Origin of the sequence: Streptomyces sp. NPDC096013 (assembly GCF_044763565.1) — a bacterium.
Classification (GTDB): domain Bacteria; phylum Actinomycetota; class Actinomycetes; order Streptomycetales; family Streptomycetaceae; genus Streptomyces.
The window spans coordinates 57672-115342 of the sequence record NZ_JBIWGK010000019.1 but is presented as its reverse complement, the minus strand read 5'-3'; the positions used below and the strand labels follow the sequence as shown (position 1 = coordinate 115342).

The 57671-nt window shown below is 70.7% G+C and carries 44 protein-coding genes and 2 pseudogenes (2 of these 46 cut by a window edge); 31 read left to right on the top strand and 15 right to left on the bottom strand.

All coding sequences use genetic code 11. The features are described from left to right. A protein-coding gene (locus tag ACIRB1_RS40370; protein ID WP_403469012.1) for an ABC transporter ATP-binding protein crosses the window boundary here: on the top strand, positions 1-15 show its end. 1068 nt of this gene lie to the left of the window's left edge; 15 of the gene's 1083 nt are visible here — the last part of the coding sequence; its start codon lies beyond the left edge, outside the window; it ends in the stop codon at positions 13-15. A 337-nt stretch (positions 16-352) separates the two neighbouring features. On the opposite strand, the gene ACIRB1_RS40365 is transcribed toward ACIRB1_RS40370, so the two are convergent. The 7 genes and pseudogenes from ACIRB1_RS40365 to ACIRB1_RS40335 form a co-directional block, all read right to left on the bottom strand. After that, positions 353-1042 (bottom strand): LAETG motif-containing sortase-dependent surface protein, encoded by a 690-nt coding sequence (locus tag ACIRB1_RS40365; protein ID WP_352182247.1) that lies wholly within the window; start codon positions 1040-1042, stop codon positions 353-355. Positions 1043-1202: 160 nt separating this feature from the next. Further along, positions 1203-2361: pseudogene (locus tag ACIRB1_RS40360) on the bottom strand (LOG family protein). A 25-nt stretch (positions 2362-2386) separates the two neighbouring features. Further along, positions 2387-2794, bottom strand: coding sequence for a VOC family protein (locus ACIRB1_RS40355; RefSeq protein WP_352182246.1), 408 nt, complete (start codon positions 2792-2794; stop codon positions 2387-2389). A gap of 64 nt (positions 2795-2858) precedes the next feature. Beyond that, positions 2859-4211 (bottom strand): hypothetical protein, encoded by a 1353-nt coding sequence (locus ACIRB1_RS40350; protein ID WP_403469011.1) that lies wholly within the window; start codon positions 4209-4211, stop codon positions 2859-2861. Next, entirely contained in the window at positions 4193-4933 is a 741-nt protein-coding gene (locus ACIRB1_RS40345) for an ATP-binding cassette domain-containing protein (protein WP_352182244.1), read from the bottom strand. The genes ACIRB1_RS40350 and ACIRB1_RS40345 overlap by 19 nt, the downstream gene beginning before the upstream one ends. A gap of 192 nt (positions 4934-5125) precedes the next feature. Further along, positions 5126-6505, bottom strand: a complete 1380-nt coding sequence (locus ACIRB1_RS40340) for an aspartate aminotransferase family protein (protein WP_352182243.1) — start codon at positions 6503-6505, stop codon at positions 5126-5128. Beyond that, positions 6490-7008 (bottom strand): Lrp/AsnC family transcriptional regulator, encoded by a 519-nt coding sequence (locus tag ACIRB1_RS40335; RefSeq protein ID WP_352182242.1) that lies wholly within the window; start codon positions 7006-7008, stop codon positions 6490-6492. The genes ACIRB1_RS40340 and ACIRB1_RS40335 overlap by 16 nt, the downstream gene beginning before the upstream one ends. 166 nt (positions 7009-7174) lie before the next feature. Here ACIRB1_RS40335 and ACIRB1_RS40330 point away from each other — a divergent pair, with 166 nt between their 5' ends. The 3 genes from ACIRB1_RS40330 to ACIRB1_RS40320 all read left to right on the top strand — a co-directional run bounded on the left by ACIRB1_RS40330 (position 7175) and on the right by ACIRB1_RS40320 (position 11194). Continuing rightward, a complete protein-coding gene (locus tag ACIRB1_RS40330; RefSeq protein WP_352182241.1) occupies positions 7175-8614 on the top strand; it encodes a gamma-aminobutyraldehyde dehydrogenase in 1440 nt (479 codons plus the stop codon). A gap of 263 nt (positions 8615-8877) precedes the next feature. After that, positions 8878-10068: an extracellular solute-binding protein gene (locus tag ACIRB1_RS40325; RefSeq protein WP_403469010.1), complete on the top strand. Its 1191-nt coding sequence runs from the start codon at positions 8878-8880 to the stop codon at positions 10066-10068. Between the two features lie 208 nt (positions 10069-10276). Beyond that, positions 10277-11194, top strand: coding sequence for an endo-beta-N-acetylglucosaminidase H (locus ACIRB1_RS40320; protein ID WP_403469009.1), 918 nt, complete (start codon positions 10277-10279; stop codon positions 11192-11194). Positions 11195-11350: 156 nt separating this feature from the next. Here the strand turns inward: ACIRB1_RS40320 and ACIRB1_RS40315 are convergent, their stop codons facing one another. After that, positions 11351-11800: a MarR family winged helix-turn-helix transcriptional regulator gene (locus ACIRB1_RS40315; RefSeq protein ID WP_403469008.1), complete on the bottom strand. Its 450-nt coding sequence runs from the start codon at positions 11798-11800 to the stop codon at positions 11351-11353. A gap of 78 nt (positions 11801-11878) precedes the next feature. Here ACIRB1_RS40315 and ACIRB1_RS40310 point away from each other — a divergent pair, with 78 nt between their 5' ends. The 6 genes from ACIRB1_RS40310 to ACIRB1_RS40285 all read left to right on the top strand — a co-directional run bounded on the left by ACIRB1_RS40310 (position 11879) and on the right by ACIRB1_RS40285 (position 16819). Beyond that, the gene (locus tag ACIRB1_RS40310) at positions 11879-13009 is read left to right on the top strand and encodes an ABC transporter permease (protein ID WP_403469007.1); all 1131 of its coding nucleotides are present in this window, start codon (positions 11879-11881) and stop codon (positions 13007-13009) included. Positions 13010-13152: 143 nt separating this feature from the next. Next, positions 13153-14574 carry a dihydrolipoyl dehydrogenase gene (gene lpdA, locus ACIRB1_RS40305; protein WP_352182236.1) on the top strand — a complete coding sequence of 474 codons (1422 nt, stop codon included), beginning with the start codon at positions 13153-13155 and terminating at the stop codon, positions 14572-14574. A 172-nt stretch (positions 14575-14746) separates the two neighbouring features. After that, complete coding sequence (locus ACIRB1_RS40300) at positions 14747-15130, top strand: sortase-dependent protein (RefSeq protein ID WP_403469005.1); 384 nt, start codon at positions 14747-14749, stop codon at positions 15128-15130. Then, positions 15127-15753, top strand: a complete 627-nt coding sequence (locus tag ACIRB1_RS40295; protein WP_403469004.1) for a class F sortase — start codon at positions 15127-15129, stop codon at positions 15751-15753. The genes ACIRB1_RS40300 and ACIRB1_RS40295 overlap by 4 nt, the downstream gene beginning before the upstream one ends. A 72-nt stretch (positions 15754-15825) precedes the next feature. Continuing rightward, positions 15826-16317: an RNA polymerase sigma factor gene (locus ACIRB1_RS40290; RefSeq protein WP_328828452.1), complete on the top strand. Its 492-nt coding sequence runs from the start codon at positions 15826-15828 to the stop codon at positions 16315-16317. Further along, entirely contained in the window at positions 16301-16819 is a 519-nt protein-coding gene (locus tag ACIRB1_RS40285) for a hypothetical protein (protein WP_403469003.1), read from the top strand. The genes ACIRB1_RS40290 and ACIRB1_RS40285 overlap by 17 nt, the downstream gene beginning before the upstream one ends. A gap of 49 nt (positions 16820-16868) precedes the next feature. Here ACIRB1_RS40285 and ACIRB1_RS40280 read toward each other — a convergent pair whose 3' ends face one another. After that, positions 16869-18032: a serine hydrolase domain-containing protein gene (locus ACIRB1_RS40280; RefSeq protein ID WP_403469002.1), complete on the bottom strand. Its 1164-nt coding sequence runs from the start codon at positions 18030-18032 to the stop codon at positions 16869-16871. A gap of 251 nt (positions 18033-18283) precedes the next feature. Here ACIRB1_RS40280 and ACIRB1_RS40275 point away from each other — a divergent pair. Then, a pseudogene (locus ACIRB1_RS40275) lies at positions 18284-19305 on the top strand (cell wall anchor protein). Between the two features lie 53 nt (positions 19306-19358). Continuing rightward, positions 19359-21272 carry a sigma-70 family RNA polymerase sigma factor gene (locus ACIRB1_RS40270; protein ID WP_403469001.1) on the top strand — a complete coding sequence of 638 codons (1914 nt, stop codon included), beginning with the start codon at positions 19359-19361 and terminating at the stop codon, positions 21270-21272. A gap of 42 nt (positions 21273-21314) precedes the next feature. Here ACIRB1_RS40270 and ACIRB1_RS40265 read toward each other — a convergent pair whose 3' ends face one another. Both ACIRB1_RS40265 and ACIRB1_RS40260 read right to left on the bottom strand, forming a co-directional pair. Beyond that, the gene (locus ACIRB1_RS40265; protein WP_403469000.1) at positions 21315-22001 is read right to left on the bottom strand and encodes a glycerophosphodiester phosphodiesterase; all 687 of its coding nucleotides are present in this window, start codon (positions 21999-22001) and stop codon (positions 21315-21317) included. Positions 22002-22020: 19 nt separating this feature from the next. Beyond that, positions 22021-23088, bottom strand: coding sequence for an adenosine deaminase (locus tag ACIRB1_RS40260; RefSeq protein ID WP_403468999.1), 1068 nt, complete (start codon positions 23086-23088; stop codon positions 22021-22023). A gap of 513 nt (positions 23089-23601) precedes the next feature. Between ACIRB1_RS40260 and ACIRB1_RS40255 the strand changes: the two genes are divergently transcribed. Next, the gene (locus ACIRB1_RS40255; protein ID WP_403468998.1) at positions 23602-24453 is read left to right on the top strand and encodes a DUF4190 domain-containing protein; all 852 of its coding nucleotides are present in this window, start codon (positions 23602-23604) and stop codon (positions 24451-24453) included. 314 nt (positions 24454-24767) lie between these two features. On the opposite strand, the gene ACIRB1_RS40250 is transcribed toward ACIRB1_RS40255, so the two are convergent. Continuing rightward, complete coding sequence (locus ACIRB1_RS40250; protein ID WP_403468997.1) at positions 24768-25400, bottom strand: NADAR family protein; 633 nt, start codon at positions 25398-25400, stop codon at positions 24768-24770. Positions 25401-25611: 211 nt separating this feature from the next. Between ACIRB1_RS40250 and ACIRB1_RS40245 the strand changes: the two genes are divergently transcribed. The 8 genes from ACIRB1_RS40245 (at position 25612) to ACIRB1_RS40210 (ending at position 35302) form a co-directional block, all read left to right on the top strand. Next, positions 25612-27147 carry a gamma-aminobutyraldehyde dehydrogenase gene (locus ACIRB1_RS40245; RefSeq protein WP_403468996.1) on the top strand — a complete coding sequence of 512 codons (1536 nt, stop codon included), beginning with the start codon at positions 25612-25614 and terminating at the stop codon, positions 27145-27147. Between the two features lie 56 nt (positions 27148-27203). Beyond that, entirely contained in the window at positions 27204-28451 is a 1248-nt protein-coding gene (locus tag ACIRB1_RS40240) for a spermidine/putrescine ABC transporter substrate-binding protein (protein ID WP_352182224.1), read from the top strand. Beyond that, positions 28448-29608 carry an ABC transporter ATP-binding protein gene (locus tag ACIRB1_RS40235; protein ID WP_352182223.1) on the top strand — a complete coding sequence of 387 codons (1161 nt, stop codon included), beginning with the start codon at positions 28448-28450 and terminating at the stop codon, positions 29606-29608. Before ACIRB1_RS40240 ends, ACIRB1_RS40235 begins: the two co-directional genes overlap by 4 nt. Beyond that, the gene (locus tag ACIRB1_RS40230; RefSeq protein WP_403468995.1) at positions 29608-30534 is read left to right on the top strand and encodes an ABC transporter permease; all 927 of its coding nucleotides are present in this window, start codon (positions 29608-29610) and stop codon (positions 30532-30534) included. The genes ACIRB1_RS40235 and ACIRB1_RS40230 overlap by 1 nt, the downstream gene beginning before the upstream one ends. Beyond that, a complete protein-coding gene (locus ACIRB1_RS40225; RefSeq protein ID WP_352182221.1) occupies positions 30535-31335 on the top strand; it encodes an ABC transporter permease in 801 nt (266 codons plus the stop codon). It begins immediately after the preceding gene. Positions 31336-31382: 47 nt separating this feature from the next. Next, a complete protein-coding gene (locus tag ACIRB1_RS40220; RefSeq protein ID WP_403468994.1) occupies positions 31383-32801 on the top strand; it encodes an NAD(P)/FAD-dependent oxidoreductase in 1419 nt (472 codons plus the stop codon). A gap of 129 nt (positions 32802-32930) precedes the next feature. Next, on the top strand, positions 32931-33386 hold the full coding sequence (locus ACIRB1_RS40215) for a hypothetical protein (protein ID WP_352182219.1): 456 nt from the start codon (positions 32931-32933) through the stop codon (positions 33384-33386). Positions 33387-33502: 116 nt separating this feature from the next. Continuing rightward, complete coding sequence (locus ACIRB1_RS40210) at positions 33503-35302, top strand: chitinase (protein WP_403468993.1); 1800 nt, start codon at positions 33503-33505, stop codon at positions 35300-35302. On the opposite strand, the gene ACIRB1_RS40205 is transcribed toward ACIRB1_RS40210, so the two are convergent. Together ACIRB1_RS40205 and gabT are read right to left on the bottom strand one after the other, a co-directional pair. Further along, positions 35290-35865, bottom strand: coding sequence for a phosphatase PAP2 family protein (locus ACIRB1_RS40205; protein WP_403468992.1), 576 nt, complete (start codon positions 35863-35865; stop codon positions 35290-35292). The two genes, ACIRB1_RS40210 and ACIRB1_RS40205, sit on opposite strands and share 13 nt — an antisense overlap. Before the next feature lie 500 nt (positions 35866-36365). Beyond that, positions 36366-37700 (bottom strand): 4-aminobutyrate--2-oxoglutarate transaminase, encoded by a 1335-nt coding sequence (gene gabT / locus ACIRB1_RS40200; protein ID WP_352182217.1) that lies wholly within the window; start codon positions 37698-37700, stop codon positions 36366-36368. A gap of 244 nt (positions 37701-37944) precedes the next feature. On the opposite strand from gabT, the gene ACIRB1_RS40195 reads away from it, so the two are divergent. The 3 genes from ACIRB1_RS40195 to ACIRB1_RS40185 all read left to right on the top strand — a co-directional run bounded on the left by ACIRB1_RS40195 (position 37945) and on the right by ACIRB1_RS40185 (position 43641). Next, positions 37945-40347 (top strand): ATP/GTP-binding protein, encoded by a 2403-nt coding sequence (locus ACIRB1_RS40195; RefSeq protein ID WP_403468991.1) that lies wholly within the window; start codon positions 37945-37947, stop codon positions 40345-40347. Between the two features lie 115 nt (positions 40348-40462). Beyond that, positions 40463-42043: a PucR family transcriptional regulator gene (locus ACIRB1_RS40190; RefSeq protein WP_403468990.1), complete on the top strand. Its 1581-nt coding sequence runs from the start codon at positions 40463-40465 to the stop codon at positions 42041-42043. 152 nt (positions 42044-42195) lie between these two features. Next, entirely contained in the window at positions 42196-43641 is a 1446-nt protein-coding gene (locus tag ACIRB1_RS40185) for an aldehyde dehydrogenase family protein (RefSeq protein WP_403469031.1), read from the top strand. 98 nt (positions 43642-43739) lie between these two features. Here ACIRB1_RS40185 and ACIRB1_RS40180 read toward each other — a convergent pair whose 3' ends face one another. Beyond that, positions 43740-46571: a glycoside hydrolase family 3 C-terminal domain-containing protein gene (locus ACIRB1_RS40180; RefSeq protein WP_403468989.1), complete on the bottom strand. Its 2832-nt coding sequence runs from the start codon at positions 46569-46571 to the stop codon at positions 43740-43742. Between the two features lie 291 nt (positions 46572-46862). Between ACIRB1_RS40180 and ACIRB1_RS40175 the strand changes: the two genes are divergently transcribed. The 7 genes from ACIRB1_RS40175 to ACIRB1_RS40145 form a co-directional block, all read left to right on the top strand. Next, positions 46863-48554 carry an extracellular solute-binding protein gene (locus ACIRB1_RS40175; protein ID WP_352182213.1) on the top strand — a complete coding sequence of 564 codons (1692 nt, stop codon included), beginning with the start codon at positions 46863-46865 and terminating at the stop codon, positions 48552-48554. A gap of 26 nt (positions 48555-48580) precedes the next feature. Next, the gene (locus ACIRB1_RS40170) at positions 48581-49615 is read left to right on the top strand and encodes an ABC transporter permease (protein ID WP_403468988.1); all 1035 of its coding nucleotides are present in this window, start codon (positions 48581-48583) and stop codon (positions 49613-49615) included. Further along, the gene (locus ACIRB1_RS40165) at positions 49612-50574 is read left to right on the top strand and encodes a carbohydrate ABC transporter permease (protein ID WP_403468987.1); all 963 of its coding nucleotides are present in this window, start codon (positions 49612-49614) and stop codon (positions 50572-50574) included. The genes ACIRB1_RS40170 and ACIRB1_RS40165 overlap by 4 nt, the downstream gene beginning before the upstream one ends. Before the next feature lie 127 nt (positions 50575-50701). After that, positions 50702-52912 carry a 1,4-beta-glucanase gene (locus ACIRB1_RS40160; protein ID WP_403468986.1) on the top strand — a complete coding sequence of 737 codons (2211 nt, stop codon included), beginning with the start codon at positions 50702-50704 and terminating at the stop codon, positions 52910-52912. Continuing rightward, positions 52912-54885, top strand: coding sequence for a beta-galactosidase (locus ACIRB1_RS40155; RefSeq protein ID WP_403468985.1), 1974 nt, complete (start codon positions 52912-52914; stop codon positions 54883-54885). The genes ACIRB1_RS40160 and ACIRB1_RS40155 overlap by 1 nt, the downstream gene beginning before the upstream one ends. Next, positions 54882-57137 carry a glycosyl hydrolase family 95 catalytic domain-containing protein gene (locus tag ACIRB1_RS40150; RefSeq protein ID WP_403468984.1) on the top strand — a complete coding sequence of 752 codons (2256 nt, stop codon included), beginning with the start codon at positions 54882-54884 and terminating at the stop codon, positions 57135-57137. Before ACIRB1_RS40155 ends, ACIRB1_RS40150 begins: the two co-directional genes overlap by 4 nt. A gap of 36 nt (positions 57138-57173) precedes the next feature. Beyond that, on the top strand, positions 57174-57671 hold the 5' portion of the coding sequence (locus ACIRB1_RS40145; protein ID WP_403468983.1) for a hypothetical protein. 216 nt of this gene lie beyond the right edge of the window; the window shows 498 of its 714 coding nt (coding positions 1-498); it begins with the start codon at positions 57174-57176; the stop codon falls past the right edge of the window.

Here is a 57671-nt window from a genome sequence, read left to right as displayed (position 1 = left end):
GTACTCGGCGACTAGCCCGCCCGCGGGACACCCGCCCCCGACCTGAAACGCGTACGCGGGTCACTCGCCCCTGACCTGAAACGCGTACGAGGGTCACCCGCCCCTGCACCGAACCGCGTACGCGGGTTACTCGCCCCTGAACCAACCCCCGCCCGCGGGTCACCGGCCTCCTGAACCAACCCGCGCCCGCGAGCCGTCCGCCTCCTGAACCAACCCGCGCCCGCGAGTCGTCCGCCCCCTGAACCAACCCGCGCCTGCGGGTCGCCCGCCCCCCGAACCGGACCGCGCATGCGTGTGGCCCGTCCCCACGAACCGGACGGGCCACACCAGCGGGTTTTTCAGCGGCTGTTGATCAGCTGCCGGTCTTCGCACCGCGGCGGCGCATGCCGAAGTAGACGGCTCCGCCGCCCACGACGACGAAGGCGCCCGCGATGCCGGCGATCAGGCCGGTGTTGGAGTTCGCACCGGTCTCGGCGAGGTTCGAGGAACCGGCCGCCGGGGACGGGGCGTTGTCCGTGGTCGTCGCGGGAGCGGTGCTGCTCTCCGAGGCCGACGGGGTCGGGCTGTCTGACTCGGCCGGGGTCGAGGCGGTCTCCGACGGGGTCGGGGAGGCCTCGGTCGGCGTCGGGGTCGGGCTGGGCGACTCCTCGGCCTTGCAGGCCTTGGACGGCGTGGTCAGGTTCGGCGTGATGTCCTTGTCGACCTGGTTGCCGGCCTTGACGTGAACGCGGTACGTCGCGTTCGGCTGCCAGTCCTCGGCGAAGGTGATGGTGACGCCCTCGCGCGAGCCCTTGACGGTCTGCGCCGTACCGATCTGCTTGGCGTCGGCGCCGTTGTTCTCCAGGAACACCGTGATGGTCGCCTCGGTGGCCGAGGCGTCCTTGTCGGTGACGGTGATGACACCGTTGGTGCCGTCACAGGTCGCTTCGGCGGAGAACTCGCTGATGTTGCAGGCGAGCGCGTTGCCCGCAAAACCGAGCGCGAGTGCGGCCGAGGCGGAGGCGACACCGAGGATGCGTACGGAACGTCGAGATATGGACACGTTTGCCCTTCACGGGATGTGCAACTGCGGGGGGTTTAGGGGGAGATGGAGCGGCAATGAGGTGAGGCACCACTGCCCCCAGGAGTCTCACTGGTCTATAAGTGCTGCGTAAGCAGTGTCAATGCATATGCGGTGTGTGGCAGTTGCCTTTACCCGTCCTTTAATCAGAGAGACGTTTCAGCGCCTCCGGAGCCTCCTCGATCCGGTCAACGAGGGCGATACGGGCCTCCATTGGCCGTTCCCGGGCAAGTGCACGCAGCAGCGGCCACGTCGGCAGCCGCTCCGTCCAGTGCTCCCGGTCCACGAGCACCATCGGGGTGGGCTCGCCGCGCGACTCGTAGTAGTTCGGCGTCGCGTTGTCGAAGATCTCCTGCACGGTCCCGGCCGCGCCCGGCAGGAACACCACTCCGGCGTTCGAGCGGGCCAACAGGCCGTTCTCGCGGGTGGCGTTGGCGAAGTACTTGGCTATGTGCGAGGCGAAGGCGTTCGGCGGCTCGTGGCCGTAGAACCAGGTCGGGATGCCGATCGAGTGGTTGCCCTTCGGCCAGCGGGTGCGGACCTCGAAGGCACTCCGGGCCCAGTCGGTGACGGAGGGCCTGAACGACGCCGATCCGGTCAGGAGTTCGCACGCCTCCTCCAGCATCGCGTCCTCGTACGGCGCCGCGTACGCGCCCAGGTTGGCCGCCTCCATCGCGCCGGGGCCCCCGCCGGTCGCCACGGTGTAGCTGGCGCGGCTCAGCTCGCGGCCCAGGCGCGCGGCACCGCCGTAGGCCTCCGTGCCGCGGGCCATCGCGTGGCCGCCCTCCCCCAGTCTCGGCTTCGCTCGACCGGGAGGTGCCCCCATCACCCACCACCCGTGCCCCGCGCAGGAGTTCGTCGAGGGCGTCGGAGATCGAGTCGTCGTGGACGGCGCGCAGCATCGACGCGTATATGTCGCCGTCGGCCTTGGTCCGCTGGAACCAGCCGTACGCGAGCGCGTCCGGGGTCTGCTCGTAGCCCTGGTCGAGCGAGGCGAACAGCTCGGCGGGCGTGTAGAGATGACCGCGGTAGGGGTCGAAGGGGAGGTGCGGGACGGGTGGGAAGACCAGGGCGCCGTCGGCGCGGACCTTGGCCGCCGCCTCGTCGCGCATCGGGCAGCCGAGGAAGACGGCGCCCGAGGTGTCCGTGGTGAGCAACTCCCGCGTACGGTCCGTCAGGTCGACGCCCTGGACGCGGTGTCCCGCGAGAGTGCCGCGGGACGAGACGGTCGCGTCGAAGTCCTCGACCGTCTCGATCTCGCGTTCGTCGTGATGGGCCGCATGGGCCGGGCTCGTCTGCACGCGCCCATGCTAGGCACCGGGCCGGTCAGCCCTGGACGGCCGCCGGGTCCATCCACACGATCTCCCAGGAGTGGTTGTCCAGGTCCTCGAAGGAGCGGCCGTACATGAAGCCCTGGTCCTGGATGTCGTCGTTGGCGGTGCCGCCCGCCGCGACCGCCTTGTTGATCAGCTCGTCGACCTTCTCGCGGCTCTCGGCGCTCAGGCACAGCAGCACCTCGCTGGTCTTGGCCGAGTCGGCGATCTCCTTCTTCGTGAAGTCGCTGTAGCGCTTCTTCTCCAGGAGCATCGCGATGATCGTCTCGCTGATCACCACACACGTGGTGTCGTCCGTGCTGAACTGGGGGTTGATCGAGAAACCGAGCTCGGTGAAGAACTTCTTCGACGCGGCGGCGTCGTCCACGGCCAGGTTCACGAAGATCATCTGCTGGTACATGCTGGGGCCTCTCCCATCGGGCGTGCGTGCTGATCGGTGGGTAGACCGGCGCTCCGCGGAAAACTCATCGGTGGGCGAGCGGAAGTGCCGCGAGTTCGGCGATCACGACGGTCAGCGGTACGAACAGGGCGAGCAGCGCACCCGCGCGCAGAGCCGCCGCGCTGCGCAGCACGGTGGCCGGGGCGCCCAGCCGTACCAGCGCGGCCGTGGTGTCGGCGCGGGCCTGCCGGGCCTCGACGGCGGCGGTGCACAGGGTCGCCACCGTGCAGCCGGCCACCAGGAGCGTGCCGAGGGTGGTGAGCGGGCCGACGGCCGCGTCCGTGTCGTGGAGCGCGGTCATCGCGTACGCGCCCGACGCCACCGCGCAGACCACGCCCAGCGGGCGGCCGATGCGGGTCGCCTCCTCCATGAGGACCCGGCCGGCGAGGAGCCGGAGGGCGCCCGGGCGCACGGCCTGGAGGAGCCGACCGCACAGGTGGGTGAGGCCGGGGCCCGCGAGGGCGAGCCCGAGCGCGGTCAGCACCCAGCCGGCCAGCACGCCCGCGGGGCCGCCCGCGTGACCGCCGGGCATCGACAGCCCGTCGGTGTCCGCCGTCCGGTTCGCGTACGCCTCGACGGCCAGACCGGCGGCGAGCACCGCCACGCCCCAGGGGAGGCCCTTGGGGACCTCGCGGGGGGCCGGGGGGCGGGTGGGGTCGAGGTCGACCGGGCCCGTGACGGTGGCGGTCGGCTCGGCGTCGGCCGAGGGCTCGGGCGCCGGGGCGGGCGTCTCCTCGGCCGCCGCCGTACGGCCGCCCGTTCGCAGGCGGGCGCCGAACCTGCCGTAGGCCCCGAAGGTCTCGCGGGTGTTCGACCTGCCGTAGGCGCCGAAGCGGCCGTAGGGCCTCGGGGTGCCCTTCGGGGAGGTGTCCCTCGGGCGGAGGGTCAGGGCCACCGAGACGGACGCGGTCACGGGGACGACGGCGAGCAGGGTGAGGGCGGCGGGGAGGGGGAGGGGGGTGTCCGAGGCGAGGAACTCCGCCGCCGCTCCGTCGAAGGGCATGCCGGTGAGGTCGCCCCGGAGGTGGAGGAAGAAGAGGAGGGCCAGCATCGAGCCGAGGGTGCAGGCCAGCGCGGTCGTGGTCGCCGAGATCGCCATCAGGCGGCCGGGGCCGAGGCCGATCGCGGAGAGGCCGGGGCGGGGTTTCGTCGCCGGGTCGGTGCGGGCGACGGCCACCGCGAAGTAGACCGTGGCCGCCAGCGGGGTCGCGCACCAGGCGAGGCGGAGGGCCGCGGCGGCGGGGGAGTCGGGGTGGCCCATCGCGTAGCCGAGGGTGCACAGCAGCAGGAAGCCCGTGCCCGCCGAGGCCACCGCGACCAGCAGCCGGCGCAGTTGGACGGCGGGGTGCGAGCCGCGGGTCAGACGGAGAGCGAGCACGCGGCCCGGCCTTCCGCCTCGGTGACCGGGGGAAGGTGGACCGTGTTCACCCGGCGTCCGTCGAGGAGCGAGACCGTGCGGTCCGCGAGGGCCGCGGTCTCCGCCTCGTGGGTGGCGAGGACGACCGTGATGCCGTGCGAGCGGGCCGCTGTCGTGAGCGTGCGCAGGACCTGGGCGCGGTCCGCGCGGTGCAGCGGGGCCGTCGGCTCGTCGGCGAACAGGACCGTGGGCGCCGGGGCCAGCGCGCGGGCGATCGAGACGCGCTGGCGCTCCGCCTGGCGCAGCTCGTGCGGGCGCTTGCGGGCGTGGTCGCCGATGTCGAGGCGGTCCAGCCACTCCAGGGCGGCGGTCTTGGCGCGGCGGCGGCTGGTGCCGCGCAGCATCAGGGGGAGGGCCGCGTTCTCCCAGGCGTTCAGCTCCGGGACGAGCACGGGGGCCGGGTCGATCCAGCCGAAGCGGTCGCGGCGCAGCCGTTCCCGGGTGAGCGGGCCCATGGTGTGCACGGGCACGCTGTTGAACCAGACCTCGCCGCGGCCGGGGCGCTCCAGGCCGGAGAGGCAGCGCAGCAGGGTCGTCTTGCCGCTGCCGCGCGGGCCGCTGACGGCGAGGATCTCGCCCTCCCGGACACCGAGCGAGACACCGCCCAGCGCGGGCGTTCCGTCGTGGTGCTGGAAGTGCAGGGCGCGTGCCCAGAGCACGTCGTTGTCCGGCGGGGCCACCATGCGCGTACACCTCGTTCTGATCCGTATTCCGTACCGCGTCCCCCTTGCGGGGGAACGAGGACGAGGCCGATCGGTTACCAGGCACGCTAAGGACGATGGGGGCGCGACCCCGGACAGCACACGGCCCGGGGTGCACCCTTCTCACTCGAACGGGTGCACCCCGGGCCGTATAAACCGTTGAATCGCCGAAGGCTAGAGCTTCGTCCACGCCTCCGTGAGGACCTGGCGGACGATGGCCTCGATCTCGTCGAAGGTCGACTGGTCTGAGATCAGCGGCGGCGACAGCTGGATGACCGGGTCACCGCGGTCGTCGGCGCGGCAGTAGAGGCCGTACTCGAAGAGCTTCTTGGAGACGAAGCCGTAGAGCACGCGCTCCGACTCCTCGTCCGTGAAGGTCTCCTTGGTGGCCTTGTCCTTGACCAGCTCGATGCCGTAGAAGAAGCCGTTGCCGCGGACGTCGCCGACGATCGGGAGGTCGTGCAGCTTCTGGAGGGTCTGGAGGAAGTTGGCCTCGTTGTCGAGGACGTGCTGGTTGAGGCCCTCGCGCTCGAAGATGTCGAGGTTGGCGAGGCCGACCGCGGCGGAGACCGGGTGGCCGCCGAAGGTGTAGCCGTGCAGGAAGGTGTTGTCGCCCTTGTAGAACGGCTCGGCCAGGCGGTCGGAGATGATGCAGGCGCCGATCGGGGAGTAGCCCGAGGTCATGCCCTTGGCGCAGGTGATCATGTCCGGCACGTAGTCGAACTTGTCGCAGGCGAACATCGTGCCCAGGCGGCCGAAGGCGCAGATGACCTCGTCGGACACGAGCAGCACGTCGTACTGGTCGCAGATCTCGCGCACGCGCTGGAAGTAGCCGGGCGGGGGCGGGAAGCAGCCGCCCGCGTTCTGCACCGGCTCCAGGAAGACCGCGGCGACCGTCTCCGGGCCCTCGAAGAGGATCTGCTGCTCGATCTGGTCGGCGGCCCAGCGGCCGAAGGCCTCCGGGTCGTCGCCGAAGAGCGGGGCGCGGTAGATGTTGGTGTTCGGCACCTTGTGCGCGCCGGGCACGAGCGGCTCGAACGGGGCCTTCAGCGCCGGGAGTCCGGTGATGGACAGGGCGCCCTGCGGGGTGCCGTGGTAGGCGACCGCGCGGGAGATGACCTTGTACTTCGTGGGCTTGCCCTGGAGCTTGAAGTACTGCTTGGCGAGCTTCCAGGCGGTCTCGACGGCCTCGCCGCCGCCGGTGGTGAAGAAGACCTTGTTCAGGTCGCCGGGCGCGTGGTGGGCGAGACGCTCCGCCAGCTCCACGGCCTTGGGGTGGGCGTACGACCAGATGGGGAAGAACGCCAGTTCCTGCGCCTGCTTGGCCGCGGTCTCGGCCAGTTCGGCGCGGCCGTGCCCGGCCTGGACCACGAACAGACCCGCGAGACCGTCGAGGTAGCGCTTGCCCTTGTCGTCGTAGATGTAGGTGCCCTCACCACGGACGATCGTGGGAACGGGCGCGTTCTCGTACGAGGACATGCGGGTGAAGTGCATCCACAGGTGGTCGTACGCGGTGCGGCTGAGGTCCTTGCTCACGGTTATCGGGTTCCCCACATGTAGGTCTGCTTCTTGAGCTTCAGATAAACGAAGCTCTCGGTGGAGCGCACGCCGGGCAGTGCCCGGATGCGTTTGTTGATGACGTCCAGCAGGTGGTCGTCGTCCTCGCAGACGATCTCGGCGAGGAGGTCGTACGAGCCCGCGGTCATCACCACGTACTCCACTTCCGGCATGGCCGTCAGCGCGTCCGCCACGTTCTCGACATCGCCCTCGACGTTCACACCGACCATCGCCTGCCTGCGGAAGCCCACGGTGAGCGGGTCCGTGACGGCGACGATCTGCATGACGCCCTGGTCGAGCAGCTTCTGGACGCGCTGGCGCACGGCCGCCTCGGAGAGGCCGACGGCCTTGCCGATCGCGGCGTACGGCCGGCGGCCGTCCTCCTGGAGCTGCTCGATGATGGCGAGGGAAACGGCGTCCAAGTGAGGAGTACTGCCGTTCCTGGACTCGCGGGAGTCCCTCTGGTCTGCGCTTCGACTGGCCACGGCTTCACTGTGCACGACGTCTCGACCGTTCCGCAAGGCCGGTTCGATGAAATTCGTTGTTTACGTGGTCAAGACTTGCGGATTTCGTAGCCTTGGCGCGATCGGGGGTGTTGAAAACGTGGGCCGGGCGATTAGGGTGGGTGTCTCAGTGATTGGACACCCAGACCTTGGAGGGCCGGCAGTGAGCACCGAGCTGCGTCGTCTGCGCAATTACATCGACGGTGAGTTCCGGGACGCCGCCGACGGACGGACCACCGAGGTGGTCAACCCGGCGACCGGCGAGGCGTACGCGACCGCGCCGCTGTCCGGCGCGGCGGACGTCGACGCCGCGATGGCCGCCGCCGCCGCGGCCTTCCCGGCCTGGCGGGACGAGACCCCGGCCAAGCGGCAGAAGTTCCTGCTGGACATCGCCGCCGCGTTCGAGGAGCGCGCGGAGGAGCTGATCGCGGCCGAGGTGGAGAACACCGGCAAGCCGATCGGACTCACCCGCTCCGAAGAGATCCCGCCCATGGTCGACCAGATCCGCTTCTTCGCGGGTGCGGCCCGGATGCTCGAAGGCCGCTCGGCTGGCGAGTACATGGAGGGCATGACCTCGATCATCCGGCGCGAGCCGATCGGCGTCTGCGCGCAGGTCGCGCCGTGGAACTACCCGATGATGATGGCGGTCTGGAAGTTCGCCCCGGCGCTGGCCGCGGGCAACACCGTGGTGCTGAAGCCCTCGGACACCACCCCCGCCTCCACCGTCCTGATCGCCGAGATCATCGGCTCGATCGTGCCCAAGGGCGTCTTCAACGTCGTGTGCGGCGACCGTGACACCGGCCGCGCGATGGTCGAGCACCCCACCCCGGCGATGGCCTCCATCACCGGCTCGGTGCGGGCCGGCATGTCCGTCGCCGAGTCCGCGTCCAAGGACCTCAAGCGGGTCCACCTGGAGCTGGGCGGCAAGGCCCCGGTCGTCGTCTTCGAGGACACCGACATCGCCAAGGCCGTCGAGGACATCTCGGTCGCGGGCTTCTTCAACGCCGGGCAGGACTGCACCGCGGCGACGCGCGTCCTGGTCCAGGAGTCGATCCACGACGAGTTCGTGGCGGCGCTCGCGAAGGCCGCGTCCGAGACGAAGACCGGTCAGCCGGACGACGAGGACGTGCTCTACGGCCCCCTCAACAACCCGAACCAGCTCAAGCAGGTCACCGGCTTCATCGAGCGGCTGCCCGCGCACGCCAAGGTGGAGGCGGGCGGCCACCGGGTCGGCGACAAGGGCTTCTTCTACGCCCCGACCGTCGTCTCCGGCCTGAAGCAGGACGACGAGATCATCCAGAACGAGGTCTTCGGCCCGGTCATCACCGTCCAGTCCTTCACGGACGAGGCCCAGGCCATCGAATGGGCCAACGGCGTCGACTACGCGCTGGCCTCCTCGGTGTGGACCAAGGACCACGGGCGGGCCATGCGGCTGTCGAAGTCGCTGGACTTCGGCTGCGTGTGGATCAACACCCACATCCCGCTCGTCGCGGAGATGCCGCACGGCGGCTTCAAGAAGTCGGGCTACGGCAAGGACCTGTCGGGCTACGGCTTCGAGGACTACACGCGAATCAAGCACGTGATGACGTCACTGGACGCGTAGACGACGGCGCCTGACCCGACGTACGCGGCGCGGCCCCGCACGGGATCAACTCCCGTGCGGGGCCGCCGTGTTGTGTCCGGGGGAGCCGGCCGTCGCGGGGCCGGGCACCCGGCCCGGCGTCGACGACGACCGCGCGCCGCCCCCGCTCCGTGTGAACGTGCGGCTGCTTCACAGCAACCGATCGACAAGGTGTCGGGTCCACGGGAACCCGCTCGACGCAGCGTCCATTGATCGGGAACAGGCGGCCGGGTCATGCTGCGCGGGTGCCCCAGACTCCGAAGCCGTACTCGCCCTCCCGTCGCTCCCTGCTGCGCGCGCTCGGCGGGACCGCCGCGCTCGGCGCGCTCGCCGGGTGCGGTGTGCCCGCCGCGTATGTGAAGGCGGGCGATCGCGCCGGCGCCGATCTGTCCGCCCAGGACAAGCGGCTGACCTGGGCGAACTGGCCGCTGTACATCGACACCGATGACAACGACGCCACGAAGCGGCCCACGCTCGACGCCTTCGAGAAGCGCACCGGGATATCCGTCGACTACATCGAGGAGATCAACGACAACGACGAGTTCTTCGGCAAGATCAGCCCGGCGCTCATGAACCACCAGCAGACCGGCCGCGACCTGATCGTCATGAGCGACTGGATGTGCGCGCGGTTCGTCCGGCTCGGCTGGGTCCAGCGGATGGATCGGTCCGCGCAGCCGAACGTGGCGAAGTACCTCGACCCGCAGCTGAGTTCGCCCGCCTTCGACCCGGGCCGCCGGTACACCGTGCCGTGGCAGTCGGGCATCACCGGCATCGCGTACAACCACCGCAAGCTCGGCCGCGAGATCCGCCATGTCTCCGATCTGTGGGCGAGCGACCTGAAGGGCCGGGTCACCCTGCTCTCCGGGCTCGACGAGGCGTTCGCGCTGCTGATGCAGGGCAACGGCGTCGACATCACCCGGTGGACCGCCGCCGACTTCCACACGGTGTGCGACCAGGTGCGGACCCAGATCAGCCGCAACCAGATCCGCCGCTTCACCGGCAACGACTACACCAAGGACCTGGTCAGCGGCGACGTCCTCGCCTGCCAGGCCTACTCCGGCGACGTGATCCAGCTCCAGGCCGACAACCCGGACATCCGCTTCGTCGTCCCCGAGGAGGGCGCCGAACTCTGGGCGGACTCCCTGATGATCCCGGACCTGGCCCGCCACAAGACCAACGCGGAACGTCTCGTCGACTACTACTACGAGCCCGAGGTCGCAGCCGAACTCGCCGCCTGGGTCAACTACGTCTGCCCGGTCCCGGCCGCCCAGGCTGTCCTCGCCGACTCCAAGGACAAGGACACCGCGGAGCTGGCCGGGAACCCGCTGATCTTCCCGGACTCGACGATGCGGAAGCACCTCGCGATCGCGCGGGACATCACGTCGACGGAGCGGGTGGAGTTCGCGAAGGAGTGGAACAAGATCGTGGGGTTGTAGGGGCGGTGCCGCGGCCTACGGCCGTGCCGCGTGGTGTTCCAGCAACTCCCTTGCCCGGATTGCGGGTTGGGGCGCGGTATGCGTGGAGTCGGGAAGAGTTGTCGCAGGGTTCCGGTGATTCCCGCACGGGAACGGAAGGGGCGGGGGGCTCACTCGGCGCTCACCGGCAGGGCGGGCGCCGCTCCATGCGATGGGAGACCGACCAACGATGTTCACTCCGGTGCGGAGAAGAATACGGACGGCCGCGCTCGCGCTGTCGGTCATTGCGGCCCTCGCCCTGGGCGCGACCGCCACGGGCGGCGCGGCAGCGGCGCCCGCCGCCGCGAAACAGGGACCGACCTCGGTGGCGTACGTCGAGGTGAACAACAACAGCATGCTGAACGTCGGCAAATACACCCTCTCCAACGGCGGCGCCAACGTCTTCGACATCGCCGTGATCTTCGCGGCGAACATCAACTACGACGCGGGCACCAAGGCGGGGACCCTGTACTTCAACCCGAACGTGCAGAGCGTCCTCGACAACGCCGCCACGCAGATACGGCCGTTGCAGCAGAAGGGCATCAAGGTCGTCCTCTCGGTGCTCGGCAACCACCAGGGCTCGGGCTTCGCCAACTTCCCGTCCCAGCAGACGGCTTCGACGTTCGCGAAGCAACTGTCGGACACCGTGACCAAGTACGGCCTCGACGGCATCGACTTCGACGACGAGTACGCCGACTACGGCAACAACGGCACCGGCCAGCCCAACGCCAGCTCGTTCGTGTACCTGGTTTCGGCACTGCGCGCCAACATGCCCGGCAAGATCATCAGCCTCTACAACATCGGCCCGGCCGCGTCACGCCTCTCCTACGGCGGCGTCGACATCACCTCCAAGTTCGACTACGCCTGGAACCCGTACTACGGCAGCTGGCAGGTCCCCGCCATCGCCCTGCCCAAGTCGAAGCTGTCGCCGGCGGCCGTCCAGATCGGCGGCACCTCGCAGAGCACGGCCGCCTCCCTCGCCGCCCGCACGGTCAGCGAGGGGTACGGCGTCTTCCTGACGTACAACCTCGACGGCACCGACCGCACCGCCGACGTCTCCGCGTTCACCAAGAACCTGTACGGCAGTGCCGCCCACTACACGCCGTAGGCCGGCGACACTCACCGGCGTCCGCTGCACCCCCGGGTCCGAGAGGGTCCCGTAGGGCAGCGCCTCGGGCAGGCCGCGCTTCCGACAACGATGTCGGAGGCGCGGCCCGCGCGGACACCGTGACCTGCGGTCCGGGAGCGGCGCCGGTCCCGTCCTTCAGGACGGGTCGCCCTCCAGGGCGGAGGGATTCAGTGACGCCAGCAGCTTGAGCAGCAGGGCGTGCGTCTGCTCCTGCTCCGCCGGCGTCAGCACCTGGAGTGCCTCCGTGTGCGCGGCGCCCACGATCTCGGCCGCCTCCGCCGCGAGCCGTACACCGGCCTCCGTGGCGTGCAGACGCTGGGTGCGCCGGTCGCCGGGTGTGGTGCGCCGCTCCAGCATGCCCCGCTCGACCAGCCCGTTGACGGCCGTACCCATGGACTGCGGGGTGATCGCCGCCCGGCGGGCCGCGGTCGCGCTGGAGACCCCCGGGTCGAGGACGGCCTGCATCAGGGCCCGGTGCTGGGCGAGCGTGAGCTGGAGGGGGCGCAGGGCGCGCTCCATCCGGGCCGCCATGATCTGGCCGATCTGCCAGGCCACGTAGCCGGTGCGGCGGTCGGGATGTTCCACGGAACGGACCTCTTTTGGAAGGCAGCTGATTGTGATGTACAAATATTATCAGTTGCCTTCTAATCGAGGACCGCTCCGATGTCCCAGCACGTCGCACCCCGGACCACCGGCACGACCGGCTCCACCGGCACGACCCGTACCGCCCGGCACCCCCACAAGCACGCCCTGGACGTGGCCCATCCGCCGCCCGGCCCCGGGAACACGCGTGCCGTCCTGCTCCCCGTGGCGGTCGTCCTGCTGGTCGGCGCCGTGTTCGTCAGCGTCTACCTCGCCGCCTTCCACGCCCCGAAACCGCACCAACTCCGCGTCGGCACAACGGAGATAGGCACCGCGCAGGCCCACCTGCACCAGGACCTGGAGCGCGTCGCCCCGGGCGGCTTCACCGTGGAGACCTACCCGGACGAGTCCGCCGCCCGCGACGCCGTACAGGACAGGCAGGTCTACGCCGCCTACCTCGGCGACGGGAAACTCCTCTACGGCAGCGCCAACGGAGCCGCCGTCACCGCCACCGTGACCACCGCCTTCGGCAATGTGGCCCACGCGGAGCAGCACGAACTCGCCGTCGAGGACGTCGCCCCGGCGGCAGCGGGGGACACCCGGGGCCTCTCGGTCTTCTACGCCGCCTTCGGCCTGGTCCTCGCGGGCTACCTCTTCGGCATGACGACCTACCAGCTCGCGCCCCGCCTCCAGTACCGCTGGCGGATGACCAGCCTGGCCCTCTTCGGCATCGTCGGCGGCCTCCTGATCGCCGGCATCGCCGGAAGCACCGGCTTCGGCGCGCTGCCCGGGTCCTTCCTGCCGCTCGTCACCGTGATCTCCCTGATGGGCGCGGCGGTCGCGGCCACGACCATGGTCCTGCTACGGCTCTTCGGCTCGGCCGGCGTCACCCTCGCCTCGATCCTGATGCTGATCCTCGGCAACAGCACCAGCGGCGGCATCATGCCGTCGGCGTACCTGCCGGGCTGGCTGCGCCCGCTCTCCGAGATCCTCCCGGTCGGCGTCGGCGTCCGCGCGATGCAGGGCCTGTCCCGCTTCCAGAACGACGGCCTGGCCCGCGCCCTGGTGATCCTCCCGGTGTGGGTGCTCGGCGCGGTCCTCGTGCTCTACCTCAAGGACGTGTACCGGCGTGGGCCGCGGGCCGGGACGCAGGAACCGACACCGGAACCGGAATCGGCGCCGGCGCCGGTGCCCGGTCCCGCCGTCGGCTGACGTCGCACCGTTCCCCCGGCCTCGGCGACGGCTTCCGTGTCCGCCCCGGCCTCGGGCCGCTTTTCGCCCGATCGCCCTCGGACGCGGCATCCTGGACACCGTAGAGGATCTACATGGGACTCCTCTCGGGAAAGGACCTTCCGATGGACCAGCAGGACGCGCAGGACGAGCGGTTCGATGTCGTCGTACTCGGTGCGGGCCCCGGCGGCTATGTGGCCGCCGTCCGCGCCGCCCAACTCGGCAAGCGGGTCGCGGTCGTCGAGGAGAAGTACTGGGGCGGTGTCTGTCTGAACGTGGGCTGCATCCCCACCAAGGCCCTCCTGCGCAATGCCGAGTTGGCGCACATCTTCACCCGCGAGGCGAAGACCTTCGGCATCAAGGTCGAGGGCGAGGTCTCCTTCGACTACGGCGAGGCGTTCAGCCGCAGCCGCCGGGTCGCGGACGGCCGGGTCAAGGGCGTCCACTACCTGATGAAGAAGAACAAGATCACGGAGATCGACGGCCGCGGCACCTTCCTCGACGCGCACACCCTCCAAGTGGCGGGCTACGACGGCGAGTCACGCACGATCGGCTTCGACCACTGCATCATCGCGACCGGCGCCACGCCCCGCCTGCTGCCCGGCACCAAGCGCACCGCCCGCGTGGTCACCTACGAGGAGCAGATCCTCGCCGACGACCTCCCGCGGTCCATCGTGATCGCGGGCGCGGGCGCGATCGGCATCGAGTTCGCCTACGTGCTGCACAACTACGGCGTGAAGGTCACGATCGTCGAGTTCCTGGACCGGATGGCGCCCCTGGAGGACGTCGAGGTCTCCACCGAACTCGCCAAGCAGTACCGCAAGCTGGGCATCGACGTCCTCACCTCCACCCGTGTCGAGTCCATCGACGAGTCGGGCCCGCAGGTCCGCGTCACGGTCACCGGCAAGGACGGCACCCAGCAGGTCCTGGAGGCCGACAAGGTACTCCAGGCGATCGGCTTCGCCCCGAACGTCACCGGCTACGGCCTGGAGAACACGGGTGTGCGGCTGACCGAGCGTGGCGCGATCGACGTCGACGGCCGGTGCCGTACGTCCGTCCCGCACCTGTACGCCATCGGCGACGTCACCGCGAAGCTGATGCTCGCGCACGCCGCCGAGTCGATGGGGATCATCGCCGCCGAGACCCTCGCGGACGCGGAGACGATGGAGCTGGACTACGCGATGATCCCGCGCGCCACCTACTGCCAGCCGCAGATCGCCAGCTTCGGCTACACCGAGGCGCAGGCACGGGAGTTGGGGCACGACGTCAAGGTCGCGAAGTTCCCGTTCACGGCCAACGGCAAGTCGCACGGCCTCGGCGACACCACCGGTTTCGTGAAGCTGATCAGCGACGCGAAGTACGGCGAACTCCTCGGCGGCCACCTCATCGGCCCCGACGTCACCGAACTCCTCCCCGAACTCACCCTCGCCCAGCAGTGGGACCTCACCGTCCACGAGGTCGCCCGCAACGTGCACGCCCACCCGACGCTCGGCGAGGCGGTGAAGGAAGCGGTGCACGGACTCGCCGGACACATGATCAACATGTGACGCAGGGGTCGACCGGCCCTCCCCGCCCGCCGGGACCACCGTCCGGACGACTTTGCCCACCCTTTACAACCCACCCTCCCGCTGCCTCGTCTCTCCGCTCGATCACTGACCCGCCCCGCCCGCCGGACCGCCCGATGGTCCCGGCGGGGCGGCCGACGAGAGAGAGCGATTCATGCGCCGAACTGTCCTGAGCGCACTGGCACTTGCCTGCGGTGCCGTCCTGGCGAGCACCGCGCCCGCCTTCGCGGACGGGGCCTCCACGAGCCCGACCCGCGCCCCGTCCACCGCGCAGTCCGCGGCGCCGACCCCGGTCCCCAGCGACGCGCCCTCCCGGAGCGCGAGCGCCGCGCCCTCCGCCGAACCGTCCACCGCGCCGAGCCGGGACCGCGGCCAGGTCGCCGCGGTCCCGAGCGGCGCCCCCGACACGGGCGTCGCCCCGGCGTCGAAGTCGTCCGGCGACCTGACGACCGCCCTGGCCGGCGGGGGAGCCGCCGCGCTGGTCGTCGGCGGCGGAGCCTTCGTCGTCGTACGGCGCCGGAGGACGACCGGCGTATGACCTCGCTCTCCAGGCGCGCCTTCGTCACCGCGGCGACGGCGACGCTGCTCGCCGGCTGCGGCGGCGGGCACGCGACGACTTCCACCGCCAACTCCGCTACGGAACAGGGGAGTTCGGCCGAGAAGCAGTCCACGCCCGCCACGCCGCCGACGGCCGGGGCGACGCACGCCCTGGCCCGTTCCGTCCCGGTCACCCTGCGGGTCCCCGCGATCGGGGTCGACACCCCGGTCATGCGACTGGGGCTGGCCTCGGACGGCACCGTGCAGGTGCCGCCGATCACGGCCCACGACCGGGCGGGCTGGTACCGGAACTCGCCGACACCCGGGCAGACCGGGCCGTCGGTGATCCTCGGGCATGTCACCGTCGGCGCGTACGGGGACGGCGTGTTCCGTCACCTCGCGAAGCTGCGCGCGGGCGACCGGATCGAGGCGGGCCTGGAGAACGGCACGACGGCCACGTTCACCGTCACCTCCGTACGGACGGTCGCCAAGGCCGCCTTTCCGACGGACGAGGTGTACGGGAACGTGGACCGTCCCGAACTGCGTCTCATCACCTGCGGCGGGACCCGTACCGGTACGGGCTACCTGGACAACGTGATCGTCTTCGCCGCGCTGACCGCGTAGCACCGCCCGGCCCATCCCCGTACCGGCCATGTCCCCCTGCCGGGCATGTCCCCGTACCGACCATGGAGAGTGTTGAAACGGTCCCGCGAGCGGGCAGCGTCCGAACTGTTCGCCGCCGTCTATCCGCGCCTCGCCGGCTGGTGCCGCCGTCTCGTCGACGACGACGAGACGGCCCACGAGATCGCCTCCGAGGCGTTCACCCGGCTCTGGGCCCGCTGGACGAAGGTGGCGGAGCCCCGCGGCTTCCTCTACGTCACCGCGGCGAACCTCGTCCGGGACCACTGGCGCAAAATGGAGCGCGAGCGCCGGGCGGTCCGCCGCGCCACCACGGAGGAGGCGGTCCGCCCACCGACCGAACAGGAAGACCCCTCGGTACGGCTGCTCGTGCAGTCGCTGCCCGAACGGCTGCGCGTCCCGATCCTCCTGCACTACTACGCCGACATGACGGTCCGGGAGGTGTCCGTGCTGACCGGACGCAAGGAAGGAACCATCAAGGCCGACCTCCACGCGGCCCGCGAACTGCTCCGCGCCCACCTGAGGAGAAGCGTTGACCACACACTTTGACGAGGGAGACGAGGGCCGGGACATCGACCCCGACGACCCCCTCACGGTCATCCTGCGCCCCTCCTCGGACTACCTCGGCCCGCCCCCCGGCCGCTACGAGACGATCCGCCGCGGCGCGCACCGCCGCCGTCTGCTCCGCGCGACGATCGGCGCCGGTGCGACCTGCGCGGTGATCGTCCTGGCCGCCCTCCCGTTCCGCCTGGCCCACCACGACACTCCTACGACCCCCACGGTCCCGCTGGCTCCACCCCCCGCGAGCAGCAGTCCCAGCCCCACCCCCACGCCCGCCCAGTCCGCGGCCAGGTCCCCGAGCCCCACCGCGATCCCCGGTTCCCCCCTGGACCCCCGCGTCCCGAGCCGCACACCGATCCCGACCACGGAACCGTCCAGGGTCCCGACGTCCCCCTCCGACTCGGCATCCGCACCGCAGGCGGCAACCGGCACGACCTCGCGGACGTCCCGCTCCCTCGACCCCTCGGCCGTGGCGACCACCGCGCGGTGACGCGTACGCCCCTGGGGTCAGTCGCAGTCGACCCTGCCCACCAGCGTCCTCACGCCCGCCGATCGAGCGCCGCCCGCGCGATCCGTTCCGCCACCGCGTTCATCGACTCGCCCTTCGCGTCGGTGGAGTTGACCGAGTAGACGAGCGTGCGGGACAGGTCGCGGGTGGCGAGGACGACGGTGCTGTAGCCGTACCGGGCGCCGGACTTGAGCCAGTAGACCTTGCCGCCGTACTCGAAGCGTTGCAGGCCCGCGCTGTAGTCGGCGCCCTCGACGCCCGCCGGGACCGTGAACATCTCCCGGAGCTGCGGGGCCGGCACGATGCGGCCCAGGAACAGGGACGTGATCAGACGTTCCAGATCGGCGGTGGTCGAGATCATGTCGCCGGCCGCCCAGCGGTCCGCCTGGTTCCAGTCGGTGACGTCCACGAACCGCGTCGACCCGTCGTCCTGTGGGACCAGCTGGTAGCCGTGGTTGTGCGGGCCCCGGATGCGCGGGTCGGTGCCGGGAAAGTACGTGTCCCGCATGCCCGCCGGGCGCAGGACGAGCCGGGTGGCCTCCGAGGCGTACGAGTGGCCCGTGACCTTCTCGATCAGCAGGCCGAGGACCGTGTAGTTGATGTTGAGGTAGTCCTGTTCCCGGCCGGGGCCGAACTCCGGGCCCTTCGCCACCGCCGACGCCACCACCTGTCTCGGCGTGAGCGTGTCGAAGCGGTGCGCGTACTGGTCCCCGAAGGCGTCCCCGAAGCCGTCACCCGCCTGTATCCCGCTGGTGTGATTCAGCAACTGCCGTACGGAGATGGGCTCGAAGGCCTTCGTGAGGAGCCCCGGCAGGTAGTGCTGGACGGGAGTGTCCAGGTCGACCTTCCCCTGCGCGGCGAGCCGCAGCACGGTCGCCGCCGTCACCACCTTCGTCGTCGAACCGGCCCGGAACCGTGCGTCGGGATCGGCGGCGTTACCGCTCACCAGGTCGTGCACGCCCGCGCTGCCCCGCCACGCCCCGTCGGTCCCTCCCACCCGGACGAGCGCGGCCGTCGCGTCGGCGTCCGGGAGCCCGGCGAGCGCGGCACGCAGCGCCTCGGCGTCCGGTCCCGCCGACGCCCGAGCGGTGGCCGACGGCGACGCGGCGAACGCCGGGGCGGCCAACGGGCCTGCCGCCAGGGCGAGTACGAGGGAGGCGGTGAGGACGGCGGTGGTGCGGTGGCGGGGGCGCATCGGCTGCTCCTGCGGTCTGGTCTCCGGCGGGTGTCGGTGATCAGCCTTGTCCGGTACGGCAGTTCGCGGATCGTCGGTGAGGAGGGCGTCCACCCCCAGGTCACCCCCGAGCAAGTGCCGTACCGCACAAGGGTGTTGCCGGGGTTGCCCCCTACGGGATCGAACTCGGCGCCGGAAAAACTGTTATCGCGGTCGCCTTCACGACGTCTCCCACTGCGTCCCCCGTCTCCTCACGCAGCGGAGCCACGCACATGGCCACCAGCGCACCCAAGCGCCCCCACCAGCACCGCCTCACCCGCCGGGGCCTGTTCACCCTCGGCGGCGGAGTCGCGGCGGCGGGGGTCGTCGGCGCCGGGATCGCCGCGTTCACCGGCGACGGGGCCGACGCCGCGCAGACCGGCACCGCCGTGGGTACCGCGACCGCCCGCCCGCGGGCACTCGTCCACCCGGGCATGCTGCACAACGCCGGTGACCTGCACCGCGCCAAGGTCCGCGTCGCCGCCCGCAAGGACCCCTGGCTGAAGGGCTGGACGCGGCTCACCGACAACCGGCACTCCGCGAGCACCTGGCAGCCCCGCCCGCAGGCCGTCGTCGTCCGCGGCGGCACCGGCCAGAACTACGTCACGCTGTACCACGACATCCACGCCGCCTACCAGAACGCCCTGCGCCGGCGGATCGGCGGCACCGAGGCCAACGGCGATACGGCCGTCACCATCCTCAACGCCTGGTCGGCCACGCTCACCTCGGTCGACGGCAACGCCGACCGCTTCCTGGCCGCCGGCCTCTACGGCTACCAGTTCGCGAACGCCGCCGAACTCGTCCGCGATCACCCGCAACGTCGCCTCCCTCATGGCGACCGGCATCCTCTGCGACGACTATGGGCATGGGCCTGATGGGCGCGATCTGCGAGATGGCCTGGAACCAGGGCGTCGACCTCTACGGCCACCTCGACAACCGGTTCATGAAGGCCGCCGAGTACGTCGCCAAGTACAACCTCGGCGCGGCCGTGCCCTACACGACGTACGGCTGGCGCAGCGGCCAGGGCAACGGCCGGTACATGGAACAGTCTGTGATCTCGGACATGGCCAGGGGCGCCGTCCGCCCGGTGTGGGAGATCCTGTACAACCACTACGCCCGGCGCCGACGCCTCTCCGCCCCGTTCATCACCCTCATGGCCGAGAAGGTGCGGGCGGAGGGCGGTGGCGGCGACTACGGCCCGAACAGCGGCGGTTTCGACCAACTCGGCTTCGGGACGCTGCTGTACAGCAGGTGACACCGTCGGGCACCGAGTGAGACCGAGGGAGACCGGGGAGGGTGAGGAGCGGCGTGGACGGGCGGCAGTGGCACTCCACCATCGCGGCGGCACAGGCCGGTGACCGGCGGGCGCTGGACGAACTGGTCGCAGGCTGGCTGCCGTTGGTCTACAACGTGGTCGGCCGCGCCCTCAACGGCCATGCGGACGTGGACGACGTGGTCCAGGAGACGATGCTGCGCGCCGTCGACCACCTGGGCTCGCTCCGCGACCCGGACAGTTTCCGATCCTGGCTCGTCGCGATCGCCATGCGCCAGATCCGGGACCGGGCGCGCCGCAGCTCCCCGGACCGGCTGCCCGACGGCCTGCGCGGTGACGCCGCCGACTTCGCCGAACTGACGGTCCTGCGGCTCCAGTTGGAGGGCCAGCGGCGCGAGGTCGCGGAGGCGGTGCGCTGGCTCGACGACGAGGACCGCCAACTCCTCTCCCTGTGGTGGCTGGAGGTGGCGGGCGAACTCACCCGCCGCGAACTGGCCTCGGCGCTCGGCATCAGCCGCCAGCACGCCGCCGTCCGCGTCCAGCGCATGAAGGAACGCCTCGAAACCGCCCGCGCCATCGTCCGCGCCCTCGACACCGCCTGCCCCGACCTCCGCGCCGCCACCGCCCGTTGGGACGGCCGCCGGGACTCGGTCTGGCGCAAACGCCTGGCCCGCCACCTGCGCGGCTGCGCCTCCTGCGGCGACCCGCGCGATTCCGTCGTACCGGCGGAACGCCTGCTCGTCGGCATCGCCCTGGTCCCCCTCCCGATCGGCTTCACCCTGTCACTGGCGTTCGGCACGAAGACGGCGGCTGCGGCGGTGGGGGTGGCGGGTGCGGCGGGTTCCCTCACCTCGGCGGGTGCGGCCGGGGCTGCGGGCTCTGTGGGCGCGGGAGGTTCGGCAGGGGGCGTCGGCGCGTCCGGTGTCGCAGGTTCGGCTGGTTCGGCGGGAGCTTCCGGGACCGCGGGCGTTGCGGGTACCGGAGGTTCGGCAGGGGTGGTCGGCGGGTCCGGGGCCGTGGGGTCGGCCGGGAGCGCGGGTTCGGCCGGTGCTCCTGCCGGCTGGTTCGGCAAGCTGCTCGGGGTGTTGACCAAACCCGCCGTCGCCGTGGCGGCGGGGGCGACGATCGCGGCGGGTGGCGTCTACGTCGTCACCCAGGCCCCGAACGACCCGCCCCCCAAGGCACTCACCCCCACGGCGGCGGCCACCGCACCCGGCCCGGGCTCCGGCACCCCGACGACCTCCGCGTCCCCCTCACCGTCCCCGTCCCCGTCCGAGTCGCCCTCGCCGTCCACCTCCCCGTCACGGAAGACGACCACCGGCCCCTACGGCTCGGTCGTCGACGCCGTGGACCGGGCACCGGACCCCAACACGCCGCCCGCCGCCCTCCCGCACCGCCCCGCGTCCGGCGTGACCAGCACCGGCGGCGCGCACGCCACGCTCAACCATCGCGGCGACAACGTGACGCTCATCGGCCAGGGTTACGTCCTCGTCCGCTGGCAGATCTCACCGCAGTACCGCAACGGCGCGGTGGTGATGCCGAGTTGGACCGCCCTCAAGGGCAAGCTCTTCCACGCGGCCTCGGGCGGTGGCCGTCGCATGGACGACCCGGTCAGCACCACCGACTCCACCGCCACCGGCATGGGCAACTCCACCACCGGCTACGACGTCCTGCCCACCGGCACCCAGCAGATGTGGCAGAACGAGTACTTCTACGTCGACGGCAGCGTCACCCTCACCGTCAACGAACGCGGCGCCGACTACGGCCTCAACGTCTTCCCCACCACCTGGGACGCCGTGGAGAAGGACATCACCACCGGCCCCGCCCAGGGCGCGACCCGCTACGGCCTGACCCGGGACACCGGCAAGGACGACACCCCGATACCGCAGTACGTCACCCGCACGAACCCGGCCGACCCGGCGACGGTGGCTCAGCAGTCCCGCGTGTAGTCGTCCCGCACGGCCTCGTCCCCGTGCGGGACGCCCGACCTCTCAGCCCTTCTTCCTGAGCCCGCACAGCACGTCGACGCGGTTGGTGGTGATCGAGTCCACGCCCATGTCGAGGAGCCGGCGCATCGAACGACGGGTGTCCGGGGTCCACACCGAGAGCAGATAGCCCTCGCGGTGGATGTGCGCGGTGAGGTCCCGGTCGACCAGCGTGAAGCGGTAGTTGAGCCAGCGCGGCCGTACCGCGTCGAGCACCGCCGGGCGCGGGGGAGCGAGGGAGGTCCAGGTCAGGGCGATCTCGGCGGAGGCGTCGGCCGCCCGGACGGCGAGCATGGCGTCGGCGCCCGCGCAGTAGTACACCCGGTCCGCCGCCCCGTACTCGCGGATACCGTCCACGATCCGGCGCACGGCCCGCTGGTCGGCGGGGCCGGGCAGGTCGACCATCACCCGGCTGCCCTCGGTCGCGGCGAGCGCCTCGGCCAGCGTCGGCACCTGGCCGTCCGTGAGCCCGCGCACCTCGTCCACCGACAGCGAGGCGAGCGGCCGTTCCACCTCCCACAGCCGTTTCAGCGTCTCGTCGTGCAGCAGCACGGGTACGCCGTCACGGGTCAGCCGTACGTCGAACTCGACCGCGTCCGCGCCCTGTTCGAGCGCGGAACGCAGCGAGTCGAGGGTGTTCTCGCGGACACGGTAGGGGTCGCCGCGATGGCCCACGGCGGTCACGTTCTGCATGGGCCCATTGTGCTGGTTGTCAGGGCGCCAGCCACGCGGAGGTGTAGGTGTCGATCTCCTCGTCGATACGGGCCTTGCCGGCCGCGTCGAGGAAGGAGGCCCGCACGGCGTTCTTCGCGAGGTCGGCGACACCGCGTTCGTCGAGGTCGAGGAGGCGGGCGGCGACCGCGTACTCGTTGTTCAGGTCGGTGCCGAACATCGGCGGGTCGTCGGAGTTGATCGTGACGAGGACGCCCGCGCGGGTGAACTCCCCGAGGGGGTGTTCGTCGAGCGTGCGGACCGCGCGGGTGGCGATGTTGGAGGTCGGGCAGACCTCCAGCGCGATGCCGTGCTCGGCGAGGTGGGCGAGGAGCTTGGGGTCCTGGGCGGAACTGGTGCCGTGCCCGATGCGCTCGGCCCGCAGGTCGTTCAGCGCGTCCCAGACCGTCTCGGGACCGGTGGTCTCACCGGCGTGCGGCACGGAGTGCAGGCCGGCCGCAACGGCCCGGTCGAAGTACGGCTTGAACTGCGGCCGGGGCACCCCGATCTCGGGACCGCCGAGCCCGAACGACACGAGCCCCTCCGGCCGCAGGCGATCGTCGGTCGCGAGCCGCGCGGTCTCCTCGGCGGCTTCGAGTCCCGCCTCGCCGGGGATGTCGAAGCACCACCGCAGCACGGTCCCGAACTCCGCCTCCGTCGCCTTGCGGGCGTCCTCGATCGCGTCCATGAAGGCCCGCTCGTCGATCCCGCGGCGCGTCGAGGAGAACGGCGTGATCGTCAATTCGGCGTACCGCACCTGCTGGCGGGCCATGTCCCGGGCGACCTCGTACGTCAGCAGCCGTACGTCCTCCGGCGTGCGGATGAGGTCGACCACGGACAGGTACACGTCGATGAAGTGCGCGAAGTCCGTGAAGGTGAAGAAGTCGACCAAGGCCTCGGGGTCGGAGGGCACCTTCGAGTCGGAGTGCCGCGCGGCCAGTTCCGAGACGATCCGCGGGGAGGCGGAGCCGACGTGATGGACATGCAGCTCGGCCTTCGGCAGCCCGGCAATGAAGGCGTGCAGGTCACGGGCCTGACCGGCGGCGGGTACGGCGCGTTGGTCGGACAAGGTTCCTCCCCGGAACGGCGCCCCGGCCCATAGCGGCCGGAACGCGGGTGATCGGCTGATCGATGACTCGGGATCATCGTAGGCCGGGGTGGGGACGGGGGCGTGGGGGCGGTGGCGCGGACGGGGAGCGGGGTGGTGGGCGGCGGAATGCCGAGGCGGGCGAGGGTGCCGGCTCAGGTGACGGCGGGACGGTAATGGTGACGGTGACGGCACCGGGGGTTGCCCGCGCGGTGGGTGTTGGCGATGAGCGACCGGCAACTGGCGGGCGGCGGGCGGTACATGGGGCGGATCGGCAGCCGTGGCGTTGTCGCAGACCGGGACCTGAGGCCGCACCGGCACACGTTCCAGCCGCCGTTCCGGCAGCCATTCCCGTGACCGCTCCGGCCGGGACCGATGATGACGTCCGTACTACCAGCCTGGGCCCGTGGGGCGGGACTGTCCGTGGAACGCTCTAGCATGGTCGCTCTGACGATGGACCGACGGGGACGACGGGGAGAGGGACGGGGACGGGGCATGGGGGACGAGACACAGCCGGAGGCCAACGCGGCCGCGGGTACGGGTACGGGTACGGGTACGGGCGGGGACCGGGACCTGTGGGCGCCGCCGGACGGCAGACCGTCGCTGGAGAAGGGCACGCAGCAGCCGGCGCAGGCGCCCGCACCACAGCCCTCCCCGCAGGACCAGCACCCGCCGACCATGGTGCAGCCGCCGCAGTCGCCGTCCGTGCACAACCAGGCCACGGTGACCTCGATGCCGGCCGAGGGCTTCGCCCCACCGGCTTCCGCTTCCGGAGCACCCGGTCAGGGCCAGCCCGGCACGGCCCCCGGCGCCCCGGGCTACGGTCAGCCCGCCACACCCCCCGGCCTCCCCACCTACGGCACGTCCGCCTACGCCCAGCCCAACACCGCGGGCGGCTACGGCACGCCGCACCCCCAGGGCGCCCCCGGCCCGGGTGTGCCCGGCGGCTACGGCTACCCCGGCTACCCGCAGGGCTACGGCTGGCCCGGTATGCCGATGGCCCCGCAGAACAACATGGGTACGGCGGCGATGGTGCTGGGCATCCTGTCCTGCTGCCTGTTCTGCATCTACGGCATCGTTTCGCTGGTCCTGGGTGTCACCGCGATCATCCTCGGCGCCAAGGGCAAGAAGCGCGCCGACCGGGGCGAGGCCACGAACCGCGGTCAGGCGCAGGCGGGTTTCATCACGGGCATCATCGGAACCGCCTTGGGTGTCCTCACGGTCGCCGCGTTGATCATCGGCATCGTGTTCGCCATCAAGCACGGAGACAGCACCGACACGTCGGACTCCGACCCCTACTACAACTCGGCCCCCAGCGCGACGGCCCCACCCCTGCCCCAGGCCTGACCTCCACGGCAGCCGGCCGGGGACGGCCCACGCGCCGCCGGCCGCCGACGAAACGGAAGCGGGTCGTGGCGGTACGGCGCAGCCCGCCGCGTACCCGGCACCAACCCCGCTGACCCCTCTCAACAAACGGTGGGGCCCGACCGGCGGCGGGCTCGCTGTACCGCCACGACCCCGCCCCACAACGCACCAGCGCGCCCCGCGCACCCATGACCCCGCCCACCCGAACCCCCTAGGGGCGCGGGGAACTGCGCGACCAGCCCCCACCGGCCGGCACCCACACAACAACCCCAAGCCACCCCCCCCAGGCCCCCGGGTCACCCCTCCCGCAACCGCTCCCGAGCCACCATCAACGCAAACCCCAACAAATTGGGCCCCCGCCACCGCTCAGGATCCCCCGCCGCCACATCATTCGCGGCAAGCCCGATCCCCCACACCCGGTCAACAGGACTCGCCTCCACGAGCACCCTCCCCCAGCCTTCGGCCGGGGGGACCCCCATCTCGCTGCGCTCGCCCGTCCCCAGCAAGAACCCCCGCAACTCCGCGTCCGCCGAGAACTTACGGACACTCCCCTCGACGACGATCCCGAACCGCTCCCGCGCCCAGACCTCCTCGTCGAACCCCCGCACCAGCCGCCCCGCGCGCTTCGCCTGAGACGGATGCCCCGCGGCCAGCACCCGCGCCAGCGCGTCCCCGTCGCCGAACAGCCGCGCCTTTCCCGCCATCATCCAGTGCTCGGCGGTCGCATACGTGACCCCGTCCACCGTGAACGGCGACGGCCACCACTGGCTCAGACAGCTCGCGCCCACGCGGCCGTCCGGGCGCGGCCGGTGTCCCCAGAAGTGCAGGTACTTGACCCTCGCCCCCGCGCGCACTTCCCTGATCAGGGCTTCCTGGGAATCGATCTCTCCCGCGGCCCCCGCCGCGAGCTTCCCCGTGATCTCGTCCATACACGCGAGTCTTGCAGGCACCACTGACACTCCGTCCCCCCTTTTCCATGAGGACTCGACACCTGGTCGACAGATTCCGTCGCGTAACCAAAAGGCAACAACGGAATCACTTGTTGGAGTCCCTTTGCTCTGTCAGGATCGGCATTCAAATCGAGCTGGAGCTACGCCACCCGCCAGCGGACGAAGCGGGGCGAAGGCGGAGGAGAGCGACATGCACCACCCGGGCAGCGAGACCCCGGAACGATTCCCCGCACAGGAGTACTTCGCGGACGGCGCGCAGTTCATCGCGGGCCGCCTGACGAAGGGCACCTCGGGCCGCACCCATGCCGTCGTCGACCCGGCCACCGGCGAGGACGTATACACGTACGAGCTGGCCGGGACGGACGACGTGGACGCCGCCGTGGCAGCCGCGCGTGCCGCGTTCCCGGGCTGGTCGGGCAGCACGCCCGGCGAGCGCTCGGACGCGCTGCACCGTTTCGCCGCCGTGCTCGCCGAGCGCGCCGACGACTTCGCCCGCGCCGAGTCCCTTCAGTGCGGCAAGCCCCTCAAGCTGACCCGTGAGTTCGACGTCCCCGGGACGATCGACAACACGGCCTTCTTCGCCGGTGCCGCACGGCATCTTCAGGGACAGTCGGCGGGGGAGTACTCCGGCGACCACACGTCGTACGTACGCCGTGAACCCATCGGTGTCGTCGGTTCCATCGCGCCCTGGAACTATCCCCTCCAGATGGCCGCCTGGAAGATCCTTCCGGCGATCGCCGCGGGCAACACGATCGTGCTGAAGCCCGCCGAGCTGACCCCGCTCACCTCGCTGATGTTCGCCCAGGCCGCCACCGAGGCGGGCATCCCGGACGGTGTCATCAACATCGTCACCGGCTCGGGCAAGGAGGCCGGTGAGCACCTCGTCGGTCACCCCGACGTGGCCATGACGTCCTTCACCGGGTCCACCGCCGTCGGCAAGCGCGTCGCGGAGATCGCGACCGCCACCGTCAAGCGCATCCACCTGGAGCTGGGCGGCAAGGCACCCTTCGTGGTCTTCGACGACGCCGATCTCGACGCCGCCGTCAACGGAGCCGTCGCCGGTTCGCTCATCAACACCGGGCAGGACTGCACGGCCGCCACGCGCGCGTACGTGCAGCGGCCCCTCTACGACGCGTTCGTCCAGAAGACGGCCGCCCTCATGGCGAGCGTCCGGGTCGGCGATCCGTTCGCCCCGGGCACCGACCTCGGGCCGCTGATCTCGCATGCGCAGCGCGACCGCGTCGCCGGTTTCGTCGACCGGGCGCGTGACTACGCGCGCGTGGTGACCGGCGGCGAGGCTCCTCAGGGAGAGCTCAAGAACGGCGCGTACTATCGCCCCACCCTGGTCGCGGACGCCGCGCAGGACAGCGAGATCGTGCAGTCCGAGCTGTTCGGCCCGGTGCTGGTGGTCCTGCCCTTCGACACCGACGACGAGGGCATCGCGCTCGCCAACGACACTCCGTACGGCCTCGCGGCCTCCGCGTGGAGCCGGGACGTGTACCGGGCCAATCGCGCGACCCGCGAGATCAAGGCCGGCTGCGTGTGGATCAACGACCACATCCCGATCATCAGCGAGATGCCTCACGGCGGATACAAGGCGTCCGGCTTCGGCAAGGACATGTCCGCCTACTCGTTCGAGGAGTACACCCAGATCAAGCACGTCATGTTCGACAACACGGCGGTGGCCCGCAAGGACTGGCACCGCACGATCTTCGGGGACCGATAGCAGAACTGACGGCCGCCCGAGCCGCGGCCGTCTCCTCCCGAAAGGGCAGCACGCGCATGAAGCAGTACGAGCCCGACCGCCTGACCCCGGCCGAAGTGGCCGCCGCGCGGCGCAGTTTCCGCAAGAGCCGGTCCGCGATGACCCGCCGTTCGGTGCTGCGCGCCTCCGCCGGCGGCGCGCTCGCGGTCGGCGGACTCGGGGCCCTGAGCGGCTGCGGGATCCCCGCGGCAGGCAAGACGCAGGGCGGTGTCTCCGCCGACGACCACTCGGCCAAGGAGAAGGAGATCGACTTCTCCAACTGGCCCGAGTACATCGACACGGACGACAGCGGCAACCACCGCCCGACGCTGGAGGCGTTCACCAAGCGGACCGGCATCAAGGTCAAGTACACCGAGGACATCAACGACAACGACGAGTTCTTCGGCAAGATCCAGCCGCAGCTCGCCGCCGGCCAGCCCACCGGCCGCGACCTGATCGTCCTCACCGACTGGCTGGCCGCCCGCATGATCCGCCTCGGCTACGTCCAGAAACTGGACGCCTCGAACCTGCCGCACGCCTACGCCAACCTGTCGGACCAGTTCCGCAGCCCCGACTGGGACCCGGGCCGGGCGTACTCGTACGTATGGCAGGGCATCTCGACCGTCATCGCCTACAACAAGAAGGCGCTCGACGGCATCGAGGTGAAGTCGATCTCCGACCTCCTCGACAACCCCAAGCTCAAGGGCCGCGTCGGCTTCCTCACCGAGATGCGCGACAGCGTCGGCATGACCATGCTCGACATGGGCAAGGACCCCGCGAAGTTCACCACCGACGACTACGACGCCGTCATCGCCCGCCTCCAGAAGGCCGTCGACCGGGGCCAGATCCGCCGCTTCACCGGCAACGACTACACGTCCGACCTCACCAAGGGCGACTTCGCCGCGTGCGTCGCCTGGGGCGGCGACATCGTCCAGCTCCAGGCGGACAACCCGGACGTCGGCTACGTCATCCCCGACGCCGGCTACATGACGTCGACCGACAACATGCTGATCCCCAACAAGGCGCGTCACAAGACGAACGCCGAGCGGCTCATCGACTACTACTACGAGCCCGAGCCGGCCGCCGAACTCGCCGCCTACGTGAACTACGTCAGCCCGGTCGCGGACGTGAAGCCGTATCTCGCCAAGATCGACAAGTCGGCGGCGAGCAACCCGCTGATCCTTCCCGACAAGGCCATGGCGGCCAAGTCCCACGCCTTCCGCTCACTGAGCTCGAAGGAAGAGACGGCATACCAGCAGAAGTTCGCAAAGCTCACAGGGGCGTGACGACGATGAACACCACGGACACCAGCGGCGACGTCCGCCTCTCCGGCATCAGCAAGACCTACGGCTCCTTCACCGCCGTGCACCCGCTCGACCTGACCGTGCCCCAGGGCTCCTTCTTCGCCCTGCTCGGCGCCTCCGGCTGCGGCAAGACCACCACCCTGCGCATGATCGCGGGCCTGGAGGAACCTTCCGCCGGCACCGTGTTCCTCGGCGACCAGGAGGTCGGCCATCTCCCGCCCTACAAGCGGCCGGTGAACACCGTCTTCCAGTCGTACGCCCTCTTCCCGCACCTCGACATCTTCGAGAACGTCGCCTTCGGTCTGCGCCGGCGCGGCATCAAGTCGGTGAAGAAGCAGGTCGAGGACATGCTCGACCTGGTCCAGCTCGGCGAGCAGGCACGGAAGAAGCCGCACCAGCTCTCCGGCGGCCAGCAGCAGCGTGTCGCCGTCGCCCGCGCCCTGATCAACCACCCCAAGGTGCTCCTCCTCGACGAGCCCCTCGGCGCCCTCGACCTCAAGCTGCGCCGTCAGATGCAGCTGGAGCTCAAGCGCATCCAGACCGAGGTCGGCATCACCTTCGTGCACGTCACGCACGACCAGGAGGAGGCCATGACCATGGCCGACACGGTCGCCGTGATGAACGCGGGCCGCGTCGAGCAGCTCGGCTCGCCCAGCGACCTCTACGAGAACCCGAACACCACCTTCGTCGCCAACTTCCTCGGCACCTCGAACCTCATCGAGGCCGAGGTCGACTCCAAGAGCGGCGAGGACATCATCCTCAAGGCGGGCGGCGGCAAGCTCGTCCTGCCCGAGTCGCGATGTTCCGCGCCCACCACGACCGGCGGCAAGGTCCTGGTCGGCGTACGCCCGGAGAAGATCACCCTCACGCACGCCGACGACGCCGGCGAGATCCCGGCCGGCCGCAACCGCATCACCGGCACGATCGCCGACTCCAGCTTCATCGGCGTCTCCACCCAGTACGTCATCGACAGCCCGGTCTGCCCCGAGTTCGAGGTCTACGCCCAGAACATCGACCGTGACGCCCGGCTGCGGCCCGGCGCCGAGGTCGTCCTGCACTGGAACCCGGCCCACACCTTCGGGCTGGACGCGGCCCAGGACATCGACGCCGGTGTCGACGTCGAGGAGGAGGCCGCCTGATGGCCGCTGTCACCGAGGCGCCGCCCCTGGCGCCCGCGCCGGAGGAGAAGCCGCCGCGCAGGAAGAGGGGCCGCTGGACGCCGTACTGGCTGCTGCTGCCCGGCATTCTCTGGCTGATCGTCTTCTTCGCGCTGCCGATGATCTACCAGGGCTCCACGTCGATCCAGACGGGCTCCCTGGAGAACGGCTACAAGGTCACCTGGCACTTCGCCACCTACTGGGACGCGCTGTCCGAGTACTGGCCGCAGTTCCTGCGCTCGGTCTTCTACGCCGCCGCCGCGACGATCCTCTGTCTGCTGCTGGGCTACCCGCTGGCGTACCTCATCGCGTTCCGCGCGGGACGCTGGCGGAACCTGATCATGATCCTGGTGATCGCGCCGTTCTTCACCAGCTTCCTGATCCGCACGCTCGCCTGGAAGACGATCCTCGCGGACAGCGGCCCGGTCGTCAGCATCCTCAACACCCTGCACGTCCTGGACGTCACCAACTGGCTCGGCTGGACCTCCGGCGACCGCGTGCTGGCCACACCCCTCGCGGTGGTGTGCGGACTGACGTACAACTTCCTGCCGTTCATGGTGCTTCCGCTCTACACCTCGCTGGAGCGCATCGACGGACGGCTGCACGAGGCGGCCGGCGACCTGTACGCCAAGCCGTTCACCACCTTCCGCAAGGTCACCTTCCCGCTGTCGATGCCCGGCGTCGTCTCCGGCACCCTGCTGACCTTCATTCCGGCGGCCGGTGACTACGTCAACGCCGAACTCCTCGGCTCCACCGACACCCGCATGATCGGAAACGTCATCCAGACGCAATTCCTGCGCATTCTGGATTACCCGACGGCGGCGGCACTCTCCTTCATCCTCATGGCCGCCATTCTCGCCATGGTGACCCTCTACATTCGCAAGTCCGGGACGGAGGATCTGGTCTAAATGGCCGTCGTACGCTGGTTCAAGCGCCATCTCGTCGTCATCGCGGGGCTGTTGACCCTCGGATATCTCCTCCTTCCGAACGTCATCGTCACGGTGTTCTCCTTCAACAAACCGAAGGGCCGCTTCAATTACGAGTGGCAGCAGTTCTCCCTGGACGCCTGGAAGAAGCCGTGCGGTGTCGCCGACATGTGCGGCTCGCTCTCCATCAGCCTCCAGATCGCCGTCTGGGCGACCATCGGCGCCACCCTGCTCGGCACGATGATCGCCTTCGCGCTGGTCCGCTACCGCTTCCGTGCCCGCGGCGCGATCAACTCGCTGATCTTCCTGCCGATGGCGATGCCCGAGGTCGTCATGGCGGCCTCGCTGCTCACCCTGTTCCTCAACATGGGCGCCCAGCTGGGCTTCTACACCATCCTGATCGCCCACATCATGTTCTGCCTCAGCTTCGTCGTCACCGCCGTCAAGGCCCGCGTGATGTCGATGGACCCCCGCCTGGAACAGGCCGCCCAGGACCTCTACGCCGGCCCGGTGCAGACGTTCCTGCGCGTCACCCTGCCCATCGCGGCCCCCGGAATCGCGGCGGGCGCGCTGCTCTCCTTCGCGCTCTCCTTCGACGATTTCATCATCACCAATTTCAACGCGGGCTCGACCGTCACCTTCCCCATGTTCGTCTGGGGTTCGGCACAGCGCGGCACACCCGTTCAGATCAATGTCATCGGTACGACCATGTTCCTCATCGCCGTACTGTTGGTGCTCGTCTCGATGGCGATCACCAACCGCCGCAACAAGGTGAAGGCCTGACCGCGGAATACGCACCAACCCTGTGAACCCTGTAGGGAGTTGACATCATGGCCCCGAGCGCCATGACACGCTGGACAAAGTCTCTTTCCGAAGCCCGGCCGATGCCGTTCTGGCTGGACGACCCCGGCAGGCCCGACCCCGAACCCGCGCTCACCGGCGGCGAGACCTGCGATCTGCTGGTCGTCGGCGGCGGTTACAGCGGACTGTGGACCGCGCTCCTCGCGAAAGAGCGCGACCCGCGGCGGGACGTGGTGCTGGTGGAGGGCCGCGAGGTGGGCTGGGCCGCCTCGGGCCGCAACGGCGGATTCTGCGCCGCCTCGCTCACCCACGGACTCTCCAACGGCCTCACCCGCTGGCCCGACGAGATCCACAAGCTGGAGGAGCTGGGCGCCCGCAACCTCGACGCGATCGAGAGCGCGGTCGCCCGCTACTCCCTGGACTGCGAGTTCGAGCGCACCGGCGAGATCGACGTCGCCACCGAACCGCACCAGGCCGAGGAACTCCACGACTGGTACGGCGAGTTGGAGAGCCAGGGCCTCGCCGACGGCACCGAGTTCCTGGACGCCGACGCGGTCCGCGAACAGGTCGCCTCCCCGACCTTCCTGGCCGGCCTGTACGACAGCCGGGGCGTCGCGATGCTCAACCCGGCCAAACTGGCCTGGGGGTTGAAGCGCGCCTGCCTCCAGCTCGGCGTCCGGATCTACGAACACACGCCCGCCGTCGCTCTCAAGCCGTACGGCGCCGGCATGGCCGTACGCACTCCGTACGGCTCGGTCCGTGCCCGCCGGGTCGCGCTCGGCACCAACGTCTTCCCGAACCTGGTCAAGCGCGTCCGCCCGTACACCGTCCCGGTCTACGACTACGCCCTGATGACCGAGCCGCTCTCCGCCGACCAGCTGGCGTCGATCGGCTGGAAGAACCGCCAGGGCCTCGGCGACTCGGCGAACCAGTTCCACTACTTCCGGCTCTCCGCCGACAACCGCATCCTGTGGGGCGGTTACGACGCGATCTATCCCTACGGCGGCCGGGTCCGCGCCGAGTACGACGACCGGCCGGAGACGTACGCCAAGCTCGCCGAGCACTTCTTCACCTGCTTCCCGCAGCTGGAGGGGCTGGGCTTCAGCCACGCGTGGGGCGGCGCGATCGACACCTGCTCGCGCTTCTCGGCGTTCTTCGGCACCGCCCACCAGGGCAAGGTCGCGTACGCGGCGGGCTTCACCGGCCTTGGCGTCGGCGCCACCCGCTTCGGCGCGGACGTGATGCTGGACCTGCTCGCGGGGGAGCGGACCGAGCGCACGGAACTGGAGATGGTCCGCAGGAAGCCGCTGCCCTTCCCGCCCGAGCCCTTCGCCTGGACCGGCATCGCGCTCACCAAGTGGTCGTTGGCGCACGCCGATTCCCATGGCGGGCGACGCAATCTGTGGCTGAAGACGATGGACAGGCTGGGCCTCGGCTTCGACAGCTGACCCGTGCTCGACCGGCGGGTGTGATCCGGTTCACTCCTTCGTGGTGCCCGAACCCGCGTAATGCCCGCCGCCGACCTCCCTCTCTCCTATGACGCGACCGGCGTCGACATGAGAAAGGGAGGTCTCCTCATGACTGGGGCGAAGACGGCCGTCGAGTGGCTGGCATCCGTAGCTCCGGATCCGGAGGCCTGCCGCTGGGAATGGGAGCGCAACCCCCTCGGGGTCGCGCTGCTGCCCGCCGGCAAGGCCTGGGACGTACTCATCCTGCCGGGTGAGCTCGGCTATCCCACGCTCGATGTGCTCACCAGGGTCATCGATCAACTGGGCCCGGTGCTCGCCGACTTCGGCGACGCACGGATGGGTTTCCTCGTACCGCCCGGCACCGCGGCCCGCTGGCTGGGCACCGGTATCCGTACGGCGGGGCTCGGCACCTGGATCGTCGTGCCGTACCCCGGCCGGTCGACCGGGGGAGTCCGCTGGCTGGTTCCGCCGGACGGCTCCGGCACCCTCACCGACCCCGCACTCCTCGAACTCGCCATGCACGAGGCGGCGGCGGGGCTGGCCACGGAAGGGGAGGACGGATGACCGCCGACTGACCCGTCGGCAGAGGTCCCGACACCGGACATCTTGACAACGGCAATTGGTCTGGACCAAATTGGGCGCGCTCCACCCCTCCATCTCCCCCATGCCCGGAGGCACTTGTGGATCGCACCAGACCTGTTCTCGCCGTGTTCGCGGCCGCGGCCCTGGCCGTGTCCGGCATCACCGCGCTCTCGTCGGCCGCCCGTGCGGCCGACGCGGACCTGGCGAGGAACGGAGGCTTCGAAGCGGGCCTCGACAGCTGGACCTGTTCCGCGAACAGCGGTACGGCGGTCAAGTCGCCCGTACACGGCGGCAGTTCGGCGTTGCAGGCGACCCCGGCCGGCAACGACTACGCCCAGTGCGCGCAGACGGTGACCGTGCAGCCCAACTCCCAGTACGCGCTTGCCGGTTACGTACGCGGCAGCTACGTCTACCTCGGCGCGAGCGGCACCGGCACCACCGACGTCTCCACCTGGACCCAATCGGCCCCCGACTGGCAGCAGCTGACGACCGGCTTCCGCACCGGCCCGTCCACCACCAAGGTCACGATCTACACCCACGGCTGGTACGCCACCGGCGCCTACTACGCCGACGACATCTCCCTCACCGGCCCGGCAGGCACCGTGGGACAGCCGCCCGCCACCCCGACGGGCCTCGCCGCGGGCACCGTGACCTCCTCCTCTGTCGCCCTGTCCTGGTCCGCCGTCACCGGCGCGACCGGCTACGCGATCTACCGCGACGGCGTCAAGGTCCAGACGGCGAGCGGCACTTCGGCCACCGTGAGCGGACTGTCGGCCTCGACGTCGTACAGCTTCCAGGTCACCGCGGTGAACGACGCGGGCGAGTCCGCGAAGTCGACGGCGGTCACCGCCAAGACGTCCACCGGCTCGGGCCCCGGCACCGGCTTGCCCACCCACGCCCTGGTCGGCTACCTCCACGCGAGCTTCGCCAACGGCTCCGGCTACACACGCCTCGCCGACGTCCCCGACAGCTGGGACGTCATCGACCTGGCCTTCGGTGAACCCACCTCCGCCACCTCCGGCGACATCCGCTTCAACCGCTGCCCGGTCACCGAGTGCGCGAACGTCGAGAGCGACGCCGACTTCAAGGCGGCCGTCAAGGCCAAACAGGCGGCGGGGAAGAAGGTGCTGATCTCCATAGGCGGCGCCAACGGCCAGGTCCAACTGACCACCACGGCGGCGAGGGACACCTTCGTCTCCTCGGTCTCCAACATCATCGACACCTACGGCCTCGACGGCCTCGACATCGACTTCGAGGGCCACTCGCTCTCCCTCGACGCGAGCGACACCAACTTCAAGAGCCCCACGACTCCCGTGGTGGTCAACCTGATCTCGGCCCTGAAGACCCTGAAGGCCAGGTACGGCTCGAAGTTCGTGCTGAGCATGGCACCGGAGACGTTCTTCGTGCAGATGGGCTACCAGTTCTACGGCACCGGCAAGTTCGGCGGCCAGGACCCGAGGTGCGGGGCGTATCTGCCCGTCATCTACGCCCTGCGCGACGACCTCACGCTGCTGCACGTCCAGGACTACAACTCGGGGCCGATCATGGGGCTCGACAACCAGTACCACACCATGGGCGGCGCCGACTTCCACATCGCGATGACGGATATGCTGCTCACGGGCTTCCCGGTGGCGGGCGACACGAACAACATGTTCCCGGCCCTGCGCCCGGACCAGATCGCCATCGGCATGCCGGCGTCGGTCAACGCGGGCAACGGCTATGTCGCCCCGGCCGAGGTCACCAAGACCCTGGACTGCCTGACGAAGAAGGTGAGTTGCGGCTCCTACGCGACCCACGGCAGCTGGCCGGCCCTGCGCGGCCTGATGACCTGGTCGATCAACTGGGACCGGTACTCGAACGGGGAGTTCCAGAAGACGTTCGACGGCTACTTCGGCTGAGGCCCGCCGCGGAAGCGGCCGAGGAAGAGCCGGAACGACGCGAGCAGCACCGTACCGAGGCACCAGCTGGCCACGACGTCCAGTGGCCAGTGGTAGCCCCGGCGGACCAGGCCGAAGCTGACGCCGGCGACCAACAGGGCGCAGGCGACGACCAGTTCACGGCGCGCGTGCACCGTCCGCAGCCAGGGGAGGAGGAGCAGCGTCGCGGAGCCGTACGCGATCATCGCGGTGGCCGTGTGACCCGAGGGGTAGTAGCCGGTGCCGGGCGGGACCGCCGGGGTGCCGCCGCGGGCGGTCAGTTCCTTGAGGGGGACGACGATCGCCGGGACCAGGGCCATCAGCACGGCCGCCGCGAGAGGCGGCAGCCACCAGCGGTCCATACCACTGGCACGGCCGCGCCGGCCGACGTGGACGAGTGCCGCGACGAGGACCGGGACCGCGACCTGGATGTTGCCGAGGTCGGCGAGGAGTTCGGATGCGCGGTCCGGGTGGACGAGGACGCGGCTGAGGCCGGAGTCCAGGCGGAGGAGGGGGCCGTCGGCCGCGACCTGCCAGGTGATCACCGCGAACAGCAGCGTGGGAAGGGCGAGAAGCGGCCAGAAGAAGGAGGTCGGCCACCCCGGAACAGGGGGGGTGGTTCCGGGGTGGCCGTCCGGATCGGTTGGTCGGCCGCCCCGGGGGGTTTGGGGCGGGCGACTGTCCGATCGGTGAGGAGATTCGGAGCCAGAGGCCCCGGTTGTGTGCGCGAGGGCACGACCAGGTCGAAGCTGGGGAGGCCCCGGCCTGAAGTCGCCCACAGTCCCCTGTGGGCGGGGTGTATCTCTCATCTGGGTAGAACCTACGGCAGGGGTGGCGGGTACGACAGGCGGAATCGCGTCCCGTCATGCACCCCGCACACCTTCTTCACACGGCCCGACGCCCGCCGCCCCGGCCCTGGAATCACCGTGGGTGAAAGGGCTGGGGCGGATGGGGCGCGAGGGGCGTGACTCCCGTGCGGGAGCCACGTGATCCCCGTGGCCGGGACGTGCGCGTGAGGAGGGCCCGACGCGGTCGCGGAAGTGGCTCAGATACGTGCGAACGCCTGCTCGATGATGTCGAGTCCCTCGTTCAGCAGGTCCTCGCCGATGACCAGCGGGGGCAGGAAGCGCAGCACGTTGCCGTAGGTGCCACAGGTCAGGACCAGCAGCCCCTCCTGGTGGCAGGCCTTGGCGAGCGCGGCGGTCGCCTCCGGGTTCGGCTCCTTGGTCGTACGGTCCTTGACCAGCTCGATCGCGATCATCGCGCCGCGTCCGCGGACCTCGCCGATGATGTCGAACTTCTCCGCCATGGCGCCGAGCCGGGTCTTCATGACCGACTCGATGTTCTTCGCCCTGGCGTTGAGGTCCAGCTCCTTCATCGTCTCGATCGCGCCGAGCGCACCGGCGCAGGCGACCGGGTTGCCGCCGTACGTGCCGCCCAGGCCGCCGGAGTGCGCGGCGTCCATGATCTCGGCGCGACCGGTGACGGCGGCGAGCGGCAGGCCGCCCGCGATGCCCTTCGCGGTGGTGATCAGGTCCGGGACGACACCCTCGTCCTCGCACGCGAACCACTGGCCCGTACGGCAGAACCCGGACTGGATCTCGTCGGCGACGAAGACGATGCCGTTGTCGGCGGCGAACTTGCTCAGCGCCGGCAGGAAGCCCTTCGCGGGCTCGATGAAGCCGCCCTCGCCGAGGACCGGCTCGATGATGATCGCGGCGACGTTGTCCGCGCCGATCTGCTTGTTGATCATGTCGATGGCCTGCGCGGAGGCCTCGGCACCGGCGTTGTCGGGACCGGTCGGCCAGCGGTAGCCGTAGGCCACCGGCACGCGGTACACCTCGGGCGCGAACGGCCCGAAGCCGTTCTTGTACGGCATGTTCTTCGCGGTCAGCGCCATGGTCAGGTTGGTCCGGCCGTGGTAGCCGTGGTCGAACACGACGACGGCCTGCCGCTTGGTGTACGCCCGCGCGATCTTCACGGCGTTCTCGACGGCCTCGGCGCCGGAGTTGAACAGCGCGGACTTCTTGGCGTGGTCGCCCGGGGTCAGCTCGGCGAGCGCCTCCGCGACCTCGACGTACCCCTCGTAGGGCGTGACCATGAAACAGGTGTGGGTGAAGTCGGCGAGCTGCGCCGACGCACGGCGGACGACGGCCTCGGCGGACGCGCCGACGCTGGTCACGGCGATGCCGGAACCGAAGTCGATCAGCCGGTTCCCGTCGACGTCCTCGATGATCCCGCCGCCCGCGCGGGCGGTGAACACGGGCAGCACGGAGCCCACACCGGCCGCGACCGCGGCGGTACGGCGGGCCTGGAGTTCCTGCGACTTCGGGCCGGGGATGGCGGTGACGACGCGGCGCTCCTGCGGAAGTGCGGTCATGAGGGGCTCCTGGGGTGGTGCGGACGCTTTTCTTCTCTTCTCGCAGGCTAGGGCGGGTGACCGGGGGTGGGCATGCTCCATGTGGGCGGTGTCGGCGCCGCCGGTTGTCCGCCATGGACAGTGCCGGGATGCCGGGGTTCGCTGCGCGCCCGGCCGCGTAAACGGTGAACTCCCCTTCCCGGCGCGTTAGATTGACTCGCTGACGGTGCACGGAACGGCTGGTCAAGGGGCGAGGGCGAGGACGATGGACAGCGACGGAACGCGGGACGCGCACCACACACAGGCCAACCCTGTGCCGCGTCCGGCGGGACCGCCGGACATGCCCGGCCAGCGGGGGGTGCCGCCTCGGCCGGTGCATGCGCCGACCGCGGCCGGTCCCACCGTGGCCGACTGGCTCGACGAACCCCGGCCCGCTGCCGGCCCCGGCATCTGGCGCTTCGGCTACCGCGTGCCCAAGCCGGAGCGGAAGACGGAACGGCTGTCACCGATCACCATCGTCGGCGTCGTCGTCCCACTCGCCGTCGGCATGATCCTCTGGTCCCTGTGGAAGCACGGCAGCATCCCCTACCAATGGGCCCTGCTGCGGGTGCTCACCCCGAGCGACTGGTGGTGGGCCGGCACCACGTCCCCCAAGGGCAAGGGCCTCGACGCCGTGACGGTCGCCGACGGCGTCTTCTTCGGCATCCTCGTATACGGCATGGGGCGCCTGGGGAGCTGGCCGGAGATCATCCGGCACGTCGTCACCCGCCGCCCGCAGCCGGCCAGGGCGCTGCTCGCCCTGCTGGGCGCCGTGATCGCCGAGAACCTGGTCGTGATCCCGAAGCTCTACCCCGGCGTCGGCTGGGACGCGCTGCCGGTCGCCGGTCCGGTGTACCACCTCGTCAACCTCTTCCCGGGCGGCTACGACTTCATCTCCACACCGCTGGTGGGCAACCTCCTCTACCTGGTCATCGGCGTGCTGGTCGTCTGGCCGTTCGCCCGCATCGGCGGCTGGCTGCCCCTTCTCCGGGAGCGGTACGCCACTGCCGACCCCGCGGCTGCGACCGCGGTCCCCGAGCAGGGTCCGGCCGCCGGGTCACGGGCGCGCTGGCCCGAGCTGCGGGAGGCCGGCCAGTTCGAGGCCGCCGACGTCCTCACCGCCGAGGTGCTGGCGGGGCGGATGAACGACGTGGACTGCGCGCGCGTCGAGCACGCCTGGACGCGGGCCCGGCGGAACGGCGACCTCGCGTCCTTCACCAACACCGTGCTGCGTTCCGGGGGCGGCGCCTGGACCCACCCCTCCGGCGCCCGCGACCTGCCCGGCCGCAACGCGCGGCACGACCTGCTCGCCGCCCAGGTGCGGATCGGGACCTGGGCGCCGGGCGAGCGCATCCCGCTCGCCTACCGAGGCGTCGGCACCGCGCTCGGTCCGGACACCCTGGGGACCTCACTGCTCGTCGTCGGACCCTCGGGTTCGGGCAAGACGCGGCACGTGGTGCGGCCGCTGGTCGAGAGCCTCGCCCTACAGGCCCTCACCGGCCGGTGCGCCGTCGTCGCGGTGTGCGCCGCCGGTACACCACTCGGCCCGGACGACGCGTTCGACGTGATCGTCCGCGTCGGCGACCCGGCCTCCGTATACGACCTCGACCCGTACGCCGAGTCCCACGATCCCGACGAAGCCGCCGCCCTCCTCGCGGAGGCGCTCGTCGGCGACCTCGACAGTGTGGACACCCAGCGGGCCGCCGCCGCCCTGTCCCAGTTCCTCGGGCCGTACCGGGCCGCCTACGGCAGGTTCCCCACGCTGCCCGTGCTGCGCGAACTCTTCGAGGGCGAGCCGAGGGTGCTGGCTGAGCTGGGTGCGGCCCTCACCGGCGAGCAGCACGGCGTGATGCGCCGCGAACTCGACTCGCGCATGCGCCACGCCGGCGGGGGAAACGACCCCGGCCAGGCTCTCGCCGACCGGCTGGCGCTGCTGGACCGCCCGGTGTTCGCCGAGTTCTTCGGGGCGGGGGACGGGACCGTACGGCCGTTCTCGCTGCGGGCCGTCGCCCACCATCCGCTGCGGGTCCGGATCGACCTGCCCGAGCACGGGCACGACGAGGCGGGCCGGCTGCTGACCCGGCTGGTCCTCGCACAGTTCGCCGCGGTGGTCCGCGGCCGTGAGCGCGGGCATTTCGCCTGCCTCGTCCTCGACGACGCCACCGGCACGGTGAGCACCGAGTCGCTGCGCCGGATCCAGCGGCTGCGCTCCGAGGACGCGGGTGTCGTCCTCGCCCTGCGCACCGTCGGCGATGTGCCCGAGGCACTGCACGGCCCGCTGTACGGCGCCGTCGGCTGCCGGATGGCGCTGGCCGGGGTCACCACCTGGGACGGCAGCCGCTTCGCGCACGCCTGGGGCACCGAGTGGGTGGAGACCACGGACGTCGCCAAGCACACCGTCTTCGCCGACCAGCCCATGACCCGCGCGATCCATGCCCTCCGCAAGCTGATCACCGGCAAGGCCGTGACCACGGAGGCCGTCACCGTCCGCCAGGTCGAGCGCGAACGCTGGTCCGCGTCCGAACTGGCGCACGGTGTCCCGGCCGGTCATGCCGTCCTGTCGCTGACCAGCGTGAAGGGCGAGCACGCACCGCCGCTGCTGGTCGATCTGCGGGCACAGGGCCTCTGAACCGGACATACGAGTACGCCCGACCATACGGTGAGGCAGAATCGCCAAAGGCAGTTCATACGCCACGGCCAAAAGATCGACATGATCGACGGTTCTTCCTCCACCTGAAGGCACCATGCCCCCCACGCTCGCCTCCCTCGTCCACCACTCCGCGCTCAAGCTCACCGTGCGCGCCGGCGAGGACCACCTGGACGTGCCCGTGCGGTGGGTGCATGCCAGTGAGCTGGCGGATCCGGTGCCGTACATGGAGGGCGGCGAGCTGCTGCTGATCACCGCGCTGAAGCTGGACGCGGAGGACGCGAAGGCCATGCGGCGGTATGTGAAGCGGCTGGTGGGCGCGGGGGTCGTAGGGCTCGGGTTCGCCGTCGGGGTCAACTACGACGAGATCCCCGAGGCACTCGTCGCCACCGCCCAGGAAGAGGGGCTGCCGCTCCTCGAAGTTCCCCGCCGCACCCCCTTCATCGCGATCAGCAAGGCCGTCTCCGCGGCGATCGCCGCCGACCAGTACCGCTCCGTCACCGCCGGGTTCGCCGCCCAGCGCGAGCTCACCCGACAGGCCCTCACCGACGGCCCCGAGGGCCTTCTCACCGCACTCGCCGCGCAGGTGGACGGCTGGGCCGCGCTCTACGACGCGTCCGGCGCCGTCGTCGCCACCGCACCGGAGTGGGCGGGCCGCCGCGCCGCCCGGCTCACGGCGGACGTGGAGCGGCTCCGCGACCGGCCCGCCCCGGCCTCGTCCGTGGTGGGCGGCCCGGACAACGAGGACCGCGTGGAGCTGCACACCCTCGGCACCGGCCGCCGCCCCCGCGCCGCACTCGCCGTGGGGACGGCGGCGGCGCTCGGTACGGCCGAGCGCTACGCCGTACATTCCGCGATCGCCCTCCTGACCCTCACCACCGAACGCTCCCGCTCCCTCCAGGCCGCCCAGGAACGGATCGGCGCGGCCGTGCTCCGCATGCTGCTCGCCGGGCAGCCGGACCACGCGCGGGCGGTGGCCGGTGATCTGTTCGGCGGGTTGCTGGACGCGCCGTTCCGGATCGTCGTGGGCGAGTCGGCCGACGGTGCCGCCCTGGACGCGCTCGCCGAGGTCGTGGAGTCGGCGGCGGCCCGCTCCGGCGAGGCCGTGCTCGTCGTACCGGAAGGGCCGCAGAGGCTGGTGGTGCTGGCCGTCGACGACGGTGCCGCGGTCGAGGCGTGCGGGGAGCACGCGGCGACGCTGGAGGCCGAGCGCGCCTCCTCGGCCACCGGGGAGCGCGCCGGCGACGAGGACGACCTGGTCGTGGGGCTCTCGGCACCCGCGGGACCCATCGCAGCGGCGGCCGCGTACAAGCAGGCCGAGCAGGCGCTGTCCGTCGCCCGGCGGCGCGGGCGCGTGCTCGTCGAGCACGAGCAACTGGCCGCCGGGTCCGTGCTGCCGCTACTCGCGGACGACGCGGTGCGGGCCTTCGCGGACGGGTTGCTACGGCCGCTGTCGGAGCACGACGCCACCGGGCGCGGGGATCTCGTCGCCTCGCTGCGGGCGTGGCTGTCCCGGCACGGTCAGTGGGACGCGGCGGCGGCCGACCTCGGGGTGCACCGGCACACGCTGCGCTACCGGATGCGGCGGGTCGAGGAGATCCTCGGACGTTCCCTGGACGACCCGGACGTACGGATGGAGCTGTGGCTCGCGCTGAAGGCGACCGCCGCGGCGGAGTGACGGCATCTGCCGAACTGGAGTGTCCCCGGCCGGCACTGCTACGGCCCGGACAAACGCACCCGTGCTTCCCCGCCCCTACGGTGGACCGAGAAGCACCGAGTACACGCACCCCCAACGCGGAAGGGCCGGCCCACGCAATGCCCAACGAAACTGTGGCAGTCACCCACGCCTTCTGGCTCGCCGGCCGCCAGGCCACCGGCGACGACACCTTCGACGTCACCTCCCCCTGGGACGGACGCCTCGTCGGCAAGGTCAGCCTGCCGACCGACGCGCAGGTCGAGGAGGCGGTGGCCGCCGCGTACGCCGTACGGGACGAGTTCGCCGCCACCCCCGCCCATGTCCGCGCCGCCGCCCTCGACCACGTCAGCCGGCGTCTCGTCGAGCGCACCGAGGAGATCGCGCAGCTGATCTCCGCCGAGAACGGCAAGCCGATCAAGTGGGCGCGCGGTGAGGTCGGCCGTGCCGTGTCCGTGTTCCGGTTCGCGGCGGAGGAGGCCCGGCGCTTCAACGGCGGCGAGGCCCAGCGCCTCGACACCGACGCCGGCGGCCAGGGTCGGCTCGCCCTCACCCGGCGCTTCCCGAAGGGCGTCGTCCTCGGCATCGCGCCCTTCAACTTCCCGCTGAACCTCTGCGCCCACAAGATCGCCCCCGCGATCGCGGCCGGCGCCCCGATCATCCTCAAGCCGGCCCCGGCCACCCCGCTCTCCGGCCTGGTCATCGGCGATCTGCTCGCCGAGACCGAGCTGCCCGCCGGTTCGTGGAGCATCCTCCCGGTCGCCAACGACCACATGCCCGCCCTCGTCCAGGACGAGCGGCTGCCGGTGATCTCCTTCACCGGTTCGGAGAAGGTCGGCTACGCGATCATGGACTCGGTGCCGCGCAAGCACTGCACCCTGGAGCTGGGCGGCAACGGCGCGGCCGTGGTCCTCGGGGACTACTCCTCCGACGCCGACCTCGACTGGGCCGCGACCCGTATCGCGACCTTCTCGAACTACCAGGGCGGCCAGTCCTGCATCTCCGTGCAGCGGGTCATCGCCGACGCCGCCGTCTACGACCGGCTGCTCCCGCGCATAGTCGCCGCCGTCGAGGCCCAGGTCACCGGTGACCCGAGCGACGACAAGACCGATGTCGGGCCGCTGGTCAGCGAGGCCGCCGCGCAGCGCGTCGAGTCGTGGGTCCAGGAGGCCGTCGAGGCGGGCGCCACGCTCCTCACGGGCGGCAAGCGCGACGGCGCCTCGTACGCCCCGACCGTCCTCACCGACGTACCGGCCGACACGACGATCTCCTGCGAGGAGGTCTTCGGACCGGTGCTGACCGTCACGAAGGTGGACGGCGAGGCCGCCGCCTTCGCCGCCGCCAACGACTCCAAGTACGGCCTCCAGGCAGGGGTGTTCACCCACGACGTGCAGGTCGCCTTCCGCGCCCACCGCGCGCTCGAGGTCGGCGGTGTCGTGATCGGCGACGTCCCGTCCTACCGCGCCGACCAGATGCCGTACGGCGGCGCCAAGCAGTCCGGCGTCGGCCGCGAGGGCGTGAAGTTCGCGATGGACGACTACACCTACGAGCGGGTGCTGGTGCTGACCGGGCTCGCGCTCTAGTAAACGGTAACCATTTTCATATAGGCTCCCGGTAGGGGCCCGGCACCGATGCCTTCCGGTGCCGGGCCCCTCCTGTCCGCCGACCTGCTTCCGGACCCTCAGCCGGAGAAGCCGGCGTGCGCGAGCCGCAGCGGGCCGCGCAGTCTGATGTGCAGGTCGTGCACGCCGTCGACGGTGAACGGCGCTTCGAGGGTGACGTAGTCGTAGGGACCTGCCGTGGGCGTGCTCAGGTGCATCCGCGCCCCGGTGCCGCCGTCGGTCCACAGCTCCACCGTGCCGCGCCCGGCCACCCGCACCGCCACCGTCCTGGTCCCGGCGCCGAAGTCGCAGGCCAGATAGCGCAGTTCGCCCGAGCCACCGGCGGTGGGCGCCACCGCGTCGCCGGACACCTTCGTCAGATCGACCAGCTCGGTGCCGCTCTGCTCGTCGAAGTCCGCTGCGGACAGCCCCTGTTGACGCACCGGGCGCGCCACCGCGGGCTCCCCGGCGAGCGTCATCGTCGTCCGCAGCCGGACGTCCTCGCTGGAGGCGCCCACGAGAAGGTCGTAGGGGCCCGGTTCGACACGGTGTCCGCCCCGGGCCACGTCCCAGAACGCGAAGGCGGACAGCGGGACTTCGAAGGAGACGTCCGCCGTCTCACCCGGGGCGAGCGTCACGCGCCGGTGTGCGGCCAGTTCGCGGCGCGGACGCGGGACCGAGGGCTCGGCGGCGCGCGTGTACAGCTGCGCGACCTCGTCCGCCGTCACGTCCCCGGTGTTGGTGACCGTGAACTCCACGCGTACCGCGCCCGGTTCGACCCGTGCCGTCAGCTCGCCGTACGCGAAGGACGCGTAGGACAGGCCGTGGCCGAAGGGGAAGAGCGGGGTGCCCTCGAAGTAGAGGTAGGTCTGACGGCCGCCGATCACGTCGTAGTCGAGGAGGTCGGGCAGGTCGGTGTCGGACGCGTACCAGGTCTGGGGGAGGCGGCCGGCGGGGGAGACGTCCCCGGCGAGGACGCGGGCGAGGGCGGTGCCCGCCGCCTGGCCGCCGTGGGCGGTCCACAGGATCGCCGGGAGGCCGGCCGGGTCGACCGTGTACGGGTACGCGGAGACCAGGGCCAGGACCGTGCTCGGGTTCGCGGCGCGGGCCGCGCGCAGCAGGCGTTCCTGATGGGCGGGGAGGCGCAGGGTCGTACGGTCCTCGGTCTCGCGGCCGTTGATGTGCGGGTCGTTGCCCGCGACGACGAGCACCACGTCCGCCGCCTCCGCGACCCGGGCGACCGCGTCCTCGCCGCGCTCGGCCATCACCAACTCGAAGACGTCCGCGCCCTCTTCGGCAACTTTCACGCCGTCGGCGGCGACAGAGACGTGGCGACCCGTGCCGAGGTGCAGCAGGAGGTGACCGTTCTCGTGGGGTTCCAGGCGGAATGTCTCCTGGACGACCCAGCCTCCGGGCTGGTCGGCGGAGGCGCGGACATAGCCGTCGTCGGCGACCGAGAGGTAACGGCCGTCCGGGGCGCGGAGGGTGAGGACGCCCTCGCCCCAGTCGACGAGGGCGAGTTCGGTGCCGGTCGCGTCGGTGGTCAGCGGGGGGAGGTCGGTGCGGCCGGCGAGGAGGGCCGGGTCCAACGCGCCCTCGGCGCCGCGCACTTCGTCCGGCACATCGGCCGAAGGGACGTGCAGGAAGGCGCCTTGGAGGGTCCGAAGCAGGACCCGGTCCACGCCCTCCGCGAACTCGACGCGCTCGGCGCCGAACCGCTCGTACAGACCCTCCAGCGGGGTGGAGCGGTGGAGCAACGTGCCGCTGTACCAGTCGAGTTTGCACTCGTCCGCGAGCAGGCCGACCACGGCGAGGCGGGTGTCGTGGGCCAGCGGCAGCAGGTCGTCGTTCCTGAGGAGGACCACCGCCTGTTCGGCGGCCTCCTGGGCGAGGGCCCGGTGCGCCGGGGTGTCGAAGTCCTCGGTGCCGGTGTGCGGGTCGTGCGCCGGGTCGAACTCGCCGAGCCGGAACCGCACCGAGAGCTGCCTGCGGACCGCCGCGTCGACGTCGGCCTCGGTCAACAGGTCCTGGTCCAGCGCCCCCTGGACCCGCGCCACGATCGTCGAACCGTCCGTGCCGTGATCGGTGAAGCTGTCCACGCCGGCCAGCAGCGAGGCCGCCGTCGCCTCCTCGTGGGTGTCGAAGTAGTGCTCCGAGTCGACCAGGTTGGAGGGCGCGCCCGCGTCCGAGCAGACCAGCAGGTCCTCGTCGGTCCAGGTGCGCAACTGCTCGCGCAGATACGGCGACACGTGGTTGGGACGGCCGTTGACCAGGTTGTAGGCGGGCATCACGCCCGCCACCGCACCCGCCTCGACCGTCTCGCGGAAGGCGCGCAGGTCGTACTCGTGCAGCACGCGCGGGCGCACCGAGGACGAGGAGATGTCGCGCCCCGTCTCGTTGTTGTGCGCCAGCCAGTGCTTGAGGACGGGCGCCGTGCGCCAGTACGTCGGGTGGTCGCCGCGCAGGCCGCGCGTGTACGCGGTGGCGATCGCCGAGGTGAGCTTCGGGTCCTCCGAGTAGCCCTCCTCGTTACGGCCCCACAGCGGGTGGCGCAGCAGATTCACCGTCGGGGACCACACGTTGAGGCCGACGCGGTCGTCGCGGGCCCGCATCGCGCGGACCTCCTTGGACACCGCGTCGCCGACCCGTCGTACGAGATCCTCGTTCCAGGTCGCGCCCAGGCCCACCGCCTGCGGGAAGACCGTCGCCGGGCCCATCCACGCGACGCCGTGCAGGGCCTCCTGGCCGGTGCGGAACGCGGCGACGCCGAGGCGCTCCACGGCGGGCGCGTACTGGTACAGGAAGCCGACCTTCTCGTCGGGGGTGAGCCGCGCCAGCAGGTCGTCGATGCGCTTCGCGAACGGCAGTCGCGGATCGCGGAAAGGCGGCGCAGAAGGCGTTTGTGCGGTCACGTAGGGTTCCCCTTGCGATGGAGCGGAGAGGCGCTTTCGAAGCGCTTCGATGCTGATTCGATGCGCGTCAGGTGTCAAGACACCTTCACCGATATTTCAAGCAGCGCATACGGACAGCTCACCTCCTGCGCTGCGGAGGAATCTTGGGAGCAACCCTTGTGCACCCCTGGGTGTTCACTTAACCTCGCAGCAACATCGAAGCGCTTCGACTAAGTGCTCTGTTCCACTCAAGACACCGCAGCCGACGGCTCCACCGCCGGGTGTCCTGGTGCGCCATGAAGGGTTGACGCAATGACGCCGAACGCCTCCGCCGCCTCCGCTCCCAGCCGGAGAAGCTTCCTCGCCTCCACGGCGGTCGTCGCCGCAGCGGTGGCGGGAGGGGTGCCGCTGCTCTCCGCCTGCGGTGCCTCGGACAGCGGTTCGGGCGGGGGCAGTTCGGAGGGCAAGGGCGTCAAGAAGCTGCTGCCGGCGTTCGTCGCGGGCGACGTGGTGACCCCGGACATCGCCTCCAAGAACGGCTCGGCGGTCGGCTTCACCAGCAAGCTCGACCTCGCGACGCTGAAGACGTCGGTGCCGGAGAAGCTCGGCAAGGGCGGCAAGGTCAGCATCATGTCGCCGTTCTGGGGCTCCCCGCCGAAGAACGACAACGCCTACTACAAGGCGATGAACGCCCTGATCGGCGTCGACGTCGCGTGGCAGAACCAGGACGGCAACACCTACGACCAGAAGCTCGGCGCGGTCCTCGCCTCCAGCGACATCCCGGACGTCGTGGTCGTCCCCAGCTGGAACATGGGCGGCAAGATACCCAGCGCCATCATCGGCAAGTTCGCCGACCTCGGCCCCTACCTCTCGGGCGACAAGGCCAAGGACTACCCGAACCTCGCGGCGATCCCGTCCGACGCCTGGCAACGCTGTGTCTTCGGCGGCAAGTTGCGCGGACTGCCGATGCCGTCCTCGTACGTCCCCAACATCGTGCCGCTCTACCGCAAGGACATCTTCGACAAGGAAGGGTACGAAGTCCCCACCTCCGCCGACGAGTTCATGGCCCTGGCCAAGGAGATCACCAACGCCAGGGCCAAGCGCTGGGCCTGCCTGGACATGAAGTGGACGGCGTTCAACGCGTGGGGCGTGCTCTCCGGCAGCGAGAAGTCGCTCGGCTGGAACCTCGTCGACGGCAAGCTGATCAACCGCATCGAGACCCAGGAGTACCTGGAGGCGCTGGAGTGGACGCGCAAGCTGTTCGCCGCCGGATATGTGCACCCGGACGCCAAGCTGGGCAAGAGCGCGGCCACCGACCCGGGCCCCAAGTTCGCCGCCGGTGAGTTCCTCATCTACAACCAGGACATCTCGCAGTGGTGGAGCCGCACCGCCGAACAGGCCACGCAGAACCCGGACTACAAGATCTGGGGCATGGACATCTTCGGCCACGCGGGCGGCAGCCCGACCCTCTGGGCCGGTGAACCGGCGGGCATCTTCGCCTTCATCAGCAAGAAGGCATCCGCGTCGGTCGTCCACGACGCGCTGGCCGTCGCCAACGTCACCGCCGCGCCGTACGGCACCAAGGAGTACATGCTCACCAACTACGGCGTGGAGGGCACCCATTACACCGTCAAGAACGGTGTCCCCACCAAGACCGACCAGGGCAACAACGAGGTCATCAACGCCTACGTCATGGTCGCCAGCCCCGCCGCGACCATCGCCCACCCGGACTTCCCCGAGGTCGCGAAGGCACAGGTCGAGTGGCAGCAGCGGATGGGCGCCTTCACGAAGAAGTCGACGTTCTACGGCCAGCAGATCACCGAGCCGAGCCGCTACACCAACCTCTCCAACGACTTCGAGCAGTTGGAGGACGACATCACCCGCGGCCGCAAGAAGATCAGCGACATGCAGCAGGCCGTGTCGGACTGGAAGAGCAAGGGCGGCGACCGACTGCGCGCCTGGTACCAGAAGTTGCTCGACGACAACGGCACCGCGACGAGCTGACCGGGCACCGAGGCAAGGAGACGGCCGTGTCCCACAGCACGGTGCCTCGGAGCAGGACCGAGGCCGACACGACGGGAAAGACCCCGGTGGCGTTCGGCGGCGCCACCGGCCCACGACGCAACCGCCCCCAGACGAAGGTGAGTTGGCGGCTCAGGTTCAGACGCGACCGCGTCCTGCTCCTGATGACCCTGCCGGCCGTCCTGCTCATCCTGGTCTTCAACTACCTGCCGATCCTCGGCAACATCGTCGCCTTCGAGGACTACGACCCCTACGTCAGCGACAACGGCATCGTCTCGATGCTGCACAGCCCCTGGGTCGGCCTGGAGAACTTCCAGCAGATCTTCGCGGACTCCGCGTTCTGGAGCGCCGTACAGAACACGCTCGTCCTGTTCTTCCTCCAGCTCATCCTGTTCTTCCCGATCCCGATCCTCCTCGCGCTGCTCATCAACAGCGTGGTCAGGCCCCGGGTCCGGGCGCTCTCCCAGGCGATCCTCTACCTCCCGCACTTCTTCTCCTGGGTGCTGGTCATCGCCGTCTTCCAGCAACTCCTGGGCGGGGCGGGCCTGTTCTCGCAACTCCTGCGGCAACACGGCTTCGACGGCCTCGACGTCATGACCGACCCGAACACGTTCAAGTTCCTCATCACCGCGCAGAGCGTGTGGAAGGACGCGGGCTGGGGGATCATCGTCTTCCTCGCCGCGCTCTCCTCCGTCAGCCCCGATCTGTACGAGGCCGCCGCGATGGACGGCGCGGGCCGCTGGCGCCGGATGTGGCATGTCACGCTGCCCGCGCTGCGACCGGTGATCGCCCTGCTGCTGGTCCTGCGGGTGGGCGACGCGCTCACCGTCGGCTTCGAACAGATCCTGCTCCAGCGCGACGCCGTGGGACCAGGAGCGGCGGAGGTCCTCGACACCTTCGTCTGGTGGAACGGCGTCCGCAACCAGGACTTCGGCTACGCGGCCGCCGCCGGACTCGTCAAGGGCGTGATCAGCCTCGGTCTGGTCCTCGCCGCGAACAAAGTGGCCCACCTCATGGGCGAGCAGGGGGTGTACAAGAAGTGACCGCCGTCGTCGACCAACCCGTCGAGCACTCCATGTCCGCCAAGTCCGCACGGCCGCCCGGGCGTTGGGCCGCTCCGCCGCGGCCCACCTGGGAGGAGGAACCCGGCAGGGTCGGACTCGCGGGCAAGGGGCTCGTCCTCACCCTCGCCTGTCTCGCCATCCTCTTCCCGCTCTGGATCGTCCTCGTCACCAGCCTCTCCTCCCGCAAGACCATCGACCAGGCCGGCGGGCTCGTCATGGTGCCCAAGGGCATCACCTTCGTCGCCTACCGGGAACTCCTCAGCGGCGGCCAGGTCACCCGCGCGGCCGTCATCAGCGTCCTCATCACCGTCGTCGGCACGGCGTTCTCCATGACGGTGTCCGTCCTCTGCGCCTACGGCCTCTCGCGCATCGGGTCGCTCGGGCACCGGTGGATTCTGATGCTGTTGCTGGCGACGATGTTCTTCAGCGCCGGGCTCATTCCGACATACCTGCTGGTGCAGTCGCTCGGCCTGACCGACAGCTATCTCGCGCTGATCCTGCCCAGTGCGCTCAGCGTGTTCAACATCCTTGTGCTGCGCGGGTTCTTCATGGGGATCTCGCAGGAACTCATCGACAGCGCGCGGATCGACGGCGCCGGTGACTTCCGGATTCTCCGGGTGATCGTCATGCCGATGTCGCGGGCGGTGCTGGCTGTCATCACGTTGTTCTATGCCGTGGGGTACTGGAGTGCCTGGTTCAACGCGTCGTTGTATCTCAATGACCAGGACATGATGCCGTTGCAGAACGTCATGATCCAGCTGGTGCAGAAGCAGGAGGCTCCTGTGGGGCTCGGTCAGGCGATCAAGACGGGGGAGTTGTCGGGGCTCGCCGTGCAGATGGCGGTCATGGTGATGGCGTTGTTGCCGGTGGCCGTGCTTTCGCCGTTCGTGCAGCGGCATTTCAAGAAGGGAATGCTCACGGGCGCCGTCAAGGGCTGAATCCGTCTTCTTTTGTCTGCGGGCGCATGGGGGCTGGTCGCGCCCACGCGGCGGAGCCGCACATCAATACGGCCCCGCGCCCCCAAGTAGGTATCCGCATCCCATCTCATACAGCGAGGTATGTGTCATGGAGGCGTCCCGACCGAGTCGGCGTTCCGTTCTTGCCGGGGCTTCCGTTGCCGCCGCGCTCACCGCCGTGCCGCTTCTCGCCACCAGGGCGCGGGCGGCGGAAGCCCCCGCCTACCGTTGGCGCAACGCCGTCATCGGTGGGACCGGATTCGTCACCGGAATCCTCTTCCACCCCTCCGTCCGCGGCCTCGCCTACGCCCGCACCGACATCGGCGGCGCCTACCGCTGGGACGACCGGACCGCCCGCTGGACCCCGCTCACCGACCGACTCGGCTGGGACGACTGGAACCTGCTCGGGGTGGAGGCCATCGCCGTCGACCCCGCGCACCCGGACCGGCTGTACCTCGCGGTCGGCACCTACGCCCAGTCCTGGGCGGGCAATGGCGCCGTACTCCGCTCCGAGGACCGGGGCACGACCTGGACCCGCACCGACCTCACCGTGAAGCTCGGCGGCAACGAGGACGGGCGGGGCGCGGGGGAGAGGCTGCTCGTCGATCCCCGGGACAGTGACACCCTGTGGCTCGGCACCCGGCACGACGGACTGCTCAAGTCGACCGACCGGGGCGTCACCTGGGCAGCGGCGACCGGCTTCCCGGCCACCGCCGACGACTCCGGCCAGGGCGTCACCTTCCTCGTCGCCGTCGGACGTGCCGTCTACGCCGGCTGGGGTGACGGTGACGGGAGCGCAGCCGCCGTCACCCTCTACCGCACCACCGACGGCACCGACTGGACCCCCGTCCCCGCGCAGCCCACCGGCGCCTTGGCCAAGGTCCCGATCCGCGCCGCCTACGACGCACGCGCACGCGAGCTGTACGTGACGTACGCCGACGCACCCGGGCCCAACGGGCAGTCCACCGGCAGTGTGCACACGTTGGCCGTGGCCGACGGGACGTGGCGCGAGGTCACGCCGGTGAAGCCGGGCGGAACCACGTCCGACGGGTCCGCCGACACCTTCGGCTACGGCGGAGTCGCCGTCGACGCCCGTCGCGCCGGCACCGTCGTCGTCTCCACCAACAACCGCTGGGCGGCCGTCGACACGCTGTACCGGACCACCGACGGCGGCCGTACCTGGACGTCCCTCAAGGACACCGCTGTCCTCGACGTGTCCGAGACTCCTTTCCTCAACTGGGGTGCGGATGAGCCGAAGTTCGGCTGGTGGATCCAGGCGGTGGCCGTCGACCCGTACGACTCGAAGCATGTCGTCTACGGCACCGGTGCCACGCTCTACGGCACCCGCGACCTCACCCACTGGGCACCGCGGGTCCGTGGCCTGGAGGAGACGTCCGTGATCCAGCTGATCTCGCCCCCGGTCGGGGAGGCGCACCTGATCAGCGCCTCGCGGGACATCGGCGTGATGTACCACGAGCGGCTCACGGGGTCTCCGTCGCGCGGCATGGCGACGAACCCCGTGTTCGGGTCGGCGACCGGGATCGCGCAGGCCGCGGGCAGGCCGTCGTACGTCGTCCGCACGGGCTTCGGCGACCACGGCAACGGCGCGTACTCCCGCGACGGCGGGCGGAGCTGGGCGCCCTTCGCTGCCCAGCCCGACATCGCCGGGGACTCGCCGGGGCCGATCGCCACCAGCGCCGACGGCGGCACGCTGCTGTGGTCCTTCGTGCACTGGGACGGCACGAAGTACCCGGCTCACCGCTCGGCGGACAACGGCGCGACCTGGACCGAGGTCTCCTCCTTCCCGAAGGGCGCCACGCCGGTCGCCGACCCGGCCGACCCGACGCTCTTCTACGCATACGACACCGACACAGGAACGCTATACGCCAGCACTGACAGTGGCCGCTCGTTCGCACAGCGTGCGGGCGGGCTGCCCTCCGGTGACAGCCAGTTCCAGCTGGTCGCGGCGCCCGGTCGCTCCGGTGACCTGTGGCTGAGCGTCAAGGGGAACGGGCTCTACCGGTCCCTCGACGGTGGCGTCGGCTTCTCGAAGGTCGCCGGCTGCCGGGCCTCCCACACCCTCGGGTTCGGCAAGGCCGCCCCCGGTGCCGACTACCCCGCGATCTACCTGGTCGGCTCGACCGGGACCATCACCGCCGTATACCGCTCCGACGACGAGGCGAAGACCTGGATGCGCATCAACGACGACCAGCACCAATGGGGTTGGGTCGGCCAGGCCGTCGTCGGTGACCCGCGCGTCCACGGGCGCGTCTACCTCGCCACCAACGGGCGCGGCATCCAGTACGGGGAGCAGCTCTGATGCCTCACCTCGGCGACGCCACGCGCGGGCGCATCCTCTTCGGCGGTGACTACAACCCCGAACAGTGGCCCGAGGAGAGCTGGCACGAGGACGTCCGGCTGATGAAGGACGCCGGCGTCAACTCCGTCACCCTCGGCGTCTTCTCCTGGGCCCGGCTCGAACCCGAGCCAGGAGCACGGGAGTTCGGCTGGCTGGACCGGCTGATGGACCTCATGCACGACAACGGCATCGGCGTCGTCCTCGCCACCCCCACCTCCTCACCGCCCCCGTGGCTCGGCCGCCTGTACCCGGAGACCCTGCCCCGCGACGCCGACGGCCGGATCGAATGGTGGGGCGGACGCCAGCACTTCTCGCACTCCAGTACCGTCTACCGCCACCACGCCGCCGCGATCACCGAGGCCCTGGCCGCCCGTTACGGCGGCCACCCCGCCCTCACGATGTGGCACATCAACAACGAGTACTGCACCTTCGACTACGGCGACGAGGCCGCCGTCGCCTTCCGCCGCTGGCTGCGCACGAAGTACGGCACGCTCGACGCACTCAACTCGGCCTGGGGCACCGCCTTCTGGAGCCAGGGCTACGACACCTGGGACGGCGTGCTGCCTCCGCGTCACGCCCACTACCTCAACAACCCGACCCAGGTGCTCGACTTCCGGCGCTTCACCTCCGACATGCTCCTGGAGTGCTGCACCGCCGAGCGCGACATCGTCCGCCGGCACACCCCGCACCTCCCGGTCACCACCAACTTCATGCCGCTGTGGGTGGGACAGGACGGCTGGCGCTGGTCCGAGGAGGAGGACCTGGTCTCGGTCGACCTCTATCCCGATCCGCGCGATCCGCTCGGTGCCCAAAGTGCCGCCCTCGTCCAGGACTTGACCCGCTCCCAGGCGCACGGCGGCCCCTGGATGCTCATGGAACAGGCGGCCGGGCCCGTCAACTGGCGGGGCGTGAACCACCCCAAGCCGCGCGGCCTCAACCGCCTCTGGTCCCTCCAGGCCGTGGCCCGGGGCGCCGACGCCGTCTGCTACTTCCAGTGGCGCCAATCCCGCCAGGGCGCCGAGAAGTTCCACTCCGGCATGCTCAGCCACGCGGGAGAGCGAGGCCGCACCTTCCAGGAGGTGAAGCGGCTCGGCGCCGAACTCGCCCGCATCGGCGCGCAGGTGACGGGCGGCCGCATCCGCTCCGACGTCGCGATCCTGCACGACTGGGACGCCTGGTGGGCGGGTGCGCAGGACGGCCGTCCCTCCGCCGAGGTCGACTACCCGGACGTCCTTCGCGCCTGGCACCGAGCCCTCTGGGAGTCCCACCGCACCACCGATCTCGCCCACCCCGAACACGACCTGTCCGCCTACGCGTTGGTGGTCGTCCCGCAGCTCTACCTCCTCACGGACGCCGCGATCGACAACCTCCTCGCGTACGTCCGCGCCGGCGGCACCCTGGTCTCCGGCTTCCTCACCGGCATCGCCGACGAGGACGACCGCGTACGCCCCGGTGGAATGGACCCCCGCCTCCGTGAACTCTTCGGCATCGCCACCCTGCACGAGTGGTGGCCGCTGGAGACGGGGGAGACGGCGGAGTGCGAGGGGTTCCGCGGCACGCTGTGGTCCGAGGAGATCGAGCTGGAGGGCGACGGCGTCGACGAGGTGATTCCCTACAAGGGCGGGGAGCTGGACGGTCTGCCCGCGGTCCTGCGCAAGGGCCGGTCCTGGTACGTCTCGACGCTCCCCGAGCCGGACGCGCTGCGGGACCTGCTCGCCCGTGTCGCCACCGACGCGGGGGTGCGTCCGGTGCTCGCCGGGCTTCCGCGGGGCGTCGAGGCGGTACGGCGCGGGGAGGTGCTGTTCCTCCTCAACCACGGCCGCGAACCGGTCACCGTCGGCATCCCGGGTGCCCACCGGGACCTGCTCACCGACACGACCGTCGAGGGCGAGATCGTCCTCGGCCGGTACGGTGCGGCAGTGTTGCGCCCATGACCAGCGAACCCGTTCCCGCCGCCCCTCCGGCCCCCGGCCCGGCCCACGCCACCTGGGAGCCCCTTCCCGCCACCCGCTGGGAGGACGCCTTCCTCAGCGGCAACGGCCACCACGGCGCCCTCGTGTTCGGTGATCCGAACGACGACCGCGTCATCGTCACCCACCACACCCTCGTCCGCCCGAACGGCGCCGAACACGCCCGGCCCCCGCACCTGGCCGCCGAACTCCCCGCACTCCGGGCCCGGTTGCTCGCCGGTGACCTCACCGCCGCCGAGAGCTTCACGGACGACCGCCCGCTCCAGTGGGTGCAGCCCTTCCACCCGGCGTTCCAGGTACGGCTGCGCAGACCGCCCGGCACCCCGGCCGACGACTACCGCCGCCGCGTCGACTTCACCACCGGCGAGGTGGCGGCCGCCGCCTCCGATCCGGACTGGCGCAGCCGCGTCTTCGTCTCCCGCGCCGACGACGTCATCGTCCAGCACATCACCGCCCCCGACCTCACCCTCGACCTCGCCCTGGACCACCAACTCCCGGGAGCGCCAGACGGGTTGGGCATCGGCCACGGCACACTCCTCACCCCCGACGGCGCCCTGCTCAGCCTCCGCGTCCGCTACCCCGACAGTGACCGCGCGTACACCGGCGTCACCCTGGCCGTGGTCACCGGCGGCACCACACGCCTCGCCCCGCCGGGAGTCCGGATCGCCGGCGCCACCGAGGTCCTGCTCCTCACCCGGGTGCGACGGCACACCGGCGAACTGGACGTCGTGGAAGAGTCGCGGGCCCTGCGGGAGTTGACCGGCGAACGGTCGGACTGCTCCGACTACGACGCCCTCCTCGCCCGGCATCTCCGCCTGCACCGCACCGCCTACGGCCGCGTCGCCCTCGACCTCCACGCCGATGACGCCGAACGCGCCCTGCCCGGCAGCGAGTTGTTGAAGCGGACCCGCAGTCCGGCGCTTCTCGAACGGCTCTTCGCCTCCGGGCGCTATCACCTCCTCTCCGCCAGCGGACTGTGTCCGCCCCGGCTCACCGGGCTGTGGACCGGGGACTGGGACACGGCCTGGTCGGGGGCGTTCACGAACGACGCGAACCTCAATCTCCAGACCGCCTCCGCCGCGAGCGCCGCCCTGCCCGAGGTCACCGACGCCCTGGCGTCCTTGATCCACCGCCAGCTCGACGACTGGCGGGAGAACGCGCGGGCCGTCTTCGGGGCCCGGGGCGTCGTCGCGCCCGCGCACACCGACGGGGAGTCCGGACTGTCGTACCACTTCAGCCGGGAGTACCCGCTGCACCTCTGGACCGCCGGGGCCGACTGGCTGCTCAAGCCGCTCGTCGACCACGACGAGACGCGCGGTGCCTGTGATCCGCGTACCGCCGCCGCGCTGGCCGAAGTCGCCGTGTTCTACGAGGACTTCCTCACGACGGAGCGCGGCGACGCCGACGGCCGCCTCGTCATCGTCCCCTCCTACTCGCCCGAGAACCGGCCCGCGAACGCCAGTTGGGGGACTATCAACGCGGCGATGGACCTCTCCGCCGCCCGGCACGCGCTCGAAACGGCCGCCGCGTACCACCCGGGTACGCCGGAGGCCCTGCGCTGGTGCGCACTCGCCGAGCGGCTGCCGCCGCACCGGGTCAACTCCCAGGACGCGCTGGCCGAATGGGCCTGGCCGGGCCTCGACGACAGCTACGACCACCGTCATCTCAGCCACCTCTACGGCGTGTGGCCGCTCGACGAGATCAATCCGTACGACACCCCGCGGCTCGCCGCCGCCGCGCACCGCGCGCTCCAGCTCCGGGGCGCCGAGAACGACTCCGCGCACGGGCATCTCCATCACGCGCTCGTCGCCGCCCGGCTCCGGGACGGCGAGCGGGTCGCACAGGCCCTCGGGCAGGTGCTCGACGGCGACTTCTTCCACGCCTCGCTGATGAGCGCGCACTACCCGAACCGCGACGTCTACAACGCGGACGCGGCGCACACCCTGCCCGGCGTGCTCGTCGAGGCGCTCGTGCAGTCGACCCCGGACCGGCTGGTCCTGCTGCCCGCGCTGCCCGCGGCGTATCCGCACGGTCAACTCACCGGCGTACGCACGAGGTTCGGGGCGGAGGTCGAGCTGCGCTGGACGCCCCACTCCGCCACGGCGCTGATCCGGCCGTCCCGTACCCACCGCGTCGAACTCCGGACTTCCGCCGGCACGGAGCCGCTCGACCTCGTCGCCGGAGAAGACCGCGTCCTCACCCTGGGGGCGCGGTAGTCACTCGCACATCCCCCCACCCATGGAAGGGACACCATGGCAACACGCAAGCCGGGCCGGGTACTCACGGCCGTTCTCGCCCCCGCCCTCGCGCTCGGTGCCACCGTCGCGCTCGCCTCGGCCCCCGCGTCCGCCGCCGTCTGGAGCTCCTGCGACCAGTGGGGCTCCACGACCCTGAACGGCTACACGCTCTACAACGACATCTGGGGCTCCGGCGCCGGCAGCCAGTGCATCTGGGCCAACTCCGGCACCAACTGGGGCGTCAACGCCAACCACCCCAACACCGGTGGCATCAAGGCCTATCCGAACGCCAAGAAGGTGATCGGCAAGTCGATCACCTCGCTCGGTTCGCTCAAGAGCAGCTACAACGTCACGGTGCCGTCGTCCGGCGCGTACAACACGTCGTACGACATCTGGGACACCAACCACGCCTACGAGATCATGCTCTGGGTCAACAAGACCGGAGCGGTCGGCCCGCTCGGCACCTCGCAGGGCAGCCTCACGCTGGGCGGCTCCACCTGGACCGTCTACAGG

Coding starts and splice junctions, on each gene's coding strand:
- ACIRB1_RS40355 (WP_352182246.1), bottom strand. CDS start 2,794: ATGTACCAGCAGATGATCTTCGTGAACCTGGCCGTGGACGACGCCGCC.
- ACIRB1_RS40345 (WP_352182244.1), bottom strand. CDS start 4,933: ATGGTGGCCCCGCCGGACAACGACGTGCTCTGGGCACGCGCCCTGCAC.
- ACIRB1_RS40320 (WP_403469009.1), top strand. CDS start 10,277: ATGTTCACTCCGGTGCGGAGAAGAATACGGACGGCCGCGCTCGCGCTG.
- ACIRB1_RS40310 (WP_403469007.1), top strand. CDS start 11,879: ATGTCCCAGCACGTCGCACCCCGGACCACCGGCACGACCGGCTCCACC.
- lpdA (WP_352182236.1), top strand. CDS start 13,153: ATGGACCAGCAGGACGCGCAGGACGAGCGGTTCGATGTCGTCGTACTC.
- ACIRB1_RS40300 (WP_403469005.1), top strand. CDS start 14,747: ATGCGCCGAACTGTCCTGAGCGCACTGGCACTTGCCTGCGGTGCCGTC.
- ACIRB1_RS40295 (WP_403469004.1), top strand. CDS start 15,127: ATGACCTCGCTCTCCAGGCGCGCCTTCGTCACCGCGGCGACGGCGACG.
- ACIRB1_RS40280 (WP_403469002.1), bottom strand. CDS start 18,032: ATGCGCCCCCGCCACCGCACCACCGCCGTCCTCACCGCCTCCCTCGTA.
- ACIRB1_RS40265 (WP_403469000.1), bottom strand. CDS start 22,001: ATGCAGAACGTGACCGCCGTGGGCCATCGCGGCGACCCCTACCGTGTC.
- ACIRB1_RS40255 (WP_403468998.1), top strand. CDS start 23,602: ATGGGGGACGAGACACAGCCGGAGGCCAACGCGGCCGCGGGTACGGGT.
- ACIRB1_RS40250 (WP_403468997.1), bottom strand. CDS start 25,400: ATGGACGAGATCACGGGGAAGCTCGCGGCGGGGGCCGCGGGAGAGATC.
- ACIRB1_RS40245 (WP_403468996.1), top strand. CDS start 25,612: ATGCACCACCCGGGCAGCGAGACCCCGGAACGATTCCCCGCACAGGAG.
- ACIRB1_RS40240 (WP_352182224.1), top strand. CDS start 27,204: ATGAAGCAGTACGAGCCCGACCGCCTGACCCCGGCCGAAGTGGCCGCC.
- ACIRB1_RS40230 (WP_403468995.1), top strand. CDS start 29,608: ATGGCCGCTGTCACCGAGGCGCCGCCCCTGGCGCCCGCGCCGGAGGAG.
- ACIRB1_RS40225 (WP_352182221.1), top strand. CDS start 30,535: ATGGCCGTCGTACGCTGGTTCAAGCGCCATCTCGTCGTCATCGCGGGG.
- ACIRB1_RS40220 (WP_403468994.1), top strand. CDS start 31,383: ATGGCCCCGAGCGCCATGACACGCTGGACAAAGTCTCTTTCCGAAGCC.
- ACIRB1_RS40215 (WP_352182219.1), top strand. CDS start 32,931: ATGACTGGGGCGAAGACGGCCGTCGAGTGGCTGGCATCCGTAGCTCCG.
- gabT (WP_352182217.1), bottom strand. CDS start 37,700: ATGACCGCACTTCCGCAGGAGCGCCGCGTCGTCACCGCCATCCCCGGC.
- ACIRB1_RS40195 (WP_403468991.1), top strand. CDS start 37,945: ATGGACAGCGACGGAACGCGGGACGCGCACCACACACAGGCCAACCCT.
- ACIRB1_RS40190 (WP_403468990.1), top strand. CDS start 40,463: ATGCCCCCCACGCTCGCCTCCCTCGTCCACCACTCCGCGCTCAAGCTC.
- ACIRB1_RS40175 (WP_352182213.1), top strand. CDS start 46,863: ATGACGCCGAACGCCTCCGCCGCCTCCGCTCCCAGCCGGAGAAGCTTC.
- ACIRB1_RS40160 (WP_403468986.1), top strand. CDS start 50,702: ATGGAGGCGTCCCGACCGAGTCGGCGTTCCGTTCTTGCCGGGGCTTCC.
- ACIRB1_RS40155 (WP_403468985.1), top strand. CDS start 52,912: ATGCCTCACCTCGGCGACGCCACGCGCGGGCGCATCCTCTTCGGCGGT.
- ACIRB1_RS40150 (WP_403468984.1), top strand. CDS start 54,882: ATGACCAGCGAACCCGTTCCCGCCGCCCCTCCGGCCCCCGGCCCGGCC.